The sequence below is a fragment of the Shinella pollutisoli genome (genome assembly GCF_024609765.1).
Taxonomy (GTDB): Bacteria; Pseudomonadota; Alphaproteobacteria; order Rhizobiales; family Rhizobiaceae; genus Shinella; species Shinella pollutisoli.
This window is the reverse complement of the sequence record NZ_JANFDG010000032.1, coordinates 1-55,972: the sequence shown is the minus strand read 5'-3', so window position 1 is coordinate 55,972 and position 55,972 is coordinate 1. Positions and strand designations below refer to the sequence as shown.

53 protein-coding genes and 1 tRNA gene (1 of these 54 cut by a window edge) are annotated in these 55,972 nt (G+C 66.9%); 31 read left to right on the top strand and 23 right to left on the bottom strand.

Translation table 11 applies throughout. From position 1 onward, the window contains the following. Positions 1–696, top strand: the 3' portion of a protein-coding gene (locus NNZ72_RS21640) for an ABC transporter substrate-binding protein (protein ID WP_257317740.1). 417 nt of this gene lie to the left of the window's left edge; the window shows 696 of its 1,113 coding nt (coding positions 418–1,113); its start codon lies off the left edge, out of view; the stop codon is at positions 694–696. A 61-nt stretch (positions 697–757) separates the two neighbouring features. Here the strand turns inward: NNZ72_RS21640 and NNZ72_RS21635 are convergent, their stop codons facing one another. Beyond that, positions 758–1,369 (bottom strand): TetR/AcrR family transcriptional regulator, encoded by a 612-nt coding sequence (locus NNZ72_RS21635; RefSeq protein ID WP_257317736.1) that lies wholly within the window; start codon positions 1,367–1,369, stop codon positions 758–760. 266 nt (positions 1,370–1,635) lie between these two features. Here NNZ72_RS21635 and NNZ72_RS21630 point away from each other — a divergent pair, with 266 nt between their 5' ends. The 4 genes from NNZ72_RS21630 to NNZ72_RS21615 all read left to right on the top strand — a co-directional run bounded on the left by NNZ72_RS21630 (position 1,636) and on the right by NNZ72_RS21615 (position 5,782). Continuing rightward, on the top strand, positions 1,636–2,565 hold the full coding sequence (locus NNZ72_RS21630) for a LysR family transcriptional regulator (RefSeq protein ID WP_257317734.1): 930 nt from the start codon (positions 1,636–1,638) through the stop codon (positions 2,563–2,565). Between the two features lie 158 nt (positions 2,566–2,723). Then, positions 2,724–4,712, top strand: a complete 1,989-nt coding sequence (locus tag NNZ72_RS21625) for a conjugal transfer protein TraG (protein ID WP_257317733.1) — start codon at positions 2,724–2,726, stop codon at positions 4,710–4,712. Between the two features lie 10 nt (positions 4,713–4,722). Continuing rightward, positions 4,723–5,202: a CopG family transcriptional regulator gene (locus NNZ72_RS21620; protein WP_257317731.1), complete on the top strand. Its 480-nt coding sequence runs from the start codon at positions 4,723–4,725 to the stop codon at positions 5,200–5,202. 127 nt (positions 5,203–5,329) lie between these two features. After that, positions 5,330–5,782, top strand: coding sequence for a GNAT family N-acetyltransferase (locus NNZ72_RS21615; RefSeq protein ID WP_257317729.1), 453 nt, complete (start codon positions 5,330–5,332; stop codon positions 5,780–5,782). Positions 5,783–5,799: 17 nt separating this feature from the next. Here NNZ72_RS21615 and NNZ72_RS21610 read toward each other — a convergent pair whose 3' ends face one another. Beyond that, on the bottom strand, positions 5,800–6,369 hold the full coding sequence (locus NNZ72_RS21610; protein ID WP_257317728.1) for an ATP-binding protein: 570 nt from the start codon (positions 6,367–6,369) through the stop codon (positions 5,800–5,802). A gap of 209 nt (positions 6,370–6,578) precedes the next feature. On the opposite strand from NNZ72_RS21610, the gene trbB reads away from it, so the two are divergent. Genes trbB through NNZ72_RS21555 form a run of 11 tightly spaced genes read left to right on the top strand, consistent with a single transcriptional unit; the run spans position 6,579 to position 16,140 of the window. After that, a complete protein-coding gene (trbB, locus tag NNZ72_RS21605; RefSeq protein WP_257317726.1) occupies positions 6,579–7,574 on the top strand; it encodes a P-type conjugative transfer ATPase TrbB in 996 nt (331 codons plus the stop codon). Then, positions 7,571–7,903, top strand: coding sequence for a TrbC/VirB2 family type IV secretion system protein (locus NNZ72_RS21600; RefSeq protein ID WP_257317725.1), 333 nt, complete (start codon positions 7,571–7,573; stop codon positions 7,901–7,903). The genes trbB and NNZ72_RS21600 overlap by 4 nt, the downstream gene beginning before the upstream one ends. Beyond that, positions 7,903–8,184 carry a VirB3 family type IV secretion system protein gene (locus tag NNZ72_RS21595; RefSeq protein ID WP_257317723.1) on the top strand — a complete coding sequence of 94 codons (282 nt, stop codon included), beginning with the start codon at positions 7,903–7,905 and terminating at the stop codon, positions 8,182–8,184. Before NNZ72_RS21600 ends, NNZ72_RS21595 begins: the two co-directional genes overlap by 1 nt. A 10-nt stretch (positions 8,185–8,194) precedes the next feature. Then, positions 8,195–10,651 (top strand): conjugal transfer protein TrbE, encoded by a 2,457-nt coding sequence (trbE, locus tag NNZ72_RS21590; RefSeq protein WP_257317721.1) that lies wholly within the window; start codon positions 8,195–8,197, stop codon positions 10,649–10,651. Beyond that, the gene (gene trbJ, locus NNZ72_RS21585) at positions 10,648–11,430 is read left to right on the top strand and encodes a P-type conjugative transfer protein TrbJ (RefSeq protein WP_257317719.1); all 783 of its coding nucleotides are present in this window, start codon (positions 10,648–10,650) and stop codon (positions 11,428–11,430) included. The genes trbE and trbJ overlap by 4 nt, the downstream gene beginning before the upstream one ends. Before the next feature lie 14 nt (positions 11,431–11,444). After that, a complete protein-coding gene (gene trbK-alt, locus NNZ72_RS21580) occupies positions 11,445–11,711 on the top strand; it encodes a putative entry exclusion protein TrbK-alt (protein WP_257317718.1) in 267 nt (88 codons plus the stop codon). A 2-nt stretch (positions 11,712–11,713) separates the two neighbouring features. Next, positions 11,714–13,099: a P-type conjugative transfer protein TrbL gene (gene trbL / locus NNZ72_RS21575; protein WP_257317716.1), complete on the top strand. Its 1,386-nt coding sequence runs from the start codon at positions 11,714–11,716 to the stop codon at positions 13,097–13,099. Further along, a complete protein-coding gene (gene trbF, locus NNZ72_RS21570) occupies positions 13,096–13,785 on the top strand; it encodes a conjugal transfer protein TrbF (protein ID WP_257317714.1) in 690 nt (229 codons plus the stop codon). The genes trbL and trbF overlap by 4 nt, the downstream gene beginning before the upstream one ends. Next, positions 13,782–14,777: a P-type conjugative transfer protein TrbG gene (gene trbG, locus NNZ72_RS21565; RefSeq protein WP_257317712.1), complete on the top strand. Its 996-nt coding sequence runs from the start codon at positions 13,782–13,784 to the stop codon at positions 14,775–14,777. The genes trbF and trbG overlap by 4 nt, the downstream gene beginning before the upstream one ends. Beyond that, entirely contained in the window at positions 14,774–15,910 is a 1,137-nt protein-coding gene (locus NNZ72_RS21560) for a TraB/TrbI/VirB10 family type IV secretion system protein (protein ID WP_257317711.1), read from the top strand. Before trbG ends, NNZ72_RS21560 begins: the two co-directional genes overlap by 4 nt. 2 nt (positions 15,911–15,912) lie before the next feature. Then, positions 15,913–16,140: a DUF2274 domain-containing protein gene (locus NNZ72_RS21555; protein WP_257317710.1), complete on the top strand. Its 228-nt coding sequence runs from the start codon at positions 15,913–15,915 to the stop codon at positions 16,138–16,140. Between the two features lie 55 nt (positions 16,141–16,195). On the opposite strand, the gene NNZ72_RS21550 is transcribed toward NNZ72_RS21555, so the two are convergent. After that, the gene (locus NNZ72_RS21550) at positions 16,196–16,714 is read right to left on the bottom strand and encodes a TIR domain-containing protein (RefSeq protein WP_257317709.1); all 519 of its coding nucleotides are present in this window, start codon (positions 16,712–16,714) and stop codon (positions 16,196–16,198) included. A 9-nt stretch (positions 16,715–16,723) separates the two neighbouring features. Then, on the bottom strand, positions 16,724–17,761 hold the full coding sequence (locus tag NNZ72_RS21545; RefSeq protein ID WP_257317708.1) for a YaaC family protein: 1,038 nt from the start codon (positions 17,759–17,761) through the stop codon (positions 16,724–16,726). A gap of 289 nt (positions 17,762–18,050) precedes the next feature. Between NNZ72_RS21545 and NNZ72_RS21540 the strand changes: the two genes are divergently transcribed. From NNZ72_RS21540 to NNZ72_RS21525, 4 genes are read left to right on the top strand one after another with little or no spacing between them, the layout of a single operon-like run. Then, positions 18,051–18,368: a hypothetical protein gene (locus tag NNZ72_RS21540; RefSeq protein ID WP_257317706.1), complete on the top strand. Its 318-nt coding sequence runs from the start codon at positions 18,051–18,053 to the stop codon at positions 18,366–18,368. Beyond that, positions 18,365–18,718 (top strand): toxin-antitoxin system TumE family protein, encoded by a 354-nt coding sequence (locus tag NNZ72_RS21535; protein ID WP_257317705.1) that lies wholly within the window; start codon positions 18,365–18,367, stop codon positions 18,716–18,718. Before NNZ72_RS21540 ends, NNZ72_RS21535 begins: the two co-directional genes overlap by 4 nt. Continuing rightward, positions 18,715–19,113, top strand: a complete 399-nt coding sequence (locus tag NNZ72_RS21530; protein WP_257317703.1) for an HVO_A0114 family putative DNA-binding protein — start codon at positions 18,715–18,717, stop codon at positions 19,111–19,113. The genes NNZ72_RS21535 and NNZ72_RS21530 overlap by 4 nt, the downstream gene beginning before the upstream one ends. Further along, positions 19,110–20,768 (top strand): recombinase family protein, encoded by a 1,659-nt coding sequence (locus tag NNZ72_RS21525; protein WP_257317702.1) that lies wholly within the window; start codon positions 19,110–19,112, stop codon positions 20,766–20,768. The genes NNZ72_RS21530 and NNZ72_RS21525 overlap by 4 nt, the downstream gene beginning before the upstream one ends. Here NNZ72_RS21525 and NNZ72_RS21520 read toward each other — a convergent pair. The 4 genes from NNZ72_RS21520 to NNZ72_RS21505 all read right to left on the bottom strand — a co-directional run bounded on the left by NNZ72_RS21520 (position 20,739) and on the right by NNZ72_RS21505 (position 23,699). Continuing rightward, positions 20,739–20,815: transfer RNA gene (locus NNZ72_RS21520), tRNA-Arg, on the bottom strand. The two genes, NNZ72_RS21525 and NNZ72_RS21520, sit on opposite strands and share 30 nt — an antisense overlap. 148 nt (positions 20,816–20,963) lie before the next feature. Beyond that, positions 20,964–22,205, bottom strand: a complete 1,242-nt coding sequence (locus tag NNZ72_RS21515) for a saccharopine dehydrogenase family protein (RefSeq protein WP_257317701.1) — start codon at positions 22,203–22,205, stop codon at positions 20,964–20,966. 36 nt (positions 22,206–22,241) lie between these two features. Then, complete coding sequence (locus tag NNZ72_RS21510) at positions 22,242–23,342, bottom strand: carboxynorspermidine decarboxylase (RefSeq protein ID WP_257317700.1); 1,101 nt, start codon at positions 23,340–23,342, stop codon at positions 22,242–22,244. Between the two features lie 129 nt (positions 23,343–23,471). After that, entirely contained in the window at positions 23,472–23,699 is a 228-nt protein-coding gene (locus tag NNZ72_RS21505) for a hypothetical protein (protein ID WP_257317698.1), read from the bottom strand. Between the two features lie 164 nt (positions 23,700–23,863). Between NNZ72_RS21505 and NNZ72_RS21500 the strand changes: the two genes are divergently transcribed. Then, complete coding sequence (locus NNZ72_RS21500) at positions 23,864–26,035, top strand: heavy metal translocating P-type ATPase (protein WP_257317697.1); 2,172 nt, start codon at positions 23,864–23,866, stop codon at positions 26,033–26,035. Between the two features lie 134 nt (positions 26,036–26,169). On the opposite strand, the gene NNZ72_RS21495 is transcribed toward NNZ72_RS21500, so the two are convergent. The 3 genes from NNZ72_RS21495 to mce form a co-directional block, all read right to left on the bottom strand. Then, positions 26,170–26,586, bottom strand: a complete 417-nt coding sequence (locus NNZ72_RS21495; protein WP_257317696.1) for a MerR family transcriptional regulator — start codon at positions 26,584–26,586, stop codon at positions 26,170–26,172. A gap of 46 nt (positions 26,587–26,632) precedes the next feature. Next, positions 26,633–28,042, bottom strand: a complete 1,410-nt coding sequence (locus tag NNZ72_RS21490; protein WP_257317694.1) for a pyridoxal phosphate-dependent decarboxylase family protein — start codon at positions 28,040–28,042, stop codon at positions 26,633–26,635. Between the two features lie 68 nt (positions 28,043–28,110). Beyond that, the gene (gene mce / locus NNZ72_RS21485; protein WP_257317692.1) at positions 28,111–28,515 is read right to left on the bottom strand and encodes a methylmalonyl-CoA epimerase; all 405 of its coding nucleotides are present in this window, start codon (positions 28,513–28,515) and stop codon (positions 28,111–28,113) included. Positions 28,516–28,714: 199 nt separating this feature from the next. On the opposite strand from mce, the gene yghX reads away from it, so the two are divergent. Next, positions 28,715–29,602 (top strand): YghX family hydrolase, encoded by an 888-nt coding sequence (gene yghX / locus NNZ72_RS21480; protein WP_257317691.1) that lies wholly within the window; start codon positions 28,715–28,717, stop codon positions 29,600–29,602. Positions 29,603–29,673: 71 nt separating this feature from the next. Next, entirely contained in the window at positions 29,674–30,408 is a 735-nt protein-coding gene (locus NNZ72_RS21475; protein ID WP_257317689.1) for a DUF72 domain-containing protein, read from the top strand. A gap of 98 nt (positions 30,409–30,506) precedes the next feature. On the opposite strand, the gene NNZ72_RS21470 is transcribed toward NNZ72_RS21475, so the two are convergent. From NNZ72_RS21470 to NNZ72_RS21460, 3 genes are read right to left on the bottom strand one after another with little or no spacing between them, the layout of a single operon-like run. Next, positions 30,507–31,178 (bottom strand): hypothetical protein, encoded by a 672-nt coding sequence (locus NNZ72_RS21470; RefSeq protein ID WP_257317687.1) that lies wholly within the window; start codon positions 31,176–31,178, stop codon positions 30,507–30,509. A 37-nt stretch (positions 31,179–31,215) separates the two neighbouring features. Then, positions 31,216–31,935, bottom strand: coding sequence for an endonuclease/exonuclease/phosphatase family protein (locus tag NNZ72_RS21465; protein ID WP_257317685.1), 720 nt, complete (start codon positions 31,933–31,935; stop codon positions 31,216–31,218). Then, positions 31,932–33,458: a phospholipase D-like domain-containing protein gene (locus NNZ72_RS21460; protein WP_257317684.1), complete on the bottom strand. Its 1,527-nt coding sequence runs from the start codon at positions 33,456–33,458 to the stop codon at positions 31,932–31,934. The genes NNZ72_RS21465 and NNZ72_RS21460 overlap by 4 nt, the downstream gene beginning before the upstream one ends. Positions 33,459–33,596: 138 nt before the next feature. Between NNZ72_RS21460 and treY the strand changes: the two genes are divergently transcribed. Beyond that, entirely contained in the window at positions 33,597–36,053 is a 2,457-nt protein-coding gene (treY, locus tag NNZ72_RS21455; protein WP_257317682.1) for a malto-oligosyltrehalose synthase, read from the top strand. A 6-nt stretch (positions 36,054–36,059) separates the two neighbouring features. Here treY and NNZ72_RS21450 read toward each other — a convergent pair whose 3' ends face one another. The 8 genes from NNZ72_RS21450 to NNZ72_RS21415 form a co-directional block, all read right to left on the bottom strand. Beyond that, positions 36,060–37,760, bottom strand: coding sequence for a dihydroxyacetone kinase family protein (locus NNZ72_RS21450; protein ID WP_257317681.1), 1,701 nt, complete (start codon positions 37,758–37,760; stop codon positions 36,060–36,062). Positions 37,761–37,832: 72 nt separating this feature from the next. Then, positions 37,833–39,497 carry a glycerol-3-phosphate dehydrogenase/oxidase gene (locus tag NNZ72_RS21445; protein WP_257317679.1) on the bottom strand — a complete coding sequence of 555 codons (1,665 nt, stop codon included), beginning with the start codon at positions 39,495–39,497 and terminating at the stop codon, positions 37,833–37,835. Positions 39,498–39,511: 14 nt separating this feature from the next. Then, positions 39,512–41,017 carry an FGGY-family carbohydrate kinase gene (locus NNZ72_RS21440; protein WP_257317677.1) on the bottom strand — a complete coding sequence of 502 codons (1,506 nt, stop codon included), beginning with the start codon at positions 41,015–41,017 and terminating at the stop codon, positions 39,512–39,514. 240 nt (positions 41,018–41,257) lie between these two features. Next, positions 41,258–42,010 (bottom strand): DeoR/GlpR family DNA-binding transcription regulator, encoded by a 753-nt coding sequence (locus tag NNZ72_RS21435; protein ID WP_371747803.1) that lies wholly within the window; start codon positions 42,008–42,010, stop codon positions 41,258–41,260. A gap of 199 nt (positions 42,011–42,209) precedes the next feature. After that, positions 42,210–43,157: a D-ribose ABC transporter substrate-binding protein gene (locus NNZ72_RS21430; RefSeq protein WP_257317674.1), complete on the bottom strand. Its 948-nt coding sequence runs from the start codon at positions 43,155–43,157 to the stop codon at positions 42,210–42,212. A 114-nt stretch (positions 43,158–43,271) separates the two neighbouring features. Beyond that, positions 43,272–44,312: an ABC transporter permease gene (locus NNZ72_RS21425; RefSeq protein WP_257317673.1), complete on the bottom strand. Its 1,041-nt coding sequence runs from the start codon at positions 44,310–44,312 to the stop codon at positions 43,272–43,274. 13 nt (positions 44,313–44,325) lie between these two features. Continuing rightward, a complete protein-coding gene (locus tag NNZ72_RS21420; RefSeq protein WP_257317670.1) occupies positions 44,326–45,867 on the bottom strand; it encodes a sugar ABC transporter ATP-binding protein in 1,542 nt (513 codons plus the stop codon). Next, positions 45,864–46,514, bottom strand: a complete 651-nt coding sequence (locus NNZ72_RS21415) for a DUF2291 family protein (protein WP_257317669.1) — start codon at positions 46,512–46,514, stop codon at positions 45,864–45,866. Before NNZ72_RS21415 ends, NNZ72_RS21420 begins: the two co-directional genes overlap by 4 nt. Positions 46,515–47,261: 747 nt before the next feature. On the opposite strand from NNZ72_RS21415, the gene NNZ72_RS21410 reads away from it, so the two are divergent. The 6 genes from NNZ72_RS21410 (at position 47,262) to derI (ending at position 53,591) form a co-directional block, all read left to right on the top strand. After that, a complete protein-coding gene (locus NNZ72_RS21410; RefSeq protein ID WP_257317667.1) occupies positions 47,262–48,812 on the top strand; it encodes an FGGY-family carbohydrate kinase in 1,551 nt (516 codons plus the stop codon). Positions 48,813–48,861: 49 nt separating this feature from the next. Beyond that, a complete protein-coding gene (locus NNZ72_RS21405) occupies positions 48,862–50,373 on the top strand; it encodes a glycerol-3-phosphate dehydrogenase (protein WP_257317666.1) in 1,512 nt (503 codons plus the stop codon). Between the two features lie 7 nt (positions 50,374–50,380). Continuing rightward, on the top strand, positions 50,381–51,316 hold the full coding sequence (locus NNZ72_RS21400; RefSeq protein WP_257317664.1) for a sugar phosphate isomerase/epimerase family protein: 936 nt from the start codon (positions 50,381–50,383) through the stop codon (positions 51,314–51,316). A 73-nt stretch (positions 51,317–51,389) separates the two neighbouring features. Then, complete coding sequence (locus NNZ72_RS21395; protein ID WP_257317662.1) at positions 51,390–52,334, top strand: sugar-binding transcriptional regulator; 945 nt, start codon at positions 51,390–51,392, stop codon at positions 52,332–52,334. Positions 52,335–52,343: 9 nt separating this feature from the next. Then, positions 52,344–53,114 carry a triose-phosphate isomerase gene (locus tag NNZ72_RS21390; RefSeq protein ID WP_257317659.1) on the top strand — a complete coding sequence of 257 codons (771 nt, stop codon included), beginning with the start codon at positions 52,344–52,346 and terminating at the stop codon, positions 53,112–53,114. Between the two features lie 18 nt (positions 53,115–53,132). After that, entirely contained in the window at positions 53,133–53,591 is a 459-nt protein-coding gene (derI, locus tag NNZ72_RS21385; RefSeq protein WP_257317658.1) for a D-erythrulose-4-phosphate isomerase, read from the top strand. A 66-nt stretch (positions 53,592–53,657) separates the two neighbouring features. Here derI and NNZ72_RS21380 read toward each other — a convergent pair whose 3' ends face one another. Next, positions 53,658–55,091: an FAD/NAD(P)-binding protein gene (locus NNZ72_RS21380; protein WP_257317655.1), complete on the bottom strand. Its 1,434-nt coding sequence runs from the start codon at positions 55,089–55,091 to the stop codon at positions 53,658–53,660. A gap of 233 nt (positions 55,092–55,324) precedes the next feature. On the opposite strand from NNZ72_RS21380, the gene NNZ72_RS21375 reads away from it, so the two are divergent. Next, positions 55,325–55,867 (top strand): flavin reductase family protein, encoded by a 543-nt coding sequence (locus NNZ72_RS21375; protein WP_257317738.1) that lies wholly within the window; start codon positions 55,325–55,327, stop codon positions 55,865–55,867. The last annotated feature ends 105 nt before the right edge of the window (positions 55,868–55,972 follow it).

Below are 55,972 nucleotides of genomic sequence, written 5' to 3'. Positions count from 1 at the left end.
GAGAACGCGGGACTCCGCGTGGCGAAATACCAGGAAGTTCGGGAAGGAGCCGATGAAACGATCGAGCGGCTCTTGTTGATGCTCGGCGCGATGATTGGAGATACGTCGCGTGCCGAAAGGCTTATCACCTATCGACGTTCGGTTGACGGGCGGCTGAGAACGCGGACGGACCGATTGGCGCCGGACGAACGTCCTTCCGCGTTGATACTGACGGTCGGAGGAAACAGCTTCTATGCTTCTGGCGGCGGGGCCGAGGGAACCTACTCGTTCTACCTTTATCGGGCGGGGGGAGTGAATGCCGCCGCAGACCTTCCGAACTTTGCCCAAGTCAGCGCGGAGCAGATCGCGGCCATGGCGCCTGACTGCATTTTTCTGTTCAATGTTCCAGGCGTTTCTCCCTCGAATATTCTCGATCACCCCATACTAGGGCTGACACCCGCGGCCCTCAGCAGTCGAGTATATCTGATGCCGACAGGTTCACATCATTGGGGATCAGTAGGGCCAGAAGATCCGCTCACGTCACTTTGGATGGCTGAGCTGCTACATCCAGGCCGTTCAGACTGGAATCTACGAAACGAGCTGGCATTCGCGTATCGCTCCATGTTCGGCCAAGCTTTTAGCGATGATGATCTCGACGAGGTTCTCCACGTCGCGGTCAATCGCAACAGTGCGGAATATGAGCGCTTCTTAGCTTAAGTTGGAGGCTTCGATTGTGCCCTTCTAGCGTGATCCTCGAAAGGACACACCGTTTCGCATCCTATGGAGCTAGTCCGACGACCCTCCGACTTAACATCTCTATCTCCTTGACCATTTTTCTCTTCGTGATCGGATTTGAGCTGAATATTAAATCATCAATCACGCCATGCAGCGCCGAATAGAGGTAGACGGCGACAAAATGGGGGCTACCGATAGACCATGCGCCAGACTGTTGTCCTGAGGACAACAGCTCTTCGAGCGGGGTGACTATGATGTTGGTGAGGTTGCCGTTCGGTATCTGAGGGTGCTTGTGAAACAACATGTCCACCAGAGGCGCGTCATTTAGATAGCCATCCACGCTGGCCCCTACCCACGCCGCCAACTTCCCTGCGAAATCATCTTCGCTTTCGTTATTTATTTCAACGCGAACCTTCCGAACATATTCCTCGACAAACCGCGATGCCAGCGCCGCATGGATATCTTCTTTCGAGTTGAAATAGATGTAGAAGGTCCCTTTGGCGACTTCCGCGACATTGGTGATCTGATCGACAGTAGTATGGTTCACGCCATGCTCGATGAACAGGCGCTGAGCGGCGTTCATAAGGTCATCGCGTCGCTCTTCGGGCGGCTTTGTCCTTGGGCGCTTTGGAGGCTGGGCATCGGCGGACGTCATCTGAAGCTTCTCCTGAAGTGACTGGACCGCAGTCACCTCAGTTCTATCTCACGGATTTGCGAGCGCATCAACGCGTACACCGCACATGCCTTGGGTCATTCCCACGTGAACTTCACGGAGAGTTTAATGACTAACGGTCAGTCATGATGTATACAGGATCGTCAGAATAGTCTCTGGCGCAGCGGCGACGTACACGGAAACAACTACGGTATCGAACTATGAGGCGGCGTGTAAGCAAGCGCGGATATTGGAGCTCGTCGGCCTCTATGCTCGGAGAGCGCTCCCCCTTAGGAGGCCGCATACCGCTGGCGGCGCTGATTCAGACTGTCGCCGTCGCCGAACACCTGAACTTCCGCCATGCCGCGAACGCTCTCGGTGTGGCGCAATCCAGCGTTAGTGCGCGTGTGAAGGCGCTGGAGGAAGACCTTGGCATACTCCTATTCGAGCGACACGCACGAGGTGTCCGGCTCACCGAAGCCGGTCGGCATTTCATCGAGCGGGTGGCGAAAGGCATCGATCAGCTCGACCATGCGGTCAGAACCGCCGGCATGGTGGCGCGGGGAGAGCATGGCCGGCTGCGCGTCGGCATCCACGCCCTGATCCCCGGCAGTTTCCTCGCCACCCTGATCGAACATTATCGCGAACAGCATCCGGGGGTTGACGTCGAGATCGCTGAGGGCACCGCCCGCGAGAGCGTCATGCAGCTCCGGGCCAACAGGCTGGACCTCACCTTCGTGGTTGGCTCGCCGGATTTCCCCGACTGTCATTCCCGCCTGATATGGAGCGAACGGCTTCTCACCGCTGTCCCGTCGAACCATCCGCTCGCGGATGAAACAGGCGTGACTTGGGCCGATCTGGCAAGTGACACCTTCATTGTCCGACAGGGCGGCACAGGACCGCAGGTGCATGACCTCATCGTCATGCGGCTTGCCAATAGCTCCCCGGACCTTTCCATTCTGCGCTTCAACGTTGAGCGCGTCACGCTACTGTCGATGGTTGCGCAGGGCTATGGCGTTACCATTGCCGGCGAGTCGTTGGCGCTTCTGCACGCGCCCAACGTGGCGTTCCTGCCAATCCTCGACGAACCCGAACCAATGCCGTTTTCTGCGATCTGGTCTCCGCACAATCGCAGTCCGGCTCTCCGAAGCCTTCTCGACATTGCAGGCCAGATGAGTCGGTCGGGCCGGTCGATCTGACTCGCTCGGCAGTTTACCCGGCCTCGCGATCTCGGTGCGACCCATCCTATTTGCCGCCGATAGTATCCGGCAGCCCTCCCGCATCCCATTTCCTGTTGCCTGTCCCGATTTTGCCTACTCTCTGATCGGCTCCGTCTCTTTCCCGACTGGAGCCTGCATTGCGCGGAGGCCGAATCCTTTGGGGTCAAATCGCTGTCGTCTTCACCATCGTTCTGGTGATGGTGTGGGCAGCGACGCAATGGACGGCGTTCCGCCTTGGCTTCCAGCCGCAGCTTGGAACGCAATGGTTCGAGATTGTTGGCTGGCCGGTCTATTATCCACCGGCCTTCTTCTGGTGGTGGTTTTCCTTCGACGCCTATGCGCCCGCGATCTTCGTCGAGGGCGGCATCATCGCGGTATCGGGCGGCTTCGTCGCCATCGCCGCCGCCATCTTCATGTCGATCGTCCGAGCACGCGAGGCGCGCAACGTCGCTACCTATGGCTCGGCGCGATGGGCCGAGGACAGAGAAATCCGCGCGGCCGGATTGCTCGGCCCCGATGGCGTCCTGCTTGGCCGCTACGAGCGCGACTATCTCCGGCATGACGGTCCCGAGCATGTCCTATGCTTCGCCCCGACGCGCAGCGGCAAAGGCGTGGGGCTGGTGGTGCCGACGCTGCTGACATGGCCAGGAAGCTGCATCGTCCACGACATCAAGGGCGAGAACTGGACGCTGACAGCGGGCTTCCGCGCGAAACATGGCCGCGTCCTGTTGTTCGATCCGACCAACCTGAGTTCGTCGGCGTACAACCCACTGCTGGAGGTCCGGCAAGGGGAATGGGAAGTCCGCGACGTACAGAACATAGCGGATATTCTGGTCGATCCAGAAGGCAGTCTCGACAAGCGCAACCATTGGGAAAAGACTTCCCATTCGCTGCTGGTCGGCGCGATCCTGCATGTTCTCTACGCGGAGAAGGACAAGACGCTGGCCGGCGTCGCCAACTTCCTGTCCGACCCCCGCCGTCCTGTCGAAGTGACGCTACGTGCGATGATGGGCACGGCGCACCTGGGCGATGCCGGTGTGCATCCCGTCGTGGCGTCGGCTGCGCGCGAGTTGCTGAATAAAGCCGAAAATGAACGATCTGGCGTGCTCTCCACCGCCATGTCGTTTCTCGGGCTCTACCGCGATCCTGTCGTGGCAGCAGTGACGGCGCGCTGCGACTGGCGCATTGCCGATCTGGTCAGCAGCGAGAAGCCGGTCACGCTCTATCTAGTCGTGCCGCCGTCCGACATAAACCGCACCAAGCCCCTCATCCGCCTGATACTCAACCAGATCGGCAGGCGGTTGACCGAGGAACTGACCACCTCCGGCAAGCGCCATCGCCTGCTGTTGATGCTGGACGAGTTTCCGGCGCTCGGCCGGCTCGATTTCTTTGAATCGGCGCTCGCCTTCATGGCGGGCTACGGCATCAAAGGCTTCCTGATCGCGCAGAGCCTCAACCAGATTGAGCGCGCCTATGGGCCGAACAATGCGATCCTCGACAACTGCCATGTGCGCGTCAGCTTCGCCACGAACGACGAACGCACCGCTAAGCGGGTGAGCGACGCGCTCGGCACCGCGACCGAGCTGCGCGATTCCACCAACTACGCCGGGCACAGGCTGGCCCCATGGCTCGGGCATCTCATGGTGTCGCGGCAGGAGACGGCCCGGCCGCTGCTCACGCCGGGCGAAATCATGCAGCTTCCGCCGACCGACGAAATTGTCATGGTCGCCGGCACGCCCCCGATCCGCGCCACCAAGGCCCGGTATTTCGAGGATGCGCGATTTCAGGAACGCATCCTGAACCCGCCCGATCTGGTCGCCGCTCCGCTGGCGCCCAGCCTATCCACAGATGATTGGTCCGGCCGCGTGGTCGCGGCGGAAAGCCGTTCCGCGACCGATGCCGCAGACGGGACCGAGGGCGATCCGGCCAATGCCGGCATCCGCCGCGAGCCGGAATTGCCAAGCCAGGAGGAAATCGTCACGCCGCCGCCGTCGCCCGAACAGGAGTTCGAGTTTCTGGACGACGAGCCGGACGTTGACGCGGCCAAGGCCCGCACTATCCGCCAGCGCATGAGGATGGTCGCGCGGCAGGTCGCCATGAACCCCGATGATGGAATCGAGCTTTGAGGACACGCCCATGACCACGCGCACCCGCCTGAATATCTATTTCGACCCCGCGCTCATTCCGCAGATCGAGGCGATGGCGCTGCGCCGCTCGGTGGCCCTGCGCCGCAATGTCTCGAAATCCGCCATCGTGGAGGCGGCGGTCATGTCCTACCTGTCCGGCGATGCCGACGACCAGCTTGAAGCTGCCATGTCTCGCCGCCTCGACAAGCTCGGCCGCCAGATCGACACGCTCGACCGGGATCTCGCCGTTCTCGGCGAGACGGTCGCGCAGTTCATCCATTACTGGATGACGATTACACCGCCTTTACCGGATGCAGCGAGACAATCAGCCCGCGCCAAAGCAGCAGAGCGGTTCGAGGGCTTCATGCAAAATCTTGGCCGGCGTCTGGCGACAGGAGACAGGTTCCTCAAGGAACTGTCGCGGGATGTATCCGGTGATGAGGCCCTTGGTTTAGCGGCTGAGCCTCAGACCATTGAACGCGGCACATGAGGCGGATATGCTTGATCGAAGCAGAAGGAGATTTATGCGCAGAGGTTTCTAGTGAGCCGCATTGAGCGGTGTCGTTCGGCACGATGGTTCGCCGACCCTCTTCGCATGTCTTTTCTGCAGGAATATCATGACACAAAATGACGTTATTATCCGGCCATTCAATTTGGCATCGGACACAAGAACGCTGTCAGCCATATGGCTCGAGGCGTCCCTCATCGCGCATCCCTTCATCGGCAGGCAGCGCCTGCTTGAACAGCGTCTGCTGATCGAAGACAAATATCTACCTGGTTCCGAGACTTGGGTTGCCTGCCAAGGGAACAAGTCGCTCGGTTTCATCAGCCTCCTCGACAAATTCGTCGGCGGCATTTTCGTTGAACCCGGACAACAGGGAAAGGGCGTCGGACGCCAGCTGATCTCCTATGCGCTGGAAAGGAAAGGGGAACTCTCGCTCGAAGTTTATACGCAGAACGAACAGGCCGTCCGCTTCTATACGAGCCTTGGTTTCAGAGAAGTCTCACGTCGTCCTTACGATGATGAGGGCATGCCGTTCGAGAACGCGCGATTGACGCTGAGCACATGAACTTTGGAGAGGGCGGGCTAACTCCCCGCCCTCTCACCAATGATTGCGATCTCGCTCGCTACCACGTCTGCCAGCTCATCTATCGGCTTCTCGCCTTGCAGTCTGAGAACCGGAGCCGTTTGCTGGCCAAGCCAGCGTTCATGTTGAGCGAGGTTCCGTCCAGTGAACTGCGGGTCATCGTAGCCTGATGCCCATGTCCGAAACGCCACATGCGCTTCGTGCATGTCCCCACCGGGAAGGATGCGCTCACCGTGGCGCGCCGCCTCGCGCTGGTCGAGACGTTGCAGTCTGATGGCGGTAGGCGTGTAGAGAAAGACAATCAGATCAACGTCACGGATCAGGGCCTCACCCCATCCGATGAAGGAACCGGTCAATATCCATCCTTGGGGCGCAGCTTGCTGTTCCGCAATCAGCTTCACGCGCTCCTCGGGCGGTCGTTTGACGCTGAAAGGCGGGTCCGTCGGCATCCAATAGAAGTCATCGACATCGATATGCGGAATGTCGAACCGTTTTGTCAGCGCCGCGCCGAGCGTCGAAACGCCCGAACAGGACGCTCCCGTTATGTATATTTTCGGCCTGCCGCGCATTCAGATCGATTCCTTTGTCACTTCCGGCATAGATATTATCCCTGTCTGACCTTCTCAACATCGGTTGGCTTGCCCATCCTATTTACCGCCGTTCGCCGCCGATCACCGCCGCCTCTTAGATACTTGTTGAACCGGCCGTATTTCGGTCTCTCTTAATCGACCCCGATCCGGGGATCGCCTGTCGCGCCCCGTAAAGAAACGGGGCCGACATGACCAGCAACCACCAAAAACCGGAAGCCATTGCGCGCGGCGCGCGCATGTTGCGCACCGCGCTCGGGCCGGCAATCGCGCGCCTGCTCGAAGACCCGGCCGTGGTCGAGGTGATGCTGAATCCCGATGGCCGCCTTTGGGTGGACCGGCTTTCCGAAGGGCTGGTCGACACGGGCGAACGCCTGTCCGCCGCCGATGGCGAACGCATCGTGCGGCTGGTGGCCCATCATGTCGGCGCGGAGGTTCATGCGCGATCCCCGCGCGTCTCGGCCGAGCTTCCCGAAACCGGTGAGCGGTTTGAAGGTCTATTGCCGCCCGTGGTTGCCGCCCCGACCTTTGCCATCCGCAAGCCCGCCGTCGCGGTGTTCACGCTCGACGACTATGTGGCGGCCGGCATCATGACCGCCGACCAGGCGGAAACGCTGCGCGAAGCCGTCGCAGCCCGCGCTAACATCCTCGTGGCGGGCGGCACGTCCACCGGCAAGACCACGCTGACCAATGCGCTGCTCGCCGAGGTGGCGAAAACGCAGGATCGCGTCGTCATCATCGAGGACACGCGCGAGCTGCAATGCGCCGCGCCGAACCTTGTCGCCATGCGGACGAAAGACGGCGTGGCGACGCTTTCCGATCTGGTCCGGTCCTCGCTGCGCCTGCGCCCTGATCGCATCCCCATCGGCGAGGTGCGCGGCTCCGAAGCCCTCGACCTTCTGAAAGCGTGGGGCACCGGCCATCCCGGTGGGATCGGAACCATCCATGCAGGCACCGGCATCGGTGCGCTCCGTCGTCTAGAACAGCTCATCCAAGAGGCTGTCGTCACCGTCCCGCGCGCCCTGATCGCCGAGACAATCGACCTTGTTGCCGTCCTTTCCGGTCGCGGTTCCGCGCGCCGGCTGGCCGAGCTTACCCGCGTCGAAGGGCTGGGGCCGGACGGCGACTACCGCATCACGCATCCCATCCCTTCGGCAACCCCCACCAGCACAGGAGAATCTTCATGATCCGCACGATTTCGCGCGGCTATCGCCGCATGGCGACCGCCGCATCCGCCCTTGCCATCAGTCTCATGCTCGCCCCGGCCGCCCATGCGTCCGGTTCGTCGATGCCGTGGGAAGCGCCCCTCCAAAGCATCCTGCAATCCATTGAGGGGCCGGTCGCCAAGATCATCGCCATCATCATCATCATCGTGACCGGCCTGACCCTCGCGTTCGGCGATACGGGCGGCGGCTTTCGCAAGCTGATCCAGATTGTGTTCGGCCTGTCCATCGCGTTCGCGGCGTCGAGCTTCTTCCTGTCGTTCTTCTCGTTCGGCGGCGGGGCGCTCATCTGATGGCGGGCGGCCTTGAACAACTCGACGCGGTGCCGGGATTTTCAATCCCGGTCCACCGGGCGCTGACCGAGCATATCCTGCTCGGCGGCGCACCGCGCGCCATCGCGATTCTGAACGGAACGCTGGCCGGGGCCGTGGGCCTCGGCCTGCGCCTCTGGCTGGTGGGCCTCGCCCTATGGGCCATCGGCCATTTCGCGGCCGTGTGGGCAGCGAAACGCGATCCCCTCTTTGTCGAGGTCGGGCGGCGGCATCTCCGCATCCCCGGCCATCTGGCGGCGTGAGGGCGCGGCCATGATGAACCTTGCCGAATACCGCCGCACCGCTACCCGGCTCGCCGACTATCTGCCATGGGCCGCATTGGTCGGCTCCGGCGTCGTCTTGAACAAGGACGGGAGTTTTCAGAGGACGGCGAAATTTCGTGGTCCCGATCTGGATTCCGCCGTCGCGGCCGAGCTGGTCGCCGTCGCCGGCCGCATCAACAACGCCGTGCGCCGTCTCGGCTCCGGCTGGAGCATCTTCGTCGAGGCACAGCGCAGCGAGGCCGCGACCTATCCCGACAGCACATTTCCCGATGCCGCGTCGGCGCTGGTCGATGCCGAGCGGAAAGCCGGTTTCGAGGAAGCGGACGCGCATTTCGTGTCCGGCTACTTCCTCACCTTCCTCTGGCTGCCCCCGGCCGAGGAAGCCGCTCGCACTGAGGCATGGCTCTATGAGGGCCGGGAGAAAACGGGCGTGGACCCGTGGGAAGTCCTGCGCGGCTTCATCGACCGCACCGACCGCGTGCTGGCCTTGCTCGACGGCTTCATGCCCGAGTGCCGTTGGATGGATGACAGCGCGACGCTGACCTACCTGCATTCCACCATCTCGACCAGCCGCCATCGCGTGCGCGTGCCCGAGGTGCCCATGCACCTCGACGCGCTGCTCGCCGACCAGCCGTTGACCGGCGGGCTGGAGCCGCGCCTTGGCGACGCGCATCTGCGCGTCCTGACCATCGTTGGCTTCCCGACCGCGACGACGCCCGGCCTGCTCGACGAGATGAACCGGCTGCCGTTTCCATATCGGTGGAGCACGCGGGCGATCCTGCTCGACAAGACAGATGCGACCCGGCTGCTGACCCGCATCCGTCGCCAGTGGTTCGCCAAGCGCAAGAGCGTCGCCGCGATTCTGAAAGAGGTGATGACCAACGAGGCGTCCGCGCTTGTGGACACCGACGCCGCCAACAAGGCGCTCGACGCGGACATGGCGTTGCAGGAGCTTGGTGCGGACGTGGCGGGCATCGCCTACGTCACGGCAACCGTCACCGTTTGGGATGCCGACCCGCGCGTGGCGCAAGAGAAGCTGCGCCTGGTCGAGAAGATCGTTCAGGGCCGCGACTTCACCGCCATGGCCGAGACCGTCAACGCAGTTGACGCATGGCTCGGCTCGCTGCCGGGCCATGCCTACGCGAACGTGCGGCAACCGCCCATCAGCACTTTGAATCTCGCCCACATGATCCCGCTTTCGGCGGTGTGGGCGGGGCCGGAACGGGACGAGCATTTCGGCGACGCTCCATTGCTTTACGCTAGGACCGAAGGCTCAACCCCGTTCCGGCTAAGTCTCCATGTCGGCGACGTGGGCCATACCCTTGTCGTCGGCCCCACGGGCGCGGGCAAGAGCGTGCTGCTCGCCCTCATGGCGCTCCAGTTCCGCCGTTACGCAGGATCGCAGGTCTTCGTCTTCGACTTCGGCGGCAGCATCCGCGCCGCCGCACTCGCCATGGGCGGGGATTGGCACGATTTGGGCGGTGGCCTCACGGAAGGAGACGAGGCGTCCGTTTCGCTCCAGCCGCTTGCCCGCATCCACGACGCCTATGAACGCGCATGGGCGGCGGACTGGATTGCGGCCATTCTCATGCGCGAGGGGCTGGCGATCACGCCCGAGGTGAAAGAGCATCTTTGGACGGCGCTGACCTCGCTGGCGTCCGCGCCGGTCGAAGAACGCACCATCACCGGCCTCAGCGTTCTGTTGCAATCCAACGATCTGAAACAGGCGCTCCGGCCGTTCTGCGTCGGCGGTGCCTATGGCCGGTTGCTCGACGCCGAAGCCGAACATCTCGGCTCGGCCGATGTGCAGGCGTTCGAGATCGAGGGGCTTGTCGGGACCGGCGCAGCTCCGGCCGTCCTGTCCTACTTGTTCCATCGCATCGGCGACCGGCTCGACGGTCGCCCAACGCTGCTTATCATAGATGAAGGCTGGCTTGCACTGGACGACGAGGGGTTTGCCGGCCAGCTCCGCGAATGGCTGAAAACGCTGCGCAAGAAGAACGCCAGCGTCATCTTCGCCACGCAAAGCCTGTCCGACATTGACGGCAGCGCCATCGCGCCTGCGATCATCGAAAGCTGCCCGACGCGGCTCTTGCTGCCGAACGAGCGCGCCATCGAGCCGCAGATCACGGCCATCTATCGCCGCTTCGGCCTAAATGACCGCCAGATCGAAATCCTCGCACGGGCGACGCCCAAGCGGGATTACTACTGCCAGTCGCGGCGCGGCAACCGGCTGTTCGAGCTGGGCCTGTCCGAAGTCGGCCTCGCGCTCTGCGCCGCATCCGCCAAGTCCGACCAGACCGAAATCGCGCGCATCCATGCCGAGCACGGCCGCGCCGGTTTCCTCGCCGCATGGCTGCGCGAGCGCGGCGTCGATTGGGCGGCCGACCTGATCCCGAACCTCACCAATCTCATCCCGCAGCCCGAAAAGGAGGCCCAACCATGACTATTTGTCGTTCGTGCTCGCGCGCCATTTTCATGGCGGCGACAATCCTCGCCCCGCCCGTCGCGTTGTCGCCCATGCTGGCAAGCCCGGCCCATGCGCAATTCGGCTTCGGCCGGATCGTTTATGACCCGACCAACTACGCGCAGAACCTGCTTACCGCCGCGCGCACGCTGGAGCAGATCAACAACCAGATCACCTCGCTCCAGAACGAAGCGCAGATGCTCATCAATCAAGCCCGCAATCTGGCGAGCCTGCCGCATAGCTCGCTCCAGCAGATTCAGCAGAACGTCCAGCGCACGCAGCAGCTACTCGGCCAAGCGCAGAACATCGCCTTCGAGGTCGGGCAGATCGACCAAGCGTTCCAGCAGCAATATGGCAACGTCTCGCTTTCGACAACCGACGCTCAGCTTGTCGCCGATGCGCGCAGCCGGTGGGAGAACACGGTCGGCGGCTTGCAGGACGCGATGCGCGTGCAGGCAGGGGCGGTCGGCAATATCGACAGCAACCGTTCCGAGATGGCCGCGCTGGTCGGCCAGAGCCAAGGCGCGACCGGGGCATTGCAGGCGACGCAGGCCGGCAACCAGCTTCTCGCCCTCCAGTCGCAGCAGCTTTCCGACCTGATCGCGGTCATCTCGGCGAACGGGCGGGCCGATGCGCTGACCGAGGCCGAGCGCGCGACCGCCGCCGAACAGGGCCGCATCCAGCGCGAGCGATTCCTGACGCCGGGCAGCGGCTATCAGCCCGGCAACGCGCGGATGTTCAACAACGGCAACAACTGACGGGGAGGCTCGCCATGGACGGCAAGATGCTGGCCCGGCTCGGGGCCGTGGTGTTCGTTGCGATTGCCTTGACAGTGACCGCAATCGACATGGTGCGGAAGGATGAACCTTCCGCGCCGCCTCCTGCGCCGGCCCTACAGCCGCCGACTGACCCGCTGCGCGAGACCCTGCGCCGTTGCCAGCGGCTCGGCGAGGCGGCGGCGAGTGACAGCGACTGCCTCGCCGCATGGGCAGAATCCCGCGACCGTTTCCTCGGTCGTGACCGCAGCGAGGCACGCTGACCATGGGGAACACGGGCGTCATCGACAATTTCCTCGGGGTCTTCACCTCCTACATCGACAGCGGCTTCGGCCTGCTCGGCGGCGAGGTCGCCTTCATCGCCACGACGCTGATCGTCATCGACGTGACGCTGGCCGCGCTCTTTTGGGCGTGGGGCGCGGATGACGACATTATCGCGCGGCTGGTGAAGAAGACCCTGTTTGTCGGCGTCTTCGCCTACATCATTTCCAACTGGAACAACCTCGCCCGCATCGTCTTCGAGAGCTTCGCCGGTCTCGGCCTCATGGCATCGGGGACGAGCTTTTCCGTTGCCGATCTGATGCGGCCGGGCCGCGTCGCGCAGACCGGCCTCGACGCCGGACGACCGCTGCTCGATTCCATTTCCGACCTGATGGGCTGGATCGCGTTCTTCGAGAACTTCATCCAGATCGCGTGCCTGCTGTTCGCATGGGCGCTGGTGGTGCTGGCCTTCTTCATCCTCGCCATCCAGCTTTTCGTGACGTTGATCGAGTTCAAGCTGACCACGCTCGCCGGCTTTGTGCTGATCCCCTTCGGCCTGTTCGGCAAGACCGCCTTCATGGCCGAGAAGGTGCTTGGTAATGTGGTGTCGTCCGGCATCAAGGTTCTGGTGCTCGCTGTCATCATCGGCATCGGCAGCACTTTGTTCAGCCAATTCACGGCCGGTTTCGGCGGGGCAACCCCGACCATCGACGACGCCATGGCGATTGTGCTCGCCGCGCTGTCGCTGCTCGGCCTCGGCATCTTTGGCCCCGGCATCGCGAACGGCATCATCTCGGGCGGCCCGCAGCTCGGCGCAGGCGCAGCCGTGGGCACCGGCCTCGCTGCTGGCGGCATGGTGCTTGCTGGCGGTGCGGCGGCTGGCGGCGGGGCCATGCTTGCCGCCAAGGGCGGCGCTGCTGCCCTGTCCGGTGGAGCCGCGGCCGTTCGCGGAGGCGCAACGGCCGCGGGCGCAGCGACCGCTGCCTATAGCCTCGGCTCGCTCGGCCAGACCGGGGCGGCGGGCGTTGCCTCCGGCCTCGGCGGTGTCGCCCGAGCGGCAGGCTCGGCCGCCGTCTCGCCGCTCAAACGCGCAGCCTCCAGCGCAACATCCCAAGCAGGCGAAAGCGTCAAGTCCAGCTTCTCCGCTGGCGCAAAGGCTGGCGTCGGCGCGACTGGCGGCAGCTCGACCATGGGCACGGTCGGCGGCGCGAGCGCCGCCCCGGCCGCCGCGCCGCCGACTTCCCCCAATGGTCCCCCGGCTTGGGCGCAGCGGATGCAGCGCCGGCAGGCCCTCAACCACGGCACCACCATGACCGCCCATGCCGTCCGCTCCGGCGACAGCCACGGCTCCGGTTCCTCCGTCAATCTTTCCGAAAGTGACCGCTCATGACCATCTTCAAACGACCAACAACTCATTACGGCAAATCGCCGGAACCCGAGACGCCCTATCAGAAGGCCGCGCAGGCATGGGACGAGCGCATCGGCTCGGCCCGCGTGCAGGCGAGGAACTGGAGGCTCATGGCGTTGGGCTCGCTGATCCTTTCGGCCGGCTTCGCCTCGGCGCTGGTCTGGCAGTCCGCACGCGGGACCGTGGTGCCTTGGGTGGTGCAAGTGGACAATCTCGGTCAGGCGCAGACCGTCGCGCCTGCCAACGCCGACTATCGGCCGACCGATCCGCAGATTGCTTTCCATCTCGGCCGGTTCATCGAGCAGGTGCGCGCGATCCCGGCCGACGCGATCATTGTCCGCCAGAACTGGCTTCGCGCCTATGAATGGACCACGGATCGCGGCGCGTCGGCATTGAACGATTATGCCCGCGCCAATGATCCCTTCGCCAAGGTCGGCCGGAGCCAAGTCGCCGTCGAGGTGTCGAGCGTCATCCGGGCGTCTCCTAACAGTTTCCGTGTGGCGTGGACGGAACGCCATTTCGAGAACGGCCAGCTTTCTACTACGGAACGATGGACGGCCATCCTCACCATCGTCATCCAGCCGCCGCGCGACGCCGAGCGCCTGCGCGCCAATCCGCTCGGCATCTATGTCAATGCAATTTCTTGGTCGCGGGAGATGAGCCAATGAGGACGATCACCCGCACCCCGGCAATCGGGGCCGTGCTGCTTTCGGCCACCATGCTCGCAGGCTGCGCCACCAACCGGACGCCGCAATTCAGCTACGATGCCAGCGTGCCGCCGCTGCCGACCGTGCAGGCGGCGGCAACCGACAACACGCCCCGGCCGCTGCATGTGCCCCCGGCATGGACCGTCGCACGCGGCGGCACGGCTGCCGGCACGCCGACCGGCCGCGTCGAGAACGCCAATGCAGCCGCTCGCGTCGAGCCGCGCCGGGAAGGCTACTATAACGCGATCCAGATTTATCCGTGGTCGGAAGGCGCGCTCTATCAGGTCTATGCCGCAGTCGGGCAGATCACGACGATCGCGCTGGAGCCGGGCGAAAGCCTGACAGGCGCGGGGCCGATTGCGGCGGGCGACACCGCCCGCTGGATCATCGGCGACACCGAGAGCGGCAGCGGTGCGAACCGCCGTGTCCATATCCTCGTGAAGCCGACGCGCCCGGACATTTCCACGAACCTTGTCGTCACCACCGACCGGCGCACATACATGCTCGAGCTGCGCGCGCGGGAATCGCTCTACATGCCGGCCGTGGCATGGGCCTATCCCGCGCCGCCGCCCGGCCAGCGCCAGACGGTCCCGGCCGCGCCAATCATCCCGGCCGAGGCGGCGCGGAACTATCGCTACGGTCTTCAGGGGGACAGCCCGCCATGGCGGCCGGTTTCCGTCTTCGACGACGGACGCCGCGTCTATGTCGTCTTCCCGGCCGGGATCGTGCAGGGCGAGATGCCGCCGATCTTCGTGCTCGGTTCGGATGGAGAACCGCAGATCGTCAACAGCCGAGTCCACCAGAACGTCCTGATCGTGGACCGCCTGTTTGGCGCGGCCGAGCTGCGCCTTGGCAGCGGCAATCGCCAGCAGACGGTCAGGATCGTCCGCATCAACCCGACGCAGGCGGCAGACGCGCAGCCCGCCAGCGCGACCGGAGGCTCCCCCTCATGACAGACAACACCATCACCGATACCGCCGCGCCCATGCGATTGCGCGCCGAGCCGCCCCGCGTCACCCGTCTGTCCCGCAAGATGCTGGCAGGCGTCGGAGCTGTCGCGCTTCTCGGTATCGGCGGCGCACTGATCTACGCGCTCCAGACCCGCGATGCAGGACCGGGAGGCGAAGAACTCTATTCGACCGAGAACCGGCCCACGGCGGACGGATTGTCCGGCCTGCCGCGCGACTATACCGGCCCGGTGCTCGGCCCCGCGCTGCCCGGCGACCTCGGCCGTCCGATCCTCGACGCGCAGAACAGGGGGCAGCCGGTTGCGCCGCCCGTCATGACGACGCCCGCCGTCGATCCCGAAGAAGAACGCCGCAGGGCCGAGGAAGAAGCCGCGCGCTTGAGCAATGTGTTCTTCCAGTCCGGTCCGCGCACAGGAGCGCCGGCAGGAACGGCCATGCCCGGCCTTGCCGGGCTTGGCCTCGGCGGACAGCCCGCGACACAGGACCGCCACGCGGCGTTTCTCAACGGCCCGGTGGACCGGCAGACCGTCGCGCCGGATCGCGCGATGCCACCGGCTTCGCCCTACATCCTTCAGGCCGGGGCCGTGATCCCGGCCGCGCTCATCACCGGCATCCGTTCCGATCTGCCCGGCCAGATCACCGCGCAGGTGACGGAGAACGTCTATGACAGCCCGACCGGCAGCCTGCTCCTGATCCCGCAGGGAACGCGCATCATCGGCCAATATGATGATGGCGTGACCTTCGGCCAGCGCCGCGTGTTGCTGGTCTGGAACCGCCTGATCCTGCCGGGCGGCCGTTCCATCGTTCTGGAGCGCCTGCCGGGCGCGGACGCCAGCGGCTACGCCGGCCTTGAGGATGGCGTCGATTATCATTGGTGGGATCTGATGAAGGCCGCAGGGCTGTCCACATTGCTCGCAGTCGGCGCGGAGCTGGCGACCAGCGACGAGGACCGGCTTGTCCGGGCCATCCGCGACGGCGCGCAGGATACCGTCAATCAGGCGGGCCAGCAGATCGTGCAGCGCCAGTTGCAGGTTGCGCCGACGCTCACCATCCGCCCCGGCTTCCCGGTCAGGATCATCGTCACCCGCGACCTTGTATTCGAGCCGACAGGAGGTTGACCATGACCAAGCTGAAGCTGGGGCCGCTGCCCGACGACAAGCCCGTCAAAGTCACGGTGGAGCTGCCCGCGCCGCTGCATCGCGATCTGGTCGCCTATGCCGAGGTGCTGGCCCGCGAAACCGGCCAGCCCGCCGCCGATCCCGTCAGGCTGATCGTGCCCATGCTGGAACGGTTCATCGCCACGGATCGTGGCTTCGCAAAGGCAAGGCGGCAGCAAGGTGCGCTCTAAATTCACAATGACTAGCGCACTCGCGAGTCGGTGCGGTCCAAAGCAATTTCGCCCGCTATGCCTGCCCGTATAAGCTAACGGCCGCTACAGCGCCGGAGATCGCCTCTCCAAATGCCTTGTAAGGCACGATCTTACGGATTGCGGGCAAGCCGAGCGCCATAAGTGAAACAATGCCGTCGCCGATCTGCAGGTCGTGCTCGCTATGGTCAGGGTTCTCGTAATGAGCCCGACCGACGCGATTGATGCCAAGATCACCGATTAGCATGATGACTGGCTTTCCTTCCGTTTCTGCAATTTGCAGCTCGATACCTAGGCCTGTGGAAGGAAAGCTGGCTTCTGCGACCAGCAGGTCGGCTTCCTCGACCATTCGTCTATCCCAATCATAGCAAAGCGCGGCACGATCGGACGCAGGCTTCGATGCCAACTGCGGATCACTGTCGACAAGCGCATACCGCACGCTGGCAACAGCCGGAATCGTTTTCAGAGTACCCGCAAGCTCATGCAAGTACGCAGTATATTCGATGAAGATGCTACGGGGCACGTGCGTAAGGCCGCAAGCTATATAAATCTTCATGCTGCGACCTCACACGGGAGTACGTACATTTGGGATCATGATCTGGTGGCCGGTCATCTCACACGCAATTTCGTCAAGAAACTGTGCAGGTGCCATGGCGACAAATTCGCTCAGTAACCAGTTTTTCTGCCCATCAAGAAAAGAACGCAACTCGGATGGCTTGTAACGGCAAATCTCGCTCAGTCGGTGCATGGCCGCAAGCGTGAGCGTGATTGGCCGTCGATCGATTTCGTAAGTGCCAGTCGACTTCAGATACCAGAGCGTATGAGCGCCGTTAATGTAATGCAGTACACGGCGAAGTTCTTCATTGAGCTGCCTCAGGTCTTCGAGTTCTGCCTCGTTGGGTTTATCCAATGATGCCCATACAATTGTCCTAATCGAGTTTATTGTCGCCGAACCGCCTTGAGCAGCCGTCACTTCTGGTGGCAGCTGCTTTCGAAAAAACTTCCAATCAGCGTCATCGACGACATCCGCCGTAAACCGAACCTCATTGGTATCGCTGTCTCGAACGAAAGCGAGATTCTTGAGCGGCAGGAACCGTTCTTTCTTATTCGGATAGCTAAGGCAGTAAGTACGGTGCACGAAAACAAGGTTGTATAGCACATCCTCAAGGCTGTGGGTCTGGCTGGGCTCGGCTTCGCCAAAATAGCCTGCAAGCGCTGGCACGATTCCATTCGGTCGAATTGCTATTCCCTCATTGCTGAGGACTACTTTGCTGTTTTGCCCCCTCATGCGATGCGGCCCCACGCCATGATGAGGGTTGAAGGTAACCCCCTTTGAAGCGAGCAACGCTTTGGCTGCATTCATAAAGCAATAGTAGAGCACCAAAGGAGCCGACTCCATCGGCAACCCAATTGATGCTCGATGGAAATCTCGCGCCTGTCTCCAGTAAAATAGCGCTTCGTCTTTGTGTTGACGACGCAGCCAGAGATCAACGTAGTCAAATGGCTCAAGAGTTAGCACCGTCTTTACTTGGAACTGCGCGTTGTGAACGACCTTACTCAAACCAAGAAGCTTCGTTCTGATTCTGATCCTCTCGGTAGCCACGATGAATTTCCCCCTCGGCCCGCGCGTGCATGAAGCATCGCCTTTTATCGCGCCCAAGTGAATTCTTTCTTGTATCGAGCAGCTCGACCCGTTCGCGGCTTTATTCAAGCTTCCTGCGCTCGCTTGATATATATCCTCGTGACATCCTCAGGTTGACTTCATCAAGCGATGGGGTGCCGCCAACGCATAGGCGCAAATGCGGCACGCTACAGGCCGCCGACTGCCCTCCATGGTTCGCTTATTCCGGGGTTTTGATGCCCCGGAATCCACCAGAACCAAGGAGGATTCCATGTGCGCAGAGCGCCGCCGCGCCCGCAAGGGGCGACCGCGACAGTCGATCCCCGAACCACTTCCCGACGATCTTTTCGATTACGCCGACGATCCCACGTCGGACGGCCGGGCACGAGCTGCCGACGCGCCCCTTCTCGGCCCGGACGGCCAGAGGATGCGTGTCACGGACGATTGGCCGGAGGACATTCCTGTCACCGAGGCCGAGATTGACGTGTTCGAGCGTTGGTTCGGCGATGTGTTCGACGAACTCTTGAACCCACGAAAGCCGGATGACAGCTTGCAATTCCTATCACAAACTGATAGGAAAAAGGCGTGAGCGGGCATCGTGATCCGGGCCTCGACACACTTCTGGACCTTGATGGACAGATGCTCTTTGTCGATCCCGAGGGCGGCCATTGGGTGAAGTTCGTCGTCACCCGCGTTCCGGCCTCGCCGGAAAAGCCGCACGGCCTCGATTATTCGCTCACGCTTCACGGGCCTTCGGGCGAACGGCTGGTCGGCTTCGATAACGCCCATCCCGTTGGCCGAGGCAGGAGGGGCGAGCCGATGGACCATCGGCACCGCCTCCAGACCGTGAAGCCTTACGCCTACGAGGATGCGGCCACGCTGTTGGCCGACTTCTGGCAGGCGGCAGACGCGGTTTTGAAGGAGCGAGGTGCCCTATGACCACATTGAAAGTCGGGATTGCCGACTATGAAGAAATGAAGGCCCGCACCATGCGGATTGCCAAGGGCGAGGAAAAGCCCGCGCCCGGCGACCCGAAGGTGTGGTTCACCTCGACCGAATCCTTCGCCAAGGTGCTGTCGGCCGGGAACCGCGAGTTGCTTCGCGTCATCGCCGAGAAGGCCCCGGCATCGCTGGAAGAACTGGCGGAAATCACCGGCCGGGCCGGCTCCAATCTGTCACGCACCCTGAAAACCATGGAGAGCTACGGGCTTGTGCGGCTTGAGCCGGGGCATGGGCGCAAGCTCGCGCCCAAGGTGGTCCATGACCGAGTGGAACTGGCGTTGCCCCTAATCGACCGCCCCAAGGCGAAGAAAGCTATGGGAGGCCGACCATGAACATGCACAGCCCAACCGTTACCGCCCGCGCAGCCCTCTACCTGCGCGTCTCGACCGCCCGGCAGGCCGAGCATGACATTTCCATTCCCGACCAGAAGCGGCAGGGTGAAGCCTATTGCGAGCAACGCGGCTATCAGCTCGTTGAGACTTATGTGGAACCGGGCGCAACCGCCACCAACGACAAGCGCCCCGAGTTCCAGCGCATGATCGAGGCCGGCACGTCCAAGCCTGCGCCCTTCGATATAGTTGTGGTGCATAGCTTCTCGCGTTTCTTCCGCGATCACTTCGAGATGGAGTTCTACGTCAGGAAGCTGGCGAAAAACGGCGTCAAGTTAGTGTCTGTCACGCAGGAAATGGGGGATGACCCCATGCACCAGATGATGCGGCAGATCATGGCGCTGTTCGACGAGTATCAGTCCAAGGAAAACGCCAAGCACGTCCTGCGCGCCATGAACGAGAATGCCCGGCAAGGCTTTTGGAACGGCGCACGACCACCCATCGGCTATCGCATCGTCGCGGCCGAGCAGCGCGGATCGAAGATCAAGAAGAAGCTGGAGATTGACCCGCTGCACGCCGACACCGTGCGGCTGATCTATCGGCTCTATCTCGAAGGTGACGGCACGTCCGGCGCAATGGGCGTCAAGGCTATTGCCGCTTATCTCAACGAGCGCGGCTTCTTCACCCGTGACGGTGGGAAATGGGGGCTGGCGCAAATCCACGCCATCCTGACCCGGACCACCTATATCGGCGAACACAGATTCAACACGCGCTCGCATAAAAACCGGGAGAAGAAGCCGGAGAACGAGGTCGCTATCATGGCCGTGCCGTCTCTGATCGAGCGCGAGATTTATGACGCGGTGCAAGCCCGCCTCAAATCCCGCAATCCCATGGTGACGCCGGCGCGCGTCTCCAGCGGCCCGACGCTCCTGACCGGCATTTGCTTCTGCGCCAAATGCGGGGGCGCGATGACGCTCCGCACCGGCCGAGGCAGCACCGGCGCGACATACCGCTACTATACCTGTTCGACCAAGGCCCGGCAGGGCAAGACTGGCTGCAAGGGTCGCACGATCCCGATGGATAAGCTGGACCATATGGTCGCCGATTATATCGGGGATCGTCTGCTCCGGCCCAAGCGGCTGGAAACCGTCCTCGCCAGCGTCATCGACCGGCGGCAGGAGCGAGCCGAGCGCCGCCGCGAGCATCTTGCCGAGCTGAACCGGCGAATCACGGACGCCGACCAGCGGCTCGGCCGTCTCTTTGACGCCATCGAAGCCGGCATGGTGGACAAGGACGACGCCATGGCGAAAGAGCGCATGGCGAGCCTCAAGGCGTTGCGGGATCAAGCCACCGCCGATGCCGAGCGGACGCAGCTCGCGCTCGACAGTTCAGGCAATCAGGGCATCAGCCCTGACATGCTCAAGGGGTTCGCCCTTAAGGCCCGTGAGCGAATACGGCTCGACGATGGCGGCTACCGCCGCGACCACCTGCGCGCGCTCGCGCAGCGTGTCGAAGTCGCCGACGACGAGGTTCGCATCATGGGATCGAAATCGGAACTGCTGCGAACGCTGGTCGCCGCTTCAAGCGTAGAAACGGCGGCGTTCGGCGTTCATAGTTCTGTTCTGAAATGGCGCACCCGACAGGATTCGAACCTGTGACCTTTGGAATCGGAATCCAACACTCTATCCAGCTGAGCTACGGGTGCATCCGTATGACCCGGTGTGCCGGGCCTGCGGGTTCATAGCGCAGCTTGGCGGCGGGTTCAATGGTTGTCGGAGGTTTGCAAAGAGGAATTTCGAAGGGGGACATGCCCCGGTCGGGGCCGGGGCATGTCGGTTTCGGCACCGGGCGGATCAGTCGAAGCTGACCGGGCGGTCGCCGTTCTCGTCCTGGATGCGCGTCGGCAGGCCGATGCGGTTGAGCAGGTTGATGAAGGGCTTCGGCGGCAGTTCCTCGACGTTCGCCATCCGCTTCACGTCCCATTCGCCGGTGGCGATCAGCATCGCCGCGGCGACCGGGGGGACGCCGGCGGTGTAGGAGATGCCCTGCGAGCCCACTTCCTCGTAGGCTTCCTTGTGGTCGGCCACGTTGTAGATGAAGACGGTCTTCTCCTTGCCGTCCTTGAGACCCTTCACGTAGTCGCCGATGCAGGTCTTGCCCTCGTAGTCGGGGGCAAGCGAAGCCGGATCGGGCAGGCAGGCCTTGACGACCTTGAGCGGCACGACCTCCTGGCCTTCGGCGAGCTTCACCGGCTGCTCGGAGAGGAGCCCGATCGACTTCAGCACGGTGAAGACGTTGATGTAGTGGTCGCCGAAGCCCATCCAGAAGCGCACGTCCGCGCCGTCCATGTTCTTGGCGAGCGAGTGCACCTCGTCGTGGCCGCAGAGATAGGCCTTGCGCTTGCCGACCACCGGCAGGTCGTATTCCTTGCCGATCTCGAACATCTTGTTCGTCTGCCACTGGCCGTTCTGCCAGGAATAGACGACGCCGGTGAATTCGCGGAAGTTGATCTCCGGGTCGAAGTTCGTGGCGAAATACCTGCCGTGGCTGCCGGCGTTGATGTCGACGATGTCGACGTCCGTCACCTTGTCGAGATACTCGTCCTTGGCGAGCTTGGCATAGGCGTTGACGACGCCCGGGTCGAAGCCGGCGCCGAGGATGGCGGTGATGCCCTTCTCCTCGCATTCGGCGGCGCGCTTCCACTCGTAGTTCCCGTACCACGGCGGCGTCTCGCAGATCTTGCCCGGCTCCTCGTGGATCGCCGTATCGATATAGGCGACGCCGGTGTCCATGCAGGCGCGCAGCACCGACATGTTGAGGAAGGCCGTGCCGACGTTGATGACGATCTCGGCGCCGGTCTTCTGGATGAGCGCCTTGGTCGCCTCGATGTCGAGCGCGTCGAGGGCATGGCCTTCGAGCACGCCCGGCTGCTTCAGCGCCTTCTTCTCATGAACGGACGCGATGATCTTGTCGCACTTCGCCTTGGTGCGCGAGGCGATGTGGATGTCGCCCAGCACATCGTTGTTCTGGGCGCACTTGTGCGCCACGACCTGCGCGACGCCGCCGGCGCCGATGATGAGAACGTTCTTCTTCATTCCGGGGGAAACTCCTTCTGCCCTTTATTCCGAGCCCTACGAGAGGCTCTGTTCGTAGTCCGCGTAGGAAAACTCGCGGACGGTCCTGATCGTGCCGTCCAGCTCGCGGATGGCGATGGCCGGCATCTTCACGCCGTTGAACCAGTTCTTCTTGACCATGGTGTAGCCGGCCGCGTCCTGGATCGAAATGCGGTCGCCCACCCTCAGTTCCTGCTCGAAATCGAACTCGCCGAAGATGTCGCCGGCGAGGCAGGATTTCCCGCACACCATGTAGCGATGCGGGCCGGCGTTCGGCGCGACCTTGGCGCTCTCGCGGTAGATCAGCAGGTCCAGCATGTGCGCCTCTATGGAACTGTCGACCACGGCGAGGTTCTTGCCGTTGAAGAGCGTGTCGAGCACGGTGACCTCCAGCGTCGTCGATTTCGTGATCGAGGCCTCGCCCGGCTCCAGGTAGACCTGCACGCCGTAGTCGCCGGAAAAGCGCTTCAGCCGCTCGGAAAAGCGCTCGACGGGATAGTCGTCGCCGGTGAAATGGATGCCGCCGCCGAGGCTCACCCATTCGGCCTTCTTGAGGAGGGCCGCGAAGCGCTCCTCGATCGTGCCGAGCATCCGGTCGAACAGCGCGAAGTCGCTGTTCTCGCAATTGTTGTGGATCATGAAGCCGGAGATCCGGTCCATGACACCCTCGACCTTCGCCACGTCCCATTCGCCGAGGCGCGAGAAGGGCCGTGCCGGATCGGCGAGGTCGAAGCTGGAGGAGCTCACCTGCGGATTGAGGCGCAGGCCGCGCACGATGCCGGACGCCCTGTCGGCGAAGCGGTCGAGCTGGCCGATGGAGTTGAAGATGATCTTGTCGGCGTGGAAGACGACCTCGTCGATCTCGTAGTCCGCATAGGCGACGGAATAGGCGTGCGTCTCCTTGCCGAAGCGCTCGTGGCCGAGGCGCACCTCGTTGAGCGAGGAGGAGGTCGTGCCGTCCATGTAGTCGCGCATCAGGTCGAAGACCGACCAGGTGGCGAAGCACTTCAGGGCGAGCAGCGCCTTGGCGCCGGAGGCCTCGCGCACGCGGGCGATCGTCTCCATGTTGCGCAGGAGCTTCGCCTTGTCGATCAGGTAATAGGGTGTCGTAAGCTGCATTCTGGCGTGCCCGTTCGATTGCGGAATGTTTGCCGCGACTGTGCATCGGCGGCGTGACGTGATCGTGAAGGACGGGCGCAGCGGCGCCTGCGGCTCACGAAAGGGGATCGGCTGAAGGAAAGACCGGCGTCAGGACGGGATCGTGCCCGGAACCCGGCGCGGGATCAGCGCTTTCGCGCTGTTGCCTCTCAAGCGGCGCGCCGCATGGGCGCGCACGGAAAATCCGGGCCGCGTCCGCTCGGGGACGAGGCGTGCGATGCGGGTACCTGCGTGGAAGGCAGGCCTCGCAAGAAAATCTTCCGTTCGGGGGGCATCGACCGAGCCCATCCCCGATTGGAAGAAAGCGTCGTCGGACATGGCGCTCTCCCCAACCAGCAGATGAAACCTGCAACAAAGTGCGGGGCCTTTAGCACGAGATCGCCACCGGTTTCAACAGAAGAGAATTTTCCTCGCCGGAGGGCCTTGCACCTCTAGTTCCTAGAGGTCGTAGAAGGAAAGGAAGCGAAACAGGGAAGCGGATGATGACCGAGGCAAGACAGACGCGTTTCCGGGTGGGCGGCATGGACTGCGCCTCCTGCGCCGGCAAGATCGACACGGCCGTGCGGCGCCTGCCGGGCGTGCGCGACGTCGCCGTGTCGGTGACGGCGGGGACGATGGTGGTCGACCACGACGCGGCGAGCGACCTCGACGCCATCCGCCGGCAGGTGACGGGCCTCGGCTATGCGGTGGATCCGGCGGGAAGCGGCGCGGAGGCCGAGGGCCATCGCCACGACGCCGGCCGCGGGCATGAAGCGCACGAAGGCCTGCATGGCCATGACCACGGACCGTCGGACGGTCCCTGGTGGGCCGGGCGCAAGGGCCGGCTGACGATCGTCGCCGGCATGGCGCTTATGGCGGCCTACGGCATCGGCCTGCTGTTTCCGGCGATCGGACCTCATGCCTTCACGGTCGCCATGCTGGTGGGGCTCGTGCCGATCGCGCGCCGGGCCTTCATGGCCGCCCGCGCCGGCACGCCCTTCTCCATCGAGACGCTGATGACGATCGCGGCGACCGGCGCGGTGATCATCAACGCGGCGGAAGAGGCGGCGGCCGTCGTCTTCCTGTTCCTCGTCGGCGAGCTGCTGGAAGGGGTGGCGGCGGGCAAGGCGCGCGCCGGCATCACGGCGCTCGCCGCTCTGGTGCCGAAGACCGCGCTCCTGGAAGAGAACGGCACGACGCGCGAGGTGGCGGCGCAGACGCTTGCCGTCGGCGCGACGATCCTCGTGCGCCCCGGCGAGCGCATCCCGGCGGACGGCACGGTGCTCGACGGCGAGAGCACCGTGGACGAGGCGCCCGTGACCGGCGAAAGCGTGCCGGTGCTGAAGGGCGCCGGCGACACGGTCTTCGCCGGCACGGTGAACGGCGACGCGGCGCTGCGCATCCGTGTCACGGCAGCGGCCGAGGACAACACCATCGCCCGCGTCGTCCGGCTGGTGGAGGAGGCGCAGGAATCCAAGGCGCCGACGGAGCGCTTCATCGACCGATTCTCGCGCTGGTACACGCCGGGCGTGGTCGTCGTCGCGGCGCTGGTGGCGGTCCTGCCGCCGCTCCTCCTCGGCGGCGCCTGGAGCGAATGGATCTACAAGGGGCTGGCGGTGCTCCTGATCGGCTGCCCCTGCGCGCTGGTGATCTCGACGCCGGCGGCGATCGCCGCGGCGCTGTCGGCCGGCGCGCGGCGCGGCCTGCTGATGAAGGGCGGCGCGGTGCTGGAAGGGCTCGGCCGGCTGACCGCCGTCGCCTTCGACAAGACCGGCACGCTGACGGAAGGCCGGCCGCAGGTGACGGACGTGCTCCCCCTCGGCCGCCCGGCGGACGAGGTGCTGCGGCTTGCCGCGGCGCTGGAGACCGGCTCCAGCCATCCGCTGGCCCTCGCCATCCTCGAATGGGCGGCGAAGGACGGCATCGTGCCTCCCCCGGTCTCCGGCGCCCGCGCGCTCGGCGGCAAGGGCGTCGCCGGCACGGTCGAAGGCGTCGAGGTCTTCCTCGGTTCGCCGAAGGCCGCGGCGGAGCAGGCACCCCTTTCCGAGGAGACCCGCGCCGCGGTGAGGGCCCTCAACGATCAGGGCAAGACCGTCTCGCTCGTCGTGGCGGACGGAATGCTCGCCGGCGCGATCGCCATGCGCGACGAGCCGCGGGCCGATGCGACGGCGGGCCTGAAGACGCTCGCCGATGCCGGCATCCGCACGCTCATGCTGACGGGCGACAACGCGCGCACCGCGGCCGCCATCGGTACACGGCTCGGCATCGACGTGCGCGCCGAGCTGCTGCCCGAGGACAAGCAGCGCATCGTCGGCGAATTGAAGGCCGAAGGCTTTTCCGTCGGCAAGGTCGGCGACGGCATCAACGACGCGCCGGCGCTCGCCGCCGCCGACATCGGCATCGCCATGGGCGGCGGCACGGACGTGGCGCTGGAGACAGCCGACGCGGCGATCCTGCACGGCCGCGTCGGCGACGTCGCGCGGATGATCGACCTCTCGAAGCGGACGATGCGCAACATCGTCCAGAACATCGCCGTGGCGCTCGGCCTCAAGGCCGTCTTCCTCGTCACAACCATCGCCGGCATCACCGGGCTCTGGCCGGCGATCCTGGCGGATACGGGGGCGACGGTGCTGGTGACGCTGAACGCGCTCAGGCTGCTGCGGCCGATGCGGTAGGACTGCCCCTCACCTGCCTGCCGGCATCCTCTCCCCGCAAGCGGGGCGAGGAACCGATGCCGTGCCGCCTTCCCCCTTCTCCCCGCTTGCGGGGAGAAGGTCCCGGCAGGGGGATGAGGGGCAGCGCCCCGCCCTCAATCATGCTCGCCCTCGCAAAGATCGTGGTTGGCGAGCGCGCGGATGACGTAGCAGTCGCGGATCTGGTTGGAATGGCAGTGGGTGGTGATACGTTCGAGCTCGGCCTCGAGCTTCTTCAGCCGGGCGATCTTGCGGCGCACGGCGGCAAGCTGGTCGGCGGCGATGCGGTCGGCGTCGGCGCAGGGGCGCTCCGGGTGGCGGCTCAGCTCGATCAGGTCGCGGATCGCCTCGATGGTGAGGCCGAGGTCGCGGGCGTGGCGGATGAAGGCGAGCCGGTCGCGTTCCTCCGCCGTATAGCGCCGCTGGTTGCCCTCCGACCGCTCGGCCGGCGAAAGCAGGCCCATCTGCTCGTAGTAGCGGATGGTCGGCACCTTGACGCCCGTGGTTCTGGAGAGGTCTCCGATGGTCAGCATCGCTCTATTCCTTTCCGTCCACAGATGTGCGGGGCATCCGGCCGAATCAAGGGGAAAGGCGGCGTGCCACCCCGGTGATCGCCGCCAAGGCCGCGTCCGCATCCGCCTGCGTCATCTCGAACTGGCCGGCCTGGAAGCGGATGGCGATGCGCCCGTCGACGCGCGTCTGGGTGAGGTAGATGCGGCCGTCGTCGTTGATGGCGTTGGTAAGCGCTATGTTGTGTGCATCGGCATCCGCCCCGCCCGTGTGGCGGAAGGAGAAGAGCGACAGCACCGGCGCGCTGACGATCTCGAAATCGGGTTCCGCCGCCAGCCGTTCCGCCAGCGCCCGCGCCCAGGCGACGTGGTTGCGGATCATCGCCCGCAGGCCTTCGAGGCCGTGATGGCGCATCAGGAACCACAGCTTCAGCGCGCGGAAGCGCCGGCCGAGCGGCACCGACCATTCGGAATAGTTGACGATGCCGTCATGGCCGTGGGTCTTCAGGTATTCGGGATGGATCGCCAGCGTGCGCACCTGCGCCTCCGGATCGCGCAGGAACTGCACCGAGCAGTCGAAATTGGCGCCGAGCCATTTGTGCGGGTTGAAGACGATGGAATCGGCCGCCTCGACGCCTTCCCAGAGCGTGCGGAACTCCGGGCAGATCATCGCCGAGCCGGCCCAGGCGGCGTCGACATGCAGGTAGAGGCCGTAGCGTTTCGCCACGGCGGCGACCGCGCCGATCGGATCGCAGGCGCCGATGGATGTGCCGCCCGTGCAGGCGACGATGCCGGCCGGGATGTGCCCTGCCGCAAGGTCCGCCGCAATCGCCGCGGCGAGCGCCTCCGGGTCCATGCCGTTGAGCGGCCCCGCGGTCGGGATGCGCACGAGATTCGCCTCGCCGATGCCGGAGATCCAGATCGCCCGGTCGATGGAGGTGTGGACCTGGCCCGAGGCATAGACCCGCACCGCCCTGTGCGCGGCGAGCCCCTCGCTGTTGCCCTTCCAGCCGAGCGCCCTCTCGCGCATCGTCAGCACGGCGGCGAGCGTGGCGGTGGAGGCGGAATCCTGGATGACGCCGGCAAAGCCCGCCGGCAGGCCGAGCGCCTGGCGCAGCCAGTCGGTGACCTTCGTCTCCATCTCCGTCGCCGCCGGCGAGGTCTGCCAGAGCATGCATTGGGCGGCGATCGCCGTGACGAGATAGTCGGCGACGACGGAGACGGGCGCGGCATTGGCCGGGAAATAGGCGAAGAAGCGCGGATGCTGCCAGTGCGTCAGCCCGTCCGGCACGATCCGCTCGAAATCGGCGAAGATCGCCTCCATCGGCTCGCCGGTTTCGGGTGCGTGGTCGGCGATCTGCCGGGCGATGTCGCCGGGCTTCGTGCGCGCCCGGACCGGACGCTCGCGCAGGCCGGCGCGATAGTCCGCGCCCCAGTCCGCCGCGCGCTGCGACCACCGGCGGAATTCCTCGTTGTCCATAAGGCTCGCTCCCTTTCCCTCGCGGAGCCTCTTCTGGGCCGTCCGCGCGCGGATTGCAATGCGCGCGATCAACCGGCCTCCTCGAACTCCACGAGGGCGCCGTTGAAATCCTTGGGATGGGCGAAGAGGACGGGTTTTCCGTGCGCGCCGATCCTCGGCGTGCCGTCGCCGAGGATGCGGGCGCCGGCGGCGCGCACCGTATCGGCGGCGGCGGCGATGTCGGCGACCTCGAAGCAGAGATGGTGGATGCCGCCCGCCGGGTTCTTCTCCAGGAAGCCGGCGATGGGGGAGTTCTCGCCGAGCGGATGGAGGAGCTCGATCTTGGTGTTGGGCAGTTCGACGAAGACCACGGTCACGCCGTGCTCCGGCAGGTCCTGCGGCGCCGAGACCTTCGCGCCGAGGCCGGCGTAGCGGTCGGCGGCCGCCGCGAGGTCTGGAACGGCGATGGCGACGTGGTTGAGCGCTCCGAGCACGGTCTTCTCCTGATCAATCCTGTTTCCGGCATGCCGGCAGCGGCAGTGTAAAGCGCGCCGCATCGAAAACAATTCCCCGCATACCCCACTTTGGTCGGCATCGCCGGGCCGCACGGCTATCGAAAAAGTGAACACCGCGACGGTCCGTCCTGGCTTATCATCCGCGCCTCGCCGGAAAACGACACGACAGGAGGATCGCATGACGCGCCTGACCGCCAAGGACTTCCCGCAGGAACTGCTCGAGCTTTACGACTTCTATGCGCACGGCCGGATCACCAAGCGCGAGTTCCTCGACCGCGCGGCGCGCTACGCCGTAGGCGGCGTGACGGCGGCGGCGATCCTCGCCTCGCTCAGCCCCGACTATGCGCTCGCCCAGCAGGTCGCCTTCACCGACCCGGACATCGTCGCGGAATACATCACCTATACCTCGGAGAAGGGCAACGGCGAGGTGCGCGCCTATCTCGTGCGCCCCGCCAAGGTGGAGGGCAAGGCGCCGGGCGTGGTCGTCGTGCACGAGAACCGGGGCCTCAATCCCTATATCGAGGACGTGGCGCGGCGCGTGGCCAAGGCCGGCTTCGTGGCGCTCGCGCCCGACGGGCTCACCTCCGTCGGCGGCTATCCCGGCAATGACGAGAAGGGCCGCGAGCTGCAGCAGACGGTCGACCCGGAAAAGCTGATGAACGACTTCTTCGCCGCCGTCGAATACCTGATGGCAAGCGAGCTCACCACCGGCAAGGTCGGCATCACCGGCTTCTGTTACGGCGGCGGGGTGGCGAACGCGGCCGCCGTCGCCTATCCGGAGCTCGCCGCCGCCGTCCCGTTCTACGGCCGCCAGGCACGGCCGGAGGACGTGCCGCGCATCAAGGCGCCGCTGCTCCTGCACTACGCCGAGCACGACGACAACGTCAACGCCGGCTGGCCGGCCTACGAGGCGGCGCTGAAGGCCGCCGGCACCACCTACGAGGCCTATATCTATCCCGGCGTCAACCACGGCTTCCACAACGATTCGACGCCGCGCTACGACGAGGCGGCCGCCAAGCTCGCCTGGGACCGCACCATCGCCTGGTTCCAGCGCTATCTCGCCTAGACGCCGCGGGGAACCATTTGAGGGCCTTCCGGCGTTGAGGCGCGACAAGCCGCAAACGCCGGGAGAGGACCGTGCCCGTCATCGCCACCGCCGCCTGGTCGATACCCAAGACCGTGGCCGCCCGCTTTCCGCAGGAAGGCTCCGGCCTTGCCCGCTATGCCGCGGTCTTTCCCGGCGTCGAGGTCAACTCGACCTTCTACCGCCGCCATCGGCCGGACACGTTTGCGCGCTGGGCCGGTTCGGTCCCGGACGATTTCCGCTTCGCGCTGAAGATGCCGCGCGAGATCACCCACGCGAAACGGCTTGCCGGCATCTCGGGATTGTTCGCCGAATTCCTCGGCGATATCGCCCCGCTCGGCGAGAAGCGCGGGCCGCTGCTCTGCCAGCTCCCGCCGTCGCTCGCCTTCGACGCGCGGGTGGCGGGGGAAGCCTTCGCCGCGATGCGCGACACCCATGCCGGACCGATCGTCATCGAGCCGCGCCATGCGAGCTGGACGGGCGAGACGGCGCGAGAGTTGCTGCGACGGTTCCGGATCGACCGCGTCCTGGCCGATCCGCCCCTCATCTGGCGCGGCGACGACTTTCCGACGGCGAGCTATGTCCGCCTTCACGGCAAGCCGAAGGTCTACTACTCCTCCTATGACGGGAAGGAGATCGACGCATTCCTGGAGAAGCTCGCTCCGGACGGCTGGTGCGTCTTCGACAACACGGCCTCGGGCGCCGCCATCGAGAATGCGTTGACCGCGCTTGACCGGCTGCGCCCGGAACCAGGATCGGGAGCCGGCATGGCGGATCGTCGATCCTAGAGCATTTCCGCTTTTCTCCGAATCGCGAAAACGCTCTATCCTTTTGTTTTCACGCAATTCCGGACGCAAAACCGCTGCACACTTTTGCTGGAATTGCTCTAGCGCACCGAGCCCTGCGCCGGCTGGTCCGTCTCGGCCTCGCCGAGGCCCGTTCCGCCGCCGCCCATGCCGCCTCCCGTTCCCATGCCGCCGCCACCGCCGCTCCGGCCTCCGCCCTCGGCACGGTTGCGGCCGCCGCCGCCGGAGCCGGAAGGCCGGGCAGGTCCCTGCCGCGGAATGTCGAGATCGCCCGGCACGGGATCGAGGTCGAGCGCATCGCGGATGAAGTCGCGCAGCGACACCACGAGATCGCCCGTCTCGACCGGGCGGCCGGCGACCAGCTCGCGCGCCGCCTTCTCGGCGAGCCGCACCTGCTCCTCGGTGCCGAGCAGGACGATATCCGACAAGGCGGCCTCGACGGCATCGCGGATGCGCCGGGCGCGGTCCGAGCCGGACAGCGCCTCCTCGGCCGGATCGGCCTGCCGCCGGCGCAGGTCGCCGAGATGGGTCGGGTCCACCAGCAGGCTTCCCGTGAAGGAGCCGCCCAGCACCTTGTAGGCGGCGATCAGCGTCTTCAGGCGCTCGTTGATCTGCCGGTTCGCCCGCTCGCGGCGCTGCTGGATGGTGAACATCATGATGAGCCGGATGCCCATGCTGATCAGCGTGAAGACGGCGAGCCCGATCAGGGTCAGGATCAGGTTCTGCCAGGAGCTGAAATCGAGACCGCGCACCGCATCCTCCGAGCTGGCCACCATCGGCCGACCATAGTTAGACGATTTCGAGATCGGCGCACAGCGGCAGGTGATCGGAGGCGCGGCGGGCGGCGGGCGTGTCGTGCACCCAGGCGCGCGCCACGCGGATGCCGTCGCCGACGAGGACATGGTCGATGCGCAGGAGCGGCAGGCGCGAGGGAAAGGTCGCCTTCGGCACGCCGCCCGCCGCCATCTGCGCGTCCCGCAGGCGGCGGGTGAGGAGCCGGTAGCAGGCAGAGCGGCCGACCGCGTTGAGATCGCCCACCAGCACGATGCGCGCATCGTCCGGCATGTCCGCACCGAGCCAGCCGGGTCCCAGCAGCGCCTCCGCCTGCCGGGCGCGGTCCGCCCCCGACAGGCCGAGGTGGGTGACGAAGACCTGCAGGCGCGCCGCCGGCAACGTGACCTCGACCCACAGCGCCCCGCGCGGCTCGCCGCGCGAGGGCAGCACGCCGGCCTTGACGAGGCGCGTGGGCAGCGCCGTCAGCAACGCGTCGCCGTAGCGCTCCTCCTCCAGATGCAATGCCGGGTGGAAGTGCGAGATCATCTCCAGATGCGTGGCGATCGCCTGCGCCTGGTCGATGCCGCCGCTGCGGGCGCGCGCCACGTCCACCTCCTGCAGCGCGACGATATCCGCCTCGCATTCGGCGATCACGCCTGCGATGCGGGCCGGGTCTAGCCGGCGGTCGGTGCCGAAGCAGCTGTGCACGTTGTAGGTCGCAATGCGGAGGTTCATCGCCGTCCGCGGTCACCAGCCTGCCGGCTCGCAGGCGTCGGGATAGCGGCGAAGGGCGCGCGCAGCAGTGCCGCCGCCGCCTCCGCCCAGGCCGGCAGCGGCCACCAGGGCGCGACGGGATCGACGATCCCGGTTCCGGGCACCGCCTCCACCGCCCCCTTGCCGGCAGCCTCGGGAAAGGGCCTGAGCCCCCTCGCCCCGCCGTTCAGCGCATCCACGGCGGCGACCAGCGATCCTTCCGCGTTCACCGCGGCGGTGAAGGAGTCCGGCACGGTGCCGAGATGCTCGGCGAGCAGGCGGTCCCGCAGCCGGCGGATCGCCTGCCTCTCCTGCGGGCGGCGCGCCTCGATGGCGGCGTCGAGCTCGGTGTCGAGCCCTTCGCTGCGGTGGTTGAGGTTGGCCGAGCCGATCCGCACGAAGGCGTCGTCGACGACGATCAGCTTGGAATGGACGTTGATCTCCCGTTCGCCGCCGTCCGCGGTCGGCACGACGGGATAGAAGGCACGCAGGCGGCCGTGCCGGTCCGCCCGCGCGAGGCGCCGCAGGAAGCGGTCGCGGTTGGCGCCGAGCACCAGCCGCTCGATCGTGCCGTGTGCGCTGAGCGTCGTCACGACCACCACCTCCGGCCCGTTCGGCTCGGCGAGCCGCTCGCAGAGCAGGCGGCAGACCCGCTGCGAGGCGAAATACTGGGTCTCGATATAGATGTGCCGGCGCGCCGCATTAAGGGCGGAAAGCGTCAGCTCGATCGCCTCCGACGCGCCTTCCCGCCCGCGGAAGGCCGGCTCCGTGCGGGCGAAGGCGACGTGGCTTTGCGCAAGATCGGCCTCGTTGAGGCCGACGGTGCCCGGCGTATCGCAGGCCGGGACGTCCACGCCGGTGGCAAGAGCCCAGCGGTGCCGGCCGACGGCGCCCACGAGCCGTGCCGCCTCGCCTTCCAGCGCGAGCTGGACGTCGTGCACCGGCCCGTAGGACCGGCCGGACGGCTTCGTCCGCCGCGGGTCGTCTGCCGCATGGTCGCTCGTGTCCCAGCGCTTGGCGGTGAGATCGATGCCGCCGACGAAGGCGACGCGGTCGTCCACCACCACGAACTTCTGATGATGCGACGCGCGCAGCGGATGTCCGCTGTCGAAGGCGAGCAGGATGCGGGGATGGGAGGACCAGTAGCGCTTGCGGAACATCGCCAGCGACTTGCCGGAATAGACCGGCCCCATCGCCCAGATGAGGACGCGGATCGTCAGCTCCGGGCGCGACTGCACCAGGCGGAGCAGCGTCTCCCCGAGCGTCGGCGAGGCCGGATCCTCCGGGCGGAGCCGGATATCCGGGTTGAAGTCCCATCCGACGATCCAGATCTCGCGGCGCGCCTCGGCGAACGCTGCCTCCAGCGCGCGGAAATAGGCCTGCCCGTCGACGAGGAAGCCCACGCGGTCGGCATTCGCCACCCGCCAGGCATTGCGGCCCGGGCGGACGATGGAGAGATAGGCCCCGCCATCGGGGGCATGGGGCCAGGAGCCTTCGTTCTTCACTGCGTGCCTGCCTTGATGGTCTGTGGACGGGACGTTCTGCGAGGAAATCCGCGGGCGCCCGATTGGTTCCCGTGCGCGGAACCAAAGACGGGAAAGCGGCGTTGGTCCGCCGACAGCAACCGGATGCCCGCCTTTCCCATGAAATTTCCCAGCGCGACCTACCGCCTGCAATTCCGCAACGGCATGGATTTCGACAGGGCGTGCCGGCTCGTGCCCTATCTCGCCGATCTCGGCATCAGCCATCTCTATGCCTCCCCCGTGGCGACGGCCGTCACCGGCTCCACCCACGGCTACGACGTCACGCGGCCGAACGAGATCGATCCGGCGATCGGCGGCCTCGACGGCCTGCGGCGGTTCGCCGAGGCACTCCATGTCCGTGGACTCGGCCTCATCCTCGACATCGTGCCCAACCACATGGCCGCGAGCCTCGAAAATCCCTGGTGGCGCAGCGTCGTCGCGCTGGGGGAGGAAAGCCCCTACGCCCGCTATTTCGACATCGACTGGTCCGAGCGCCTGACGCTTCCCTTCCTCGGCCACGATTTCGACCACGAGCTTACGGAAGGCACCATCGCCCTCGCGCTCGATCCCCGCCACGGCGACCTCGCGCTCAATTATTACGAGCACTTCTTCCCGCTTCATCCGCGCACGCATGCGCTCGCGGGCGACGCGACGGATGCCGAGGCCCTCGCGGCGATCTCCAGGGACCGCGCACGGCTTGCCGCGATCCACGATGCCCAGCCGTGGCGGCTGACGGAGTGGACGACGGCGGCCCGGCATCTGAGCTATCGCCGCTTCTTCGAGATCACCGGCCTCGTCGGCCTGCGCGCCGAGGACGAGACCGTCTTTTCCGATGCGCACCGCCTCGTCCTCGATCTTGTCGAGGACGGAACGGTCGACGGGCTCAGGATCGACCATGTCGACGGCCTCGCCGACCCGCGCGCCTATCTCGACCGTCTGCGCGCGGCCGTCGGCCCCGAGGTCTACATCGTCGTGGAGAAGATCCTCGAAAAGGACGAGGCGTTGCCGGCGGGCTGGCCGGTGGAGGGCACGACGGGCTACGAGTTCATCGCCGCGCTCAGCGAGGCCCTGGTGGACGAGCGCGAGGGCGGCCGGCTCATGCGGGCCTTTTCACCGCTCCGCCCGGCCGGCCAGGGCGACAGCTACGAGGCGGCGCGGCGCGCCGCCAAGCGGAAGATGCTGACGGAGAATTTCGCCGGCGAGACGGCCTATGTCACCGGCCTCGCCATGAAGCTCGCGGGCGGCGGCATCGCGCGGGAGACCCTCGCCGAGGCGATCCGCGCCTTCATCGTCGCCCTGCCGATCTACCGCACCTATGCGACGGCGGAGGGCGCCGATGCGCAGGACCGCGAGCGGGTACGCGCCGTCTGCGCGGAGGCGAAGCGCGATACGGACGACGCAGCGGTCCACGGGGCGCTGGACATCCTTTCCCGCCTGCTTCTCGACACGCCGGGCGCCGGGACCTTCCGGGCGCGCTTCCAGCAGCTGAGCGGCCCGATCATGGCGAAGGCGCTGGAGGACACGCTGTTCTACCGGGAAAACGCCTTCATCGCCTTGAACGAGGTCGGCGGCGATCCCGGCCGGCCGACGGAGGGCGTGGCCGCCTTCCATGCGGCGATGCGGGCGCGCGCGGAGCGGATGCCGCGCGGCCTCTCCGCCACCTCCACCCACGACACCAAGCGCGGCGAGGACGCGCGGGCGCGGCTCTACGCCCTGAGCGAGGCGCCCGAGACCTGGATCTCGGCGGTGCGCCGCTGGCAGGCCGGCAACGCGCCGCGCCGCCGCGACCACGGGAACGGCCCCGTGCCGGAGCCGGCGGTCGAATGGCTCGTCTACCAGGCGCTCGCCGGAATCTGGCCGGTCGAGGGGCTTGCCGGCCGCTCGACCGGCGACCTCCTCGGCACGCGGATGCGCGGCTACATGGAGAAGGCGCTGCGCGAGGCGAAGCTTGCCACCGACTGGACGCGGCCGGACGTCGACTACGAGCGCAAGGTCGTGGGCTTCGCCGACGACCTTCTCGCTGACGCGGATTTTTGCGCGGACTTCGAGGAGACGCTCTCCCCCTTCATCGAGGCGGGCATGACGAACGCGCTGGCGCAGCTCGTCCTCAAGCTCACCGCACCCGGCATTCCCGACCTCTACCAGGGCAGCGAGCGCTGCGATTTCTCGCTCGTCGATCCCGACAACCGCGCCGCCATCGATCCCGACGCGCTCGTCGTCCCGCGCGAAAAACCGCCGTTCGGCCGCACGAGCTTCCGCGACCACAAGCAATGGCTGGCGGCCACGCTGCTGCATGCCCGGCGCGGCGCGCCGCCCGGCCTGTTCGACGGGCCCTACCTGCCGCTCGACACCGACCGGCATGCGCTCGCCTTCCTGCGCGGCACGCCGGCCGCCTTCGCGATCGCCGTCGTCCCCCGCCTCACCTACGCGCGCACCCTGCCGGCCGGGATAAAGCTCCCCCTGCCCGCCGCCTTCGCGGACCGTGCGGTGACGAACCTCCTCGACGGGCAGGCAGGCCGGACCGCGGCGACCTTCACCGCGGAGCCGCTTGCCGTCTATCTTTCGGCAGAGGCCTGAGCCTCGTCAAAGCCTGCCGGCGATCGTTTGCGCAATCAATGCCAGTGAGACGGCGCCGGCGTCGGGATGGCCGATGCTGCGCTCCGCCAGCGGGCGGGCGCGGCCGAGCTTCGGCGTCAGCGGCGCGGTCGCCCGGGCGGCCGCCTCGCAGACGTCGCTCGCCTGCCGCCAGGCCTCCTGCAGGGACCGGCCGCCGCCGGCCGCCGCCTCCAGCGCCTCCACGAAGGGAACGAAGGCGTCGACCAGCGTCTTGTCGCCGGGCCTGGCGCCGCCGAGCCGCATGACGTCGTCGAGCGCGGCGCGGGCGCCGCGGACGACGTCGGCGTCGCCGAAGGCCGTCTCGTCGGAGAAGGCGGAGCTCCAGGAGCGCAGGAGCAGGCCCCAGATCGCGCCCGACGTGCCGCCGGCGCGATCCGCCCAGGCGTCGCCGGCCGCGGCCAGCGCGCTTCTCGCGCCGGCACCCCTGGCGACGGCATCGTCGATCGCCTCGCGCGCGGCCATGGCGCCGCGGCGCATGCCCTGGCCGTGGTCGCCGTCGCCGGCGAGCGCATCGATGCGGCCGAGTTCGGCTTCCGCCTCGCCAAGCGCCGCGACGACCGCGCCGAGGATGCCGGCAAGGCAGCGGGCGCCTTCGCGCGAGGCGTCGGACGCGGGACCATAGGCGGGCGCCTCGTCCTCGGCGCCGTCCCGCACCGGGGCGGGCTCGGTGCGGAAGGCCTCGCCGCGGCGGAAGACCGGCGTGTCGCAGGGCGCGAGCCAGAGGCCTTCCAGCTCCTCGTCGAGCCAGAGCACGGTGAGCGAGCAGCCCTGCATGTCGAGGCTCGTCACGTATTCGCCGACCTCCGGTGCCACGAGATCGACGCCGGCCGCCTCCAGCCGGTCCGCGATGGCACCCCACAGCACGAAGAGCTCCTCGTATTTGGTCGCGCCGAGGCCGTTGAGCAGCACGGCGGCGCGGCGGGCGCCGGCCGGCCGCTCCGCCAGCACCGTCTCCGAGAGCAGTCGCGCCAGTTCACCGGCCGGCACGATGTCCATTTCGCGGATGCCGGGCTCGCCGTGGATGCCGAGGCCGAGCGCCATCGTGCCCTTGGGAACGGTGAAGAGCGGTTCGGTGGAGCCGGGCAGCGTGCAGCCGCCGAAAGCGACGCCGAAGGAGAAGGTGCGGGCATTGGCGCGCCGCGTCACGCGCTCGACCGCGTCGAGGGAAAGCCCGGCTTCCGCGGCGGCACCCGCCACCTTGAAGACGACGAAATCGCCGGCGATGCCGCGCCGCTTCAAATGTTGGTCGGCCGGCGCGCTCGCCACGTCGTCGGTGACGGTGAGGATACGCACGTCGATGCCCTCGGCACGCAGCCGCTCGGCGGCGACGCCGAAGTTCAGCACGTCGCCGGCATAGTTGCCGAAGCCGAGCAGGATGCCGCCGCCGTGGTGGGCGTTGCGGCAGACGCGGGCGACCGCCGCCGTGGAGGGCGAGGCGAAGATCTCGCCGGCGACCGCCGCATCCGCCATGCCCGGCCCGACATAGCCGGCGAAGGCGGGATAGTGGCCGGAGCCGCCGCCGACGACGACCGAGACCTTGCCGGCCGGCACCGCGGTGGAGCGAACGACCCCGCCCTTCACCAGCCGGACATGGCGGCCGTAGACGCGCGCGAATCCGGCGAGCGCCGCCGACGCGAAGGTCTCCGGGTCATCGACGATCTTGGTCATTCCATTCCTCCTCGCATGAGATTTCGCCGCGAGGATGCAACATCGCCCGGGCCAAGAAAAGGGCGAAACCGCCTACAGGCTGACGCGGTTGAACCGGGCGAGATGTTCGGTGACAGCCGCCACTTCCTGCGCCCGCCGTGCCTCGTCCCAGCCGAGCGCCGAGGCGGCGATGGCGGCAATCTCGGCAAGTGCGGCCGCCGTCAGCCGGCCCTCGATGGCGAGCGTCGTGCGGCGCATGACGATGTCGGCGAGATGCTCGACATGCTCGTTGCGGGCGATCCAGTCGATCTCGGCGCGGCCGTAGCCGTCGAGATGGGCAAGCGGCGCATCGCCGGTCGCGGCCGCATGGGCGATCACGGGCTCGGCCGTCGTGCCGTAGCGGCCGAGCAGGGCCTCGACGCGCGCGGGAGCGAGGCCGCTTTTCGCCGCGTGGTCGGCGATCCAGGCGCGGCGCGCCGCCGCATCCGCCGGGAAGCCGCGCCCGCCGCCGATCGGCAGCATGCGCGTGCTCGCCTTGCGCGGCCGCTTGAGGCGGGCAAGCAGCGTGTCGGCCACCTCCTCCGCGAAGCCGCGGAAGGTGGTCCATTTGCCGCCGACCAGCGAGACGACGGGAAAGGGGCGGTCGCCGGCAGGCTCGGCTACCGGGGCGGAATGGTCGCGGCTGATGAGGCCGGGCTGGCTGGCGTCGGAGGCCGGCAGCGGCCGGATGCCGCTATAGGCATAGACGATCTGCTCGCGCCCGAAGGAAAGCCGCGGCAGGAGCGAGCGGAGGCTGGCGAGGAAATAGTCGATCTCGTCCTCCTCGCAGCGCACGTCGTCCGGGTCGTCCGCCTTGATGTCGGTCGAGCCGACCAGCGCCAGGTCGAGATAGTCGTAGACGAGGCAGATGCGCCCGTCGTCGGCCTCGAAATAGATCATCCGGCCCTTGAGGCTTTTCACCAGCTCCGGGTGGTCGAGCAGGATATGCGAGCCCTTGGTGCCGCCGATCAGCTTGCCCGGAACGCCGAGCGTCGCATTGACCTTGTCGATCCACGGCCCCGCCGCATTGGCGACGACGCCCGCCTCGACGCACCGCTCGCCGCCCTTCGCATCGGCGATCCGGAGAATGCCTCCCTTGCGGCCGAGGAGCGTCGCGAAATTGAGCGCGCGGGAGCCGGGGCTCGCGTCAAGCCCGTCCTTCACCAGCTCCCAGACGAGACGTTCCGGACGGCTGACCCTGGCGTCGTAGTAGATGCCGCCGGCGACGATGCGCGGCGTGATCTCCGGCATCTCGGCGAGCGCGGCGCTGCGCAGCATGAAGCGGTGCTTCGGCATCACCCGGTGGCGCGCGCCGTAGAGGTCGTAGAGCGCAAGGCCGATCTTGACGAGGAGCGCGCCGCGGCTGCGCGGCGCGGTGGTCGAGCCGAGCAGCGTGCGCAGCGCCGCCCAGGCGCCCTTCGCGAAGGAGAAGGAGGGGATGAAGGTCGGCAGCGGCTCGACGCAGTGCGGCGCGTTGCGGAGCAGCAGGTTGCGCTCCAGCGTCGACTGCGCGACGAGCCCGAGCTCGCCCGTCTCCAGATACTTGATGCCGCCGTGGATGAGGCGGGAAGGGGCAGCACTCGTGCCGGAGCCGTAATCGGCCTTGTCGACGATCAGGCACGTCAGCCCCTGCAGGCAGAGGTCCCGGAAGAGGCCGGCGCCGTTGATGCCGGCGCCGAGGATGACGACGTCGAAGGTCTCGACCGCGGTGTCTGTCATGGCATGGATTCCTGTCACTCTCCCGCGCCGCCGAGCCGGCGGAGCCGCGGCCACAACGGCCGCATGGCCTCGGCGAGATCGAGGAACAGGCGATAGCGTTCCTCATGGGCCTGCTGCCGGGCGGGGTCCGGCTGGTGGGTGGTCTCGATGGCCGCGAGGTCGCGCGGGTCGTCGGTCGGCGAGGCGAAGAGCCCGGCGCCGGCACCCGCGCAAAGGGCGGCACCCCAGGCGGCCGCCTCCTCGGTCCGCGTCGCGGTAACGGGCAGGCCGAGGATGTCGGCGAAGAGGCCGGCCATCGCAGGATTGCGCGAGACGCCGCCGGTCAGCCGCGCCGAGGTCGGGGAAAACCCGTCGCGGAGCGCGTCGACGTGGACACGATGGTTGAAGGCGATGCCCTCCAGCACGGCGCGCACTAGGTCGCCCCGGTCGTGCCAGGCGTTGAGGCCGTAGAAGCCGGCGCTCGACGCACCGCCGAAGGGCGAGCCGAACAGATAGGGATGGAAGAACACGCTCGACGGGCGTTGTCGCGCCGCGTCGAACTCCCGGCCGAGGACGGCATGGATGCCGTCCGCCGCCTCGCCGGCGCAGAAGCGTTCGATGAACCAGTCGTAATTCGCCGTCGAGGCGGGCGAGATCGACATGTTGTTCCACTCGCCGGGCGCAATCCCGTTGCGGCAGAACCAGCGGCCGTCGACCTTCGGTGCGCGCGAGACCGTCTCGTTGATGGAATAGGTGCCGGCAATCACCGCCACCACGCCCTCGCCGTAGCCGCCCATGCCCAGCGCGGAGGCCGTCACGTCATGCAGACCGGCCATGACGGGCGTGCCGGCGACAAGGCCGGTCCGCCGCGCCGCCTCTTCCGTCACGCCGCCGACGATCTCCGTCGAGGCAGCCATCGGCGCCACGCGGCCGGCGAGCCGGTCGAGCCCATAGAGGGCGAAGGCCTCCGGCGCATAGTCCTGCGTCCCGACGTCGGTGAAGGAGGTGCTCGCCTCGGTGCGGTCGGTGCCGATCGTGCCGCAGAGGCAGAAGCGCAGCCAGTCCTTCGCGGCGATGAAATGCGCGATCCGCCCGTAGCGCTCCGGCTCCCGGTCGCGGATCCAGGCGAGGATGGCCGAAGGCGCGGAGGCGTGCGGCCGCTGGCCGGTGAGGTCGAGCGCGCGCGCACCCACCTCGCCGGCGTTCCAGGCCTCGGCGATGCCATCGGCGCGCGTGTCGAGCGAGACGATGGCGTTGCCGAGCGGGCGGCGGTCCTCGTCGAGCAGGTAGATGCCGTCGCCATGGGCGGTCGCGGCGATGCCGACGATGTCGGAGGCCGGACGGCCGCAGGCCTCGACCGCCTCGCGGATGGCGTCGGCGGTCGCAGCCCACAGGCCGTCCATGTCGCGCTCGACATGCTGCGGCGCCGGGATGAGCTGCGGGACGCGGCGCCGCGCGATGGCGAGCACCGTCCCGTCCGCGTCGAAGACGACGGCCTTCGTCACCGTCAGGCCGCTGTCTATACCCAGGATTACGGGCATGTCTGTCTTCCTTTCAGCCCCGGGGCTACCTCATGTATGTGACGTGTCCTCGCGATACCCCCCTCTGGCCTGCCGGCCATCTCCCCCTCAAGGGGGGAGATTGGACGGGGTATCGTTTCGCCCAACGCAAACGCTGCGACTTGAGCAAGATTCTCGCGTCTTGCCGATCTCCCCCCTTGAGGGGGAGATGGCCGGCAGGCCAGAGGGGGGTGGCGAAGGCCGCAGCGCATTCCTGTTCTTTCAGCCGGAGCGCTCCGCCTCGGCCACAACCACGTTGATCCCCTTCGAGCGCATGCGCGACAGGTGGGAGATCGGGATATCCTCATCGACGATCACCGCGTCGAACTCGGTGAGCGCCGCGAAATGGTGGAGCGCCCGCCGCTCGAACTTCGTATGGTCGGCGAGAAGCACGCGCTTGGCGGCACTCTCGAACATCGCCCGCTTCGTCTCGACGGTCTCCGGCGACTGGTGGAAGACGACGTCGTCGACGATGGCCGACAGCGACATGAACACGGTATCGGCGCGCAGGCGCCGGATCTCGTGGGTGGTGATGTGGCCCATGAAGGCGTTGCACCAGTTGTAGAACTGCCCGCCGAGGCCGACGAGCGTGAGGTCGTTCACCTCCTTCAGCTCGTTGATCAGCACGAGCGAATTGGTGATGACGGTGAGCGGCACCTTGGCCGGCAGCAGCGCGGCCATGCCGTGCACGGTCGTCGCGTCGTCGAGGAAGATCGCCTGGCCCGGCTCGACGAAGCGCATGGCGGCCCTGGCGATCGCCTTCTTCTCCTTCGCCTGCTTCGTCGCGCGGTAGGCATCGCTCGATTCGATCAGGCTCGTGGGGGCGGCGGAGACGATGCCGCGCGTCTTGCGGAAGAGGCCGCGGCTCACCAGCTCGTCGACGTCGCGATGCGCGGTCATCAGGCTGATGCCGAAGCGCTCGGTCAGGTCCTCGATGCGGATCGAGCCCTCGGCGATGACCGTCTCGGCGATCATCTGGCGGCGCACGAGCTGGCGCGCATGGCGGCTGTCGCTCGGCAGCTCTTCCGAAAGCAGGTCCTTGACGTCGACTTTCTTGTTCACGGGGGCGCCTGCCTTGATTTCGAGGATAGGAGGTTTCGTATCTCGTATCGGGCGGCAAGGAAAATGCCAAGCGAAGGGGGGGAGCGCCCGAAAGGGCGCTCCCGGTTTCGGATCACTCGCTGAGGACGAAGGGCGCCGTGTACTTGTCGACGTTGTCCTTGGTGATCAGCAGGCAATCGAAGAGCTGCTTCTCGCTCGCAGCCCCCGTGGCTCCGGTCTTGATCACGTTGTCGGCCTGCTTGACGGCCTCCTCCGAGAAAACGGCGACCGGCTGGAGCACGGTGTACTGCAGCTCGCCGGCCTTGATGGCGGCGACCGCGTCCGGCGAGCCGTCGAAGCCGCCGACCTTGACCTGGTCGAGCTTGCCGGCTTCCTTCAGCGCGGCGATGGCGCCGAGCGCCATCTCGTCGTTGCCGCTGATCACGCCGATGATGTCGGGGTTGGCCTGCAGCAGCGACTGCATCTTGGCGTGACCCTTCGTGCGGTCCCAGTCGGCCACTTCACGGCCGACCTTTTCCAGGTCCGGGTACTGCGTCAGGATGGTCTCGTAGCCGTTCGAGCGGGTCGCCGCGTTGTTGTCGGCCGGGTTGCCGAAGAGCTCGACATACTTGCCGCTCTCGCCGATCGCCTCGACCCACTGCTGCGCGCCAAGGGCCGCACCCTGGGCATTGTTCGAGACGAGCTGCGCCTTGGCGAGGCCTTCCTGGTTGATCTCGGCATTGACGAGAAGGACCGGGATGCCGGCGGCGACCGCCTTCTTGACCGCACCGACCGAGCCGTCGGCATTGGCCGGATCGAGGATGATCGCGACGGACTTGTTGGTGATGGCCGTGTCGATCAGGTTGCTCTCGGTGTTGGTGTCGCCCTTGTGGGCGGCGACGTTGGCGGTGTAGCCGAGCTTCTCGGCCGTCGCCTTGGCGACTTCGCCTTCCGTGAACCAGTACGGGTTGGACGGATCGTTGACGATGATCGTCATCAGGCCTTCCGCCCAGGCCGAGCTGAACAGCAGCGGCGTTACGGCTGCGGCCGCCAAGAGTACGCGCATTCCTTTTTTGAACATGGTCTCACTCCCTTTCTATGAGCTTGGGTTGCCGGATACCGGCGATACTTTCCGCGTCCGGGCCGATCGTCGCTCCGCTATCCCGGCCGCGGTCAGTTCCGTGGACGCCGCCTTTCAGCGGCGGCCGTATTTGAAGCTGTTGAGCAGCACCGCCGTCACGATCACCGCGCCCGTGAAGACCGTCTGCCAGTAGGCCGAGACGCCGATGATCACGAGGCCGTCCGACAGGAAGCCGATCACGAAGGCGCCGAGCATGGTGCCGATCACCGTGCCGCGCCCGCCCGTCAGCGCCGCCCCGCCGATGACGACGGCGGCGATCGCCGTGAGCTCGTAGGTGGTGCCGGCCGTCGGGCCCGCCGAGGTCAGCTGCGAGGAGAGCACGAGGCCCGCGACCGCCGCGCAGACGCCGGAGAGCACGTAGACGACGATCTGCACGCGCTTGACCGGCACGCCCGACAGCTCCGCCGCCCGCTCGTTGCCGCCCGAGGCATAGAGCCAGCGGCCGAAGGCGGTGCGCGTCAGGAGCACATGGCAGATGACGGCGAAGACGAGGAGCACGATGACGCCGATCGGCACGCCGGCGAGCCGGTTGAAGCCGAGCCAGTCGAAGCCGGTATTGCCGAGCTCCGGGCGGCCGCCGAGATTGTTGTAGGTGAGGCCGTTGGTCATCAGGAGCGCGATGCCGCGGGCGACGTAGAGCACGCCGAGCGTGGCGACGAAGGCCGGCACGCGCAGATAGGCGATGAGCACCCCGTTGACCGCGCCGACCACGGCCCCCATCAGGCAGGTCAGCACCACCACGACCCAGACGGAGGGATAGAGGATCACGCCGATCTGCGGCAGCGCCACGCCCTGCATCAGGAAACCCGCCACCACGCCGGCAAGCCCCAGCGTCGAGCCGACGGAGAGGTCGATGCCGCCGTTGAGGATGACGAGCAGCATGCCGATCGCCAGGAGGCCGAAGATCGCCACGTGCGAGGCCATGATCAGGAAGTTGCTGACGGTGAAGTAGTTCGGCGACATCAGCGAGAAGACCACGACGATCGCGATCAGCGCGAAGAAGGCGCGCCCCTCGAAGAGCAGCTCGACGAAGCTCTTCCTGCGCTTGCCGCCGCTGACAGCCGTTTTCGTGTCGATTGCGGGTGTGACTGACATGCTTTGAGCGCTCCTAATGGGCAACCACGGCTTCACCCGAGGCGGCCATGATCTGTTCCTTGGTCGCGTCAGGACCGAATTCTGCGGAGATGCGGCCGCGCCGCATGACGAGGATGCGGTGGGCGATGCTCAGGCACTCGCCGACCTCGGAGGTGGTGTAGACGACGGCGAGGCCCTGCCTGGCACCCTCGGCGAGCAGCCGGAAGACCTCCGCCTTGGCGCCGATGTCGATGCCGCGGCTCGGCTCGTCGAGCAGGATGACCTCGGGGTTGGTCGCCAGCATCTTGCCGATGACCACCTTCTGCTGGTTGCCGCCCGACAGCGAGCCGATGGCGGCCGCCCCGCCGTCCGTCTTGATGTGGACCTTGCGGATCGCGTCGCTGATCAGCCCCGCCTCGCGGCTCGCCGAGGTGAAGAGGCCGCGCGTGAACGAGCCGATGCTGGCGAGCGACAGGTTGCGGCCGACCGTCATCGTCTGCACGAGACCGTCGCGCTGCCGGTCCTCCGGCACCAGTACGAGACCGTCGCGGATGCAGTCGGCGATCGACTGGCCGGTGACGTCGCGGCCCTTGAGATAGACCTTGCCGGCCGTGGCGCTGAGGCGCCCGGCGACGGTCTCGAGCAGTTCCGTCCGCCCCGCGCCCATCAGGCCGTAGATGCAGACGATCTCGCCGGAACGCACCGACAGCGACAGGCCGTCGACCACGGCATAGTCGGCGCCGCCCGGATCCGGGACGGTCAGCCCCTCGATCGACAGCGCCACGTCGCCCTTCTCGTAGCCCTCGGGCGGCGAGCCGAGGTCGAAATTGTCGCCGACCATGTGGCGGACGATCCATTCGAGGTCGATGTCCTTGCGCTCGGCATAGGCCGTCATCGTGCCGTCGCGCAGCACCACCGCGTGGTGGGTGATCTGCAGCGCCTCCTCGAGATGATGCGAGATGTAGACGATCGACACGCCGCGCGCGGTGAGGTCGCGGATGACCTTGAACAGCACCTCCACCTCGGAGGCGCTGAGCGCCGAGGTCGGCTCGTCCATGATCAGGATGCGCGAATTGACGGAGAGAGCGCGGGCGATCTCGACGATCTGCTGCTGGCCGAGGCGCAGGTCCTCGACGGGGGTGAGGGGATCGATGTCCTCCTCCAGTTCGGCCATCAGGAGGCGCGTCTGGCGCTCCTCTTCGGCGAAGTCCACGCCCGTCGCCGTCATGATCTCGCGACCCATGAAGATGTTGTCGCGGACGTTCATGTTGGGCGCGAGACTGAGCTCCTGATGGATGATGGAGATCCCGTGGTCGCGTGCTTGGGAGGATGACGCGAAGACGATCGGCTCTCCATCGAGGATGATCTCGCCGGAGGTGGGCTGCACCACGCCGGAGAGGATTTTCATGAGCGTCGACTTGCCGGCTCCATTCTCGCCGAACAGCGTCGTGACCTGGCCGCGGTGGATGTCGAAGTTGACGCCCTTCAGCGCATGGACGTTGCCGTAGGACTTCGCCACGTTGCGCGCGGCGAGCACGACTTCACCCTTCCTGCCGGAACCGTTCATCCCGCTCATTTGACGTCGAGCCTCACGGGGGTGACGATCCAGCTCTTCGGATTGACAAGCTTGAAGACGCCGACGACGGAGATGGTCTTGCCGGCGAGCGACGCCGGGTCGATGCCGGCGAGCACGGTCTTCTTGACCTCGTTGTTGATGGCCGAGCCAGCGTCCTGGTACTCGATCTGGTTGGTGAACTGGCCGAACTCGATCTTGCCGGTGGCGTCGCGCAGATCCGTGCCGTTGAGCGCCGGGCCGGTCTGGACGCGCACGACGAGCTCCTCCGGCAGGCCCTCGACGGCGACGACGTTGTAGTTCGACTTGCGCTCGCCGACGACGCCGGTGAGGGAAACCGGGATCACCGGCCCGGTTGACGTCGCGACGCCGTACTTCTCGCCGGCCGCCTTCTTGTCGGCGGCGATCGCCGCGGCGAGCGTCACGGCGTCGACGGCGCGCGCCTCCACATCCGCCTTGATGATCGGGAACTGCTCGGCGCCGAAGGCCTCCGGCGAGAACTTCTGCACGCGCACGTCGCTTTCCGAGCCGATGCGCACGACCGTCGTGTCGAGCGCCATCGCCCCCACCAGCACGACGGCGGCGGCGATCCCGATCCAGCGGCGGGCCTGCGAGGGCTGGGACGGCTTTGAAATCGTGGTGTCAGTCATGGCGGTTGACCTTGCGATGGGGCCGGAATTCAGCGGAGGGCGGCAAGCGGGATGGCGCGCGCAGGACCGCGCAAACGGCGGCCGGGCGTCGCGATCTTCCGTACGGAACATGTCATGACATCCTCCCCTTGCGGTCGCGCCGGCATGATCTCCTCACCCGCCTTGCGCTGCATTGCACACATTTTCGCAGTTGCGATATTTGCATGTTATAAGTCGCAGTTTATATGTTAAATTAACACCACCTGTCAATCGGACTTTTTCCACAGGTCCGGCAGCGCCGGCACCGCGAATCCAGGCCGACACGGCGTCGGAAAGCCATTCAACTCCGTGGCCCGGAATCGACGCCAAGTCCCTACCCCTTATCCGACAAGATTCGACGTCCTTTATTTGAAATCATATTAAATATCTGAATTTAATTGATAAAAATATCGGAAAGACGCACCGGCCGGTGCGGACAGGGCAGCCCCACGACAAAATCGGCCGGCCGTCGCGCCCTTTGCGCCACCCCAATCGCGCTGCCGTCTTTCCGTCTTTTACCCCATCATCATACGTGAAAAAAAATTCTTAGTCAGAAAAAATTTTCGAGACATAAGGTATCTTTGTGTTATATTCCTTCGGGTACCGGAAGATCCGCGCTATGCTGCCGCGACGCGATCTTGCGCGGGAGAGGATTTCGGGAGGAAGGGATGCTCCGTTTCATGTCGAGCGAAGCGATGCGGTCCGCCGCGGGCGCGGGAGAATCGTGGCATGGCTGAAGCCGCGGACCTGATCGTCGGCATCGACGCCGGCACCTCCGTCATGAAAGCGGTGGCCTTCACGCTTGCCGGCCGCCAGGTCGCCAGCGCCTCCGTCCGCAACACCTACAGCACCGGCGACGACGGCTCCGTCACCCAGTCGCTCGACCAGACCTGGCTCGACTGCACGCGCGCGCTGCGCGGGCTCGGGGAGAAGGTGGAAAACCTCGCCGCCCGCACCGCCGCCATCGCCGTCACCGGACAGGGCGACGGCACCTGGCTCGTCGGTGCGAAGAACCGCCCGGCCGCCGACGCCTGGCTCTGGCTCGACGCGCGCGCCGCCCCGACCGTCGAGCGGCTCGCCGCCGCCGAGGCCGACCGCGGCCGTTTCGCCGCGACCGGCACCGGTCTCAACACCTGCCAGCAGGGCGCGCAGCTTGCCCACATGGACCGGCATGTCCCGGAAATCCTCGCAGGCGCCGAGACGGCCATGCACTGCAAGGACTGGCTCTACCTGAACCTCACCGGCGTACGCGCCACCGACCCGTCCGAGGTGAGCTTCACCTTCGGCAATTTCCGCACCCGGCAATATGACGACGACGTGCTCGCCGCCCTCGGCCTGACGCACCGCCGCACGCTGCTGCCCGAGGTGATCGAGGGCACGGAGACCGTCCATCCGCTGACGGCCGAGGCCGCGCAGGCTTCGGGCCTTGCCGCCGGCACGCCCGTCTGCCTCGGCTATGTCGACATGGTCATGACCGCGCTCGGCGCGGGCGTGCGTAGCGCCGGCCTGAACGCCGCCTGCTCGGCGATCGGCTCGACCGGCGTGCACATGGTCGCCAAGCCCGTCTCCGAGGTGGTGCTCAATGCCGAGCGCACCGGCTACGTCATCACCCTGCCGATCCCCGGCCTCGTCACCCAGGTGCAGACCAACATGGGTGCGACGATCAACCTCGACTGGCTGCTGCAGCTCGGCGCCGACCTCCTCGGCGAGTTCGGCACGACCGTCGGCCTCGACGAGATGATCGCCCGCGTCGACCGGTGGTTTGCCGCGAGCAGGCCCGGCAACGTCCTCTACCACCCCTATATTTCCGAAGCCGGCGAGCGCGGCCCCTTCGTCAACGCGCGGGCGCGGGCGAACTTCACCGGCCTCGCGAGCCGCCACCGCTTCCCGGATCTCGTGCGCGCCGTCGTCGAAGGCCTCGGCATGGCGACGCGCGACTGCTACGCCGCCATGGGCACGCTGCCCCCCGAATTGCGCGTCAGCGGCGGCGCGGCCCGCTCGGCGGCGCTGCGCGGCACGCTTGCCGCGGCCGTCGGCGCGCCGGTGCGCGTCAGCACGCGCGAGGAGGCCGGCGCCGCCGGCGCCTCGATGATGGCGGCCGTCGCCATCGGCGCCTACCGCACGATGGACGATTGCATCGCCGACTGGGTGACGCCCGAACTCGGCGCGGCCGAACCGCCGAAGCCGGAGGACGCCGAGCGCATGACGCGGCTGTTTTCCGCCTACTCGACCGTCCGCCGCGGCATCGCGCCCGCCTGGGACATGCTGGCGGCGCGCTGAACGGAACGACGATTACGCCGCGTCCCGCGCGGCGTCGAAGGAGAAGCACATGAACGAGCCCGAATCCATCGACCTCTTCGTGATCGGCGGCGGCATCAACGGCGCGGGCATCGCCCGCGACGCGGCCGGCCGCGGCCTGAAGGTCGTGCTGTGCGAGAAGGACGATCTGGCGGAGGGCACCTCCTCGCGCTCCGGCAAGCTGGTGCACGGCGGCCTGCGCTACCTCGAATATTATGAGTTCCGGCTGGTTCGCGAGGCGCTGATCGAGCGCGAGGTGCTGCTCAACGCGGCCCCGCACATCATCTGGCCGATGCGCTTCGTGCTGCCGCACAGCCCTCAGGACCGTCCGGCCTGGCTCGTGCGGCTCGGCCTCTTCCTCTACGACCATCTCGGCGGCCGCAGGAAGCTGCCCGGCACGCGCACGCTCGATCTCTCCCGCGATCCCGAGGGCACGCCGATCCTCGACCAGTACACCCGCGGCTTCGAATATTCCGACTGCTGGGTGGACGATGCCCGCCTCGTCACGCTGAATGCGCTCGACGCCGCCGAGAGAGGCGCCGTCGTGCTGACCCGCTCGCCGGCCGTCTCCGCCCGCCGCGAGGACGGCGCCTGGGCCGTGACGACGAAGAGCAGCGTCACCGGCGAGACGCGCTCCTTCCGGGCGAAGTGCGTCGTCAACTGCGCCGGCCCCTGGGTCTCCGACGTCATCGACCGCGTCGCCGCCTCGAAATCCAGCCGCAACGTACGCCTCGTCAAGGGCAGCCACATCATCGTGCCGAAGTTCTGGACCGGCGCCAACGCCTATCTCGTGCAGAACCACGACAAGCGCGTCATCTTCATCAACCCCTACGAGGGCGACAAGGCGCTGATCGGCACCACCGACATCGCCTACGAAGGCCGCGCCGAGGACGTCGCCGCCGAAGAGGCGGAGATCGACTACCTGCTGAAGGCCGTCAACCGCTACTTCAAGGAGAAGCTGCGCCGGCAGGACGTGCTGCATTCCTTCTCCGGCGTGCGCCCGCTGTTCGACGACGGCAAGGGCAACCCCTCCGCCGTCACCCGCGACTATGTCTTCGACCTCGACGAGACCGGCGGCGCACCGCTGCTGAACGTCTTCGGCGGCAAGATCACCACCTTCCGCGAGCTTGCCGAACGCGGCATGCACCGCCTCAGGCACATCTTCCCCGCCATGGGGGCGGACTGGACGGAGAAGGCGCCGCTGCCCGGCGGCGACATGCCGAACGCCGACTACGAGACCTTCGCCAACGGCCTGCGCGACGCCTATCCCTGGATGCCGCGCAAGCTCGTACACCACTACGGCCGCCTCTACGGCACGCGCACGAGGAACGTCGTCGCCGGCGCCACGAGCCTCGACGGGCTCGGCCGGCATTTCGGCGGGCAGCTCTACGAGGCGGAGGTCCGCTATCTCGTCGCCACCGAATGGGCCGAGACGCCGGAGGACATCCTCTACCGCCGCACCAAGCACTATCTGCATCTGACGGACGCCGAGCGCGCGGCCTTTGCCGAGTGGTTCGCCTCCGCCCGCCTTGCCGCCGCCTGAGGTCGCCATGCCGCTGACGCTTTCGCTCAATACCAATCCGCTGGTCAACCGCTTCGCCGATCCCGACGACCTGATCGACACCGTCGCGCGCGACCTGCGCCTGCGCGACCTGCAGCTCACCCACGAATTCATCAACCCGAGCTGGAACGCCGCGACGATCCGCAGGCTAACACAGCGGATGGCGGCGGCCCTCGCCCGCACCGGCGTGCGCGTCACCTCGGGCATGACCGGCCCCTACGGCAGGCTGAACCATTTCGGCCATCCGGATGCCGACGTGCGGCGCTACTATGTCGACTGGTTCAAGACCTTCGCCGACATCATCGGCGATCTCGGCGGCACCGCCGTCGGCACCCAGTTCGCGATCTTCACCTACAGGGACTACGACGACCCGGCACGCCGCGAGGCGCTTACCCGCATCGCCATCGATTGCTGGGCCGAGGTCGCCGAGCATGCGAAGGGCGCCGGCCTCGCCTACGTCTTCTGGGAGCCGATGAGCATCGGCCGCGAGTTCGGCGAGACCATCGAGTCCTGTCTCGCGCTGCAGGACCGGCTCACCGCCGCGGACATGGCGATCCCGATGTGGATGATGGCCGACATCGACCATGGCGACGTCACCTCCAGCAATCCGGACGACTACGATCCCTACGCCTGGGCGCGTGCCGTGCCGAGGGTCTCGCCGATCATCCACATCAAGCAGAGCCTGATGGACAAGGGCGGCCACCGCCCGTTCACCGCCGAGTTCAACGCCCGCGGCCGCATCCAGCCGGAGCCGCTGCTTGCGGCCTTCGCGGAGGGCGGCGCCGTCGACAACGAGATCTGCCTGGAGCTCTCCTTCAAGGAGCGCGAGCCGAACGACCGCGAGGTCATCCCGCAGATCGCCGAGAGCATCGCCTTCTGGGCGCCCCATATCGACACCGGCGCGGCCGATCTCAACATTGGCTGAGCGTCCGCGCTTGCGGCGCAGGGGACGCGGCGGCTAAGAGGGTCCGGTCGCAGAGCAAGGCAGGACAGCGTTGATGAACGACAATGACGAATCCCTCGCCGTCCGGGCGGCCTGGCTGCACTACGTCGGCGGCTTCACCCAGGCCGCCGTCGCCAAGCGGCTCGGCATCCCCTCGGTGAAGGCGCACCGGCTGATCGCCCGCGCCGTGGCCGAGGGCGTGGTCAAGGTCAGCATCGACGGCGAGATCGCCGAATGCGCCAACCTCGAGGTCGAGCTCTCCACCCGCTACGGCCTCGACTATTGCGAGGTCGCCCCCGACACCGACGACGACGGGCTGGCGCTGACGACGCTCGGCCATGCCGGCGCGAGCTTCCTGCGCCGCGAGATCGAGCGCGGCGAGGCGGGCGTCATCGGCTTCGGCCACGGCCGCACGCTGTCGGCCGCCGTCCATCACCTGCCTCGGGTCAATGCCAGCGGCGTGCGCTTCGTCTCGCTGCTCGGCGGGCTCACCCGCAACTATGCCGCCAACCCCTACGACGTCATGCACCGGCTCGCCGAGAAGACGGGAACGCAGGCCTATGTCATGCCCGTGCCGTTCTTTGCCAATACGGAGGAGGACCGCGAGGTTCTGCTGTCGCAGCGCGGCGTGAGCGAGGTGTTCGATCTGGCGCGCCGCGCCGACCTCAAGGTCGTCGGCATCGGCACGGTCGACAACCAGGCCCATCTCGTCAAGTCGGGCATGCTGCAGCCGGACGAGCTGGAGGAGATCGCGGGCCTCGGCGGCGTCGGCGAGCTGCTCGGCCATTTCTTCGACCGCAAGGGCCGCATCCTGGAGACCTCGGTCACCGCCCGCACGCTCGCCGCCTCCTTTTCGGACAACGGAAAGGACAGGATCGTCGCGATCGCCGGCGGCCCGGTGAAGACGGAGGCCGTCCGCGCGGTGCTGCACAGCCACAGGCTCCACGGCCTCATCACCGACGAGCGCACCGCGCGGGACCTCCTGCGCACGGATTCATAGGAGAAAGACATGAGCGACAGCCGGACGTTCTGGGTTGGCACCAGTTGGAAGATGAACAAGACGCTGGCCGAGGCCAAAGCCTTCGCCGAGGGCCTGAAGGCGGCGGACGGCGGGCGCGACCCGCGCATCCAGCGCTTCGTCATCCCGCCGTTCACCGCCGTGCGCGAGGTGAAGGCGCTGCTTGCCGGCACGTCCGTGAAGGTCGGCGCGCAGAACATGCACTGGGCCGACGAGGGCGCCTGGACCGGCGAGGTCTCGCCCGTGATGCTGAAGGACTGCAACCTCGACCTCGTCGAGCTCGGCCATTCCGAGCGGCGCGAGCATTTCGGCGAGACCGACGAGACCGTCGGCCTCAAGACGGAGGCGGCCGTGCGCCACGGTCTCGTGCCGCTGATCTGCATCGGCGAGACGCTCGCCGACCGCGAGGGCGGCCGCGCGGCCGAGGTTCTGGCGACGCAGGTCCGCGCCGCGCTGTCGCGCCTCGACGGCGGCCAGAAGCGGGCGGACATCCTGCTCGCCTACGAGCCGGTCTGGGCGATCGGCGAGAAGGGCATTCCGGCGACCGCCGACTATGCGGACGCGCGCCATGCGGAGATCGCCGCCGTGGCGGAAGACGTCCTCGGCCGCCGCATCCCCTGCCTCTACGGCGGCTCCGTCAATCCGGGCAACTGCGAGGAACTGATCGCCTGCCCGAACATCGACGGCCTCTTCATCGGCCGTTCGGCCTGGAAGGTCGAAGGCTATCTCGACATCCTGGCGCGCTGCGCCGCCACGATCTGAACGAAAGGAGACTGACCCATGAAACTCGCTATTGCCGGAGACAGCGCGGGCGAAGGCCTCGCCAAGGTGCTCGCCGACCATCTGAGGGACCGCCACGAGGTGCACGAGGTCTCGCGCACCGATGCCGGCCCCGACGCCTTCTACGCCAATCTCTCCGACCGCGTCGGCTCGGCCGTCGTCGCCGGCGAATACGACCGCGCGATCCTCGTCTGCGGCACGGGCATCGGCGTGTGCATCGCCGCCAACAAGGTGCCGGGCGTCCGCGCCGCGCTGACGCACGACACCTATTCGGCCGAGCGCGCCGCGCTCTCCAACAATGCCCAGATCATCACCATGGGCGCCCGCGTCATCGGCTCGGAACTCGCCAAGGCGATCGCCGACGCCTTCCTCGCCCAGACCTTCGACGAGAACGGCCGCTCGGCCGGCAACGTCAAGGCGATCGACGAGGTCGACGCCAAGTACAACGCGGGCAAGTGAGCCCGGCATAGTGCGGAAACGGTCCGGCGGGTCGATGTCCCGCCGGGCCGCTCCTGCCCGCGATCGCTATCCGGCGCGGCGGCGGAGGGCCTGCAGGGCAAGGACATCGCGGGCGATCCGTTCCGCGACGGAATCCGCATGCTCGGTCACCTGCGGCAATCCCATCAGCTCCCCGAACGTGCCGCGCGCAAGCGGCCCCGCGACAAAGAGCGTGTCGATCGTCCGCCCGTCCGCGCCGATCGCACGGCTTTCCTCGTCCACCGCGATCCCGAGGCCGACCGTGTCGGCCTGCAGCGCGCCCTCGGCCGCAAGACCGGCCAGGAACGGCTGGCTCGACAGGACGGCGCCATGGCCCGGTCCGGTCGTCACGACCACCGCGTCGTAGCGGCCTTCGGCAGGCCCCTCTCCATGGCGGGGGCGGAAGGCGACGGCGATCTCCCCGCCGTTTTCGCATCGGACCCCGGCGATGGCGGCGGCGTGGAAGGCGAGCGTCCCGGCCGCCAACCGCCGCTCCATCGCCGCTTCCACCTGCGGCGCGATGCGGAACCGGTGGACATCCCAGTAGGGTCTCAGGAAACGGATCAGCCGGCGGCGCTCGGCGACCGGCAGCGCCCGCCAGACCTCGCCGCCCTGCGCGCGCAGCCGGTCGAAGACGGCATGCCACGTCAAGCCGGCGGCGGCCGCATCCGCCACGGCGCTGCGCACGCGGCGCAGCAGCGCGCGGGCCGAGCGCGCCGGCAACACGGTGAAATCGCCGAAGGGATCCTGCGGCGCGGGATTGTGCCCGCGCGAGCGCAATCCGCGCCGAGAAACGGCGGTGATCGGGCCGCGATGGCCGGCCGCATCGAGGCTGGCGATGACATCGGCCGCGGTCAGGCCCGTCCCGACGACGAGGACGCGGTCCTGCGGCCGGATCGCCGACAGCGCACCGGGGCCGGTGGCGTCCGCGACATAGCGGGGATGGCCCGCTAGCGCCCGGTCGAGGGCCGCGGGCGCCTGCGGGCTCGGATGGGTCGTCGCCACGACGACGAGGTCGGCGGCAAGCGCCGCCCCCTGCTCCGCCGTGACAGTCCAGGCGCCGTCGCGTGCCCGCGCCACCGCGCGGACCCGGGTCCGGCGGTGCTCGATCGTGCCGGCGGCAAGCAGCGGCGCGAGCTGGGCGGCGACATAGCGGCCGAAGGCCGAGCGGCGCGCGAAGACGTGGCCCTCCGCCGTCATCGCCTCCGGATCGCCGGCAAGCGCCCCCGCCTCGAAGAGCCAGCGCTGGAAATGCTCGTCGTCGCCCGGCACGAAGGTCATGCGCGCGGCCGGCACGTTGATCCGGTGGACGGGCTCGTCCGTGTCGTAGGCGAGCCCGGCACCCAGCAGGGCGCGCGGCTCGAAGACGACGATCCTGGCCGCGCCTGCGGGAAGCCTGCGCGCCAGATGATAGGCGAACGCCGCCCCGGCATAGCCCCCGCCGACGACGGCGACGACCGGCCTGTCGGCCCGCCCGCTCACGACCGGACCGCCCGACAAAAGGCGCCGCTTTCCCGGCGGGCCGGAGCGGTCCGTCGAGTGTCGGTTGTTTCGGACACGGCATCCATGATCCCTGCTCCTCGCGAAGGCTCGGCTCCGGAATACCCGGCCGCCGGCAAGAACAGAACATAAATTACATAAAATTAGTTGACAATAGAGGTGTCCCTTTCCATCCTCCTTCTGCCCCGCCTATCCCGCAGGAGACTGGAATGAACATGGCCACCATCACCCAAGCCGGCTTCGACGGCGACCGCCCGTCGCGCCTCATCGTCGATCCGGCATTGCTGAAATCCGCCATGCGAACCGTCTCGGGTGCCGTTTCCGTCATTTCCGCCGGTATCGGCGCGGATCGCACCGGCGCCACGGTGACGTCGGCCACGGCCCTTTCCGTCGAACCGCCGACGATGATCGTCAACATCAACCGCGCGTCGTCGACCTTTCCCGTCATCCGCCGCCACGGCCACTTCTGCGTCAACATCCTGGCGGAGGCACACCGGCCCGTTGCCGACCGCTTCGCCGGCAGTGGCGGCGTGAAGGGCGAGGCGCGCTACGAGGGAGCGGCCTGGACGACGGGCAGGAGCGGCGCGCCCGTTCTCGTCGGCGCGCTCGCGGCGATCGACTGCGAGGTCGAGGAGATCATCGAGCGGCACAGCCACGGCATCGTTCTCGGCCGCGTGCTCGACATCGTCATCGGCAACGGCCGGTCGCTCGTCTATCACGACGGCCGCTACGGCGGCTTCGCGCCGCTGGCGGGCTGACGCGACGCGGCCTCAGCCGACGCGCATTTCGGGCTCGGCGTGCTCGATCATCTCGGCCGCGCCGGGCACGGCCACGAACTGCTCCAGCGTCATCGTGTCGAGGAT

What these genes read in the sequence shown, in the direction of transcription:
- trbF (WP_257317714.1), top strand. Translation starts at nt 13,096, where the DNA reads ATGACCATCTTCAAACGACCAACAACTCATTACGGCAAATCGCCGGAA.
- trbB (WP_257317726.1), top strand. Translation starts at nt 6,579, where the DNA reads ATGACCAGCAACCACCAAAAACCGGAAGCCATTGCGCGCGGCGCGCGC.
- NNZ72_RS21410 (WP_257317667.1), top strand. Translation starts at nt 47,262, where the DNA reads ATGGCTGAAGCCGCGGACCTGATCGTCGGCATCGACGCCGGCACCTCC.
- NNZ72_RS21395 (WP_257317662.1), top strand. Translation starts at nt 51,390, where the DNA reads ATGAACGACAATGACGAATCCCTCGCCGTCCGGGCGGCCTGGCTGCAC.
- NNZ72_RS21530 (WP_257317703.1), top strand. Translation starts at nt 18,715, where the DNA reads ATGACCACATTGAAAGTCGGGATTGCCGACTATGAAGAAATGAAGGCC.
- derI (WP_257317658.1), top strand. Translation starts at nt 53,133, where the DNA reads ATGAAACTCGCTATTGCCGGAGACAGCGCGGGCGAAGGCCTCGCCAAG.
- NNZ72_RS21500 (WP_257317697.1), top strand. Translation starts at nt 23,864, where the DNA reads ATGACCGAGGCAAGACAGACGCGTTTCCGGGTGGGCGGCATGGACTGC.
- NNZ72_RS21635 (WP_257317736.1), bottom strand. Translation starts at nt 1,369, where the DNA reads ATGACGTCCGCCGATGCCCAGCCTCCAAAGCGCCCAAGGACAAAGCCG.
- NNZ72_RS21525 (WP_257317702.1), top strand. Translation starts at nt 19,110, where the DNA reads ATGAACATGCACAGCCCAACCGTTACCGCCCGCGCAGCCCTCTACCTG.
- NNZ72_RS21555 (WP_257317710.1), top strand. Translation starts at nt 15,913, where the DNA reads ATGACCAAGCTGAAGCTGGGGCCGCTGCCCGACGACAAGCCCGTCAAA.
- NNZ72_RS21420 (WP_257317670.1), bottom strand. Translation starts at nt 45,867, where the DNA reads ATGAGCGGGATGAACGGTTCCGGCAGGAAGGGTGAAGTCGTGCTCGCC.
- NNZ72_RS21445 (WP_257317679.1), bottom strand. Translation starts at nt 39,497, where the DNA reads ATGACAGACACCGCGGTCGAGACCTTCGACGTCGTCATCCTCGGCGCC.
- trbJ (WP_257317719.1), top strand. Translation starts at nt 10,648, where the DNA reads ATGACTATTTGTCGTTCGTGCTCGCGCGCCATTTTCATGGCGGCGACA.
- NNZ72_RS21390 (WP_257317659.1), top strand. Translation starts at nt 52,344, where the DNA reads ATGAGCGACAGCCGGACGTTCTGGGTTGGCACCAGTTGGAAGATGAAC.
- NNZ72_RS21375 (WP_257317738.1), top strand. Translation starts at nt 55,325, where the DNA reads ATGGCCACCATCACCCAAGCCGGCTTCGACGGCGACCGCCCGTCGCGC.
- NNZ72_RS21515 (WP_257317701.1), bottom strand. Translation starts at nt 22,205, where the DNA reads ATGAAGAAGAACGTTCTCATCATCGGCGCCGGCGGCGTCGCGCAGGTC.
- NNZ72_RS21540 (WP_257317706.1), top strand. Translation starts at nt 18,051, where the DNA reads ATGTGCGCAGAGCGCCGCCGCGCCCGCAAGGGGCGACCGCGACAGTCG.
- NNZ72_RS21620 (WP_257317731.1), top strand. Translation starts at nt 4,723, where the DNA reads ATGACCACGCGCACCCGCCTGAATATCTATTTCGACCCCGCGCTCATT.
- yghX (WP_257317691.1), top strand. Translation starts at nt 28,715, where the DNA reads ATGACGCGCCTGACCGCCAAGGACTTCCCGCAGGAACTGCTCGAGCTT.
- NNZ72_RS21615 (WP_257317729.1), top strand. Translation starts at nt 5,330, where the DNA reads ATGACACAAAATGACGTTATTATCCGGCCATTCAATTTGGCATCGGAC.
- trbK-alt (WP_257317718.1), top strand. Translation starts at nt 11,445, where the DNA reads ATGGACGGCAAGATGCTGGCCCGGCTCGGGGCCGTGGTGTTCGTTGCG.
- NNZ72_RS21550 (WP_257317709.1), bottom strand. Translation starts at nt 16,714, where the DNA reads ATGAAGATTTATATAGCTTGCGGCCTTACGCACGTGCCCCGTAGCATC.
- NNZ72_RS21560 (WP_257317711.1), top strand. Translation starts at nt 14,774, where the DNA reads ATGACAGACAACACCATCACCGATACCGCCGCGCCCATGCGATTGCGC.
- treY (WP_257317682.1), top strand. Translation starts at nt 33,597, where the DNA reads ATGAAATTTCCCAGCGCGACCTACCGCCTGCAATTCCGCAACGGCATG.
- trbG (WP_257317712.1), top strand. Translation starts at nt 13,782, where the DNA reads ATGAGGACGATCACCCGCACCCCGGCAATCGGGGCCGTGCTGCTTTCG.
- NNZ72_RS21405 (WP_257317666.1), top strand. Translation starts at nt 48,862, where the DNA reads ATGAACGAGCCCGAATCCATCGACCTCTTCGTGATCGGCGGCGGCATC.
- NNZ72_RS21465 (WP_257317685.1), bottom strand. Translation starts at nt 31,935, where the DNA reads ATGAACCTCCGCATTGCGACCTACAACGTGCACAGCTGCTTCGGCACC.
- NNZ72_RS21440 (WP_257317677.1), bottom strand. Translation starts at nt 41,017, where the DNA reads ATGCCCGTAATCCTGGGTATAGACAGCGGCCTGACGGTGACGAAGGCC.
- NNZ72_RS21415 (WP_257317669.1), bottom strand. Translation starts at nt 46,514, where the DNA reads ATGACTGACACCACGATTTCAAAGCCGTCCCAGCCCTCGCAGGCCCGC.
- trbL (WP_257317716.1), top strand. Translation starts at nt 11,714, where the DNA reads ATGGGGAACACGGGCGTCATCGACAATTTCCTCGGGGTCTTCACCTCC.
- NNZ72_RS21435 (WP_371747803.1), bottom strand. Translation starts at nt 42,010, where the DNA reads ATGATCGCCGAGACGGTCATCGCCGAGGGCTCGATCCGCATCGAGGAC.
- NNZ72_RS21595 (WP_257317723.1), top strand. Translation starts at nt 7,903, where the DNA reads ATGGCGGGCGGCCTTGAACAACTCGACGCGGTGCCGGGATTTTCAATC.
- NNZ72_RS21610 (WP_257317728.1), bottom strand. Translation starts at nt 6,369, where the DNA reads ATGCGCGGCAGGCCGAAAATATACATAACGGGAGCGTCCTGTTCGGGC.
- NNZ72_RS21400 (WP_257317664.1), top strand. Translation starts at nt 50,381, where the DNA reads ATGCCGCTGACGCTTTCGCTCAATACCAATCCGCTGGTCAACCGCTTC.
- NNZ72_RS21425 (WP_257317673.1), bottom strand. Translation starts at nt 44,312, where the DNA reads ATGTCAGTCACACCCGCAATCGACACGAAAACGGCTGTCAGCGGCGGC.
- NNZ72_RS21600 (WP_257317725.1), top strand. Translation starts at nt 7,571, where the DNA reads ATGATCCGCACGATTTCGCGCGGCTATCGCCGCATGGCGACCGCCGCA.
- trbE (WP_257317721.1), top strand. Translation starts at nt 8,195, where the DNA reads ATGATGAACCTTGCCGAATACCGCCGCACCGCTACCCGGCTCGCCGAC.
- NNZ72_RS21630 (WP_257317734.1), top strand. Translation starts at nt 1,636, where the DNA reads ATGCTCGGAGAGCGCTCCCCCTTAGGAGGCCGCATACCGCTGGCGGCG.
- NNZ72_RS21510 (WP_257317700.1), bottom strand. Translation starts at nt 23,342, where the DNA reads ATGCAGCTTACGACACCCTATTACCTGATCGACAAGGCGAAGCTCCTG.
- NNZ72_RS21505 (WP_257317698.1), bottom strand. Translation starts at nt 23,699, where the DNA reads ATGTCCGACGACGCTTTCTTCCAATCGGGGATGGGCTCGGTCGATGCC.
- NNZ72_RS21495 (WP_257317696.1), bottom strand. Translation starts at nt 26,586, where the DNA reads ATGCTGACCATCGGAGACCTCTCCAGAACCACGGGCGTCAAGGTGCCG.
- NNZ72_RS21490 (WP_257317694.1), bottom strand. Translation starts at nt 28,042, where the DNA reads ATGGACAACGAGGAATTCCGCCGGTGGTCGCAGCGCGCGGCGGACTGG.
- NNZ72_RS21430 (WP_257317674.1), bottom strand. Translation starts at nt 43,157, where the DNA reads ATGTTCAAAAAAGGAATGCGCGTACTCTTGGCGGCCGCAGCCGTAACG.
- NNZ72_RS21450 (WP_257317681.1), bottom strand. Translation starts at nt 37,760, where the DNA reads ATGACCAAGATCGTCGATGACCCGGAGACCTTCGCGTCGGCGGCGCTC.